The sequence below is a fragment of the Phyllobacterium sp. TAF24 genome, assembly GCF_052113785.1.
Taxonomy (GTDB): domain Bacteria; phylum Pseudomonadota; class Alphaproteobacteria; order Rhizobiales; family Rhizobiaceae; genus Phyllobacterium.
This window is the reverse complement of record NZ_JBFRDN010000032.1, coordinates 1-57,671: the sequence shown is the minus strand read 5'-3', so window position 1 is coordinate 57,671 and position 57,671 is coordinate 1. Positions and strand designations below refer to the sequence as shown.

Genomic DNA, 57,671 nt, shown 5'->3' with positions numbered 1-57,671 from the left:
GATCTTCGGCCAAAACCTTGTAAAGCTCATGGTAGATCGCCTTGCGCTTGTCGATATCCGTTGTGGCATTGCCCGCATCGACAAGCCGATCGACATCAGCATTATGATAGCCACGCCGGCCAATTTCTCCAGTCGCCGATATAAAGTCTTCGACGCCGTCATGCGGGTCGTTGATGCCTGACGTGCGGTAGGTCGCCAGATCAAAATTACCGGATTTCATCTTGGCCAGCATGGCATTGAAATCGGATACTTCGGGCACCAGATCGACACCGATCGCTTTGAAGTTTTCTTTGGCAATCGGGATCAAAGCATCGTTGATCAGCGATTTGGTTGCCAGCAACGTCAACGACAGGCGCTGGCCGTCCTTGGTGCGGATGCCGTCTGGTCCAGCTTTCCATCCGGCTTCATCGAGAAGAGCAGCAGCCTTGGCCGGGTCATAAGCATAGGGTTCGATGCCTGACGGATCATAGGCCCATGAAATAGGAGCGACGGGTATAGTCGCGACCTGTCCGTAGCCCTGATAGACCACGCTGACCAGTGTTTGCCGATCAAGCCCATATGTCAGGGCGTGGCGCACCTTGGCGTCCTGCAGTGCCGGTTTCTTCTGGTTGAATTCAATCATGCTGTAGTCGCTGGAGCCGTAAAGATTGATAGCAGCGAAGCCGAGGCTCTTCAGCGTATCAATGTTGTCCTGATTGACCGAAAAGCCGTCATAATCGGTCTCACCTGTCTGAAACAACTGCAGCTTGGTGGCATCCGAGGTGATACGGTAGATGAAGTTTTCAACGCCAGGCTTGCCGCGGAAATAATGCGGGTTGGCGTGAAACCGCACTTCTTGTCCCGGAATATACTTGTCGAAAACATATGAACCGGCACCAAGCGGATTATTACCCAAAGCACGGATACCATCCAGCTTGCCACGCGCGAAGCCATTGCCGTAATGCGCCTTGGAAAGCACGGGTCCACCGATCAGATACGGCGTCTTAGCGCCCGGTTGTGTGGCGGTAACCTGCAGCGTCTGCGGGTCGATCACCTTGAGGCCAGAGATACTATCAGCTTTTCCGGCTTTATATTCGGCTCCACCAGCTATGGCGGCGGGGGTTATATCGGTCTCTCCCTCATAGGTTGGATCATGTAGTACAGTCAGGGTAAAAGCCACGTCCTCCGCTGTCAGAGGCGAGCCATCGCTGAAAACCAGATCGGGGCGAAGCTTTAACGTATATACCAGACCATCCGGACTGACAGTCCACGAGTCAGCCTGTTCGGCGATGAGCTTGCCATGACTGTCATAGTTGATAAGCCGACCGAAGATGACATCGGTGACATTCTCATCCCAGCCATTGGTGAAGAAATAGGGGTTGAATATGCCCTGCGGCGAACTGATCGCTCCCACTACAGTATCCTTGCGTGTTTTGGCGACGGCCGGGATCAATGAAAGTTCCGTGGCGGGCGTGGTGCCATCCGGGAGCACATCATCCGCTTGTGCGGACGGGCTGAAGGCAAGGGCGCCAATGATCAATGCGAGGGAAACAAGGCTGGTTTGGCGACGGCGGACCGGGATCAGATCATGGAAGCGCATAGCGATATCCTTCATGACGGGAAGGTGGAACCTGCCCACCCGCGAAATGAAAGTCAACCGGAGGTGTTCATCAGTATGAACAGCCTCAACCGGTGCGTTAAATCCGAACTGTTCCGCGACTAGTCCCATTGTGAAAAATCTCATATGTCACCCTCAAATTGATCAGGGGAGCATAGGTCGACAGATTATATGTACAAAGTGAACTGTACCCATTTTGAGACCGATTGAGCAAAATCTTCTCGCCCCCACGCCCATTCGGAAATGACAGTTTCACCTACGCCTCTCGTCTACTCCGGGTCATATATAAAGTTGGGGTTGAATAGATTCGATAAGACCGGGATAACTGGCGGCGAATGAATCATCTGGGGAAGAGGTCATCAACATCTGCGCTTCCGCCAAAGCATCGTCCATTTAAAGAGGACGCAAGTTCCATGTAGCGAACGATGCTTTGGCGATATCCACTCCTTTATCGGGAGTTTGGATCACTCCTTCTAACTGACCAAAAGGAACGTCCATGCGTAATTATACAATTCCGATTGCTGCCTCCCTCATGCTCATCTCGGGTATCACCCTGGTAAACGCCGCGCAAAACACGCCGAGCGTATTAACCATTGAGAAGGAAGCGGGGAAACCTATAGCGACCTTTACCGTTGAAGAGCTGGGTAAGGCATTCCCGTCCAAGACCTTGGAAACAGTTACGCCATGGACCAATGGCGAGAAACGCCGCTATCGTGGCGCTCCGTTGAAGGATATCCTCTCCAAGTATGGTTCAGCAGATGCCGCGACCGTTACAGGTGTTGCACTTGATGGCTTCGAAGCCAAGCTGGAGACGAAGGAAATCAAATCCTTCGATCCTATCGTGGCGACTGAGGTCGATTGTGTGGACGCTGACAGACTGGCAGCCACGTGTACAAAAGATCAGGAATTTAGAGTGCTGACCGATGCGGATCGTGGCCCTTTCTATGTCGTTTGGCCCTACGATCAACTGCCAAAATCAACCAACACGGATGAGAATTACCGCTGGATCTGGTTCCTGGCAGCTCTGAGACCATAGTAAAAAACGTATTTTCCTTCAGTTTGAACTAAAGCCGACTGTGCTTAAACAGGGTCTGTTCCACTGCAAATAGCTTTACGAACGAACCAGCATTGATCAACCCCATTATGATCCTGATGGGGTTGATTTTCCGGCTCACGGTTAAGCATGAAAGATCTGCCCGAACGTCCCAAATGTCCTTTAGTTGCTCCTTGTACCCCAAAGGTGATCGCGCAAGGATAGTGCGGGCTTGTATTCCGGTTTGATCTTGAGCGCCGCATCGAGATCAAACAGGGCTCCGTTGAGATTTCCCTTCACGCCTTGTAAAATTGCCCGCCTGAAATAGAGGGAAACATTCTGCGGGTCTGCTTCCAGCAATGCGTTCAATTCAGCGATATCGTGGTCGGCGTCGTCAGTCTTAATGCTTTCGGCAGCGAGCGAGAGTTCTGTGGGCACGCTTCCAAGATTGAGTCTGACGACCTCAATCAGATCAGCGAATGCGTCGGTGAATGCGCCCTTGCTTAGCCGAACATGAGCACGACCGCTGTATGCCTCCACGTAATTTGGATCAAGTTTGATGGCTTTTGTGAAATCCACTATTGCAGCGTCCGCATTTCCTTTCTTTAAGAAAGCGAATCCACGGTTGTTGTAAGCTGTTTGATAATCAGGGCGAAGTTCTATCAACTGCCCATAATCGGCAATCGCGCCGTCAATATCGCGCAGGACAAGGCGAGAATCGCCACGAAAGCCATATGAATCTGAATTCTTCGGGTCGAGCTTGATGGCCTGATTATAATCGTCGATTGATCCATCGACATCGCCGCCTTTAAATCGGATCAGCCCGCGACTCCTATAAGCGTCCGCGAGCTGAGGATCGAGCTTGATGGCCTGGTCATAATCTCTCTTGGCCTCGTCGATGGTTCCTTTTTCGAAACCAGCCTTACCGCGATAGTAATAGGATGTGCCATCCGTTGGATCGAGTGCAATTGCCTCGTTGAGGTCAATCAGTGCCCCGTCGAAATCACCCAGTCTAATGCGGACAAATCCTCTGTTCTTGTAAGCTACCGCAGATTGTGGGTTCAGTTGGACGGCCTGATCCAGATCTGAAAGCGCCCTGTCTAGATTCCGGACTTGTGCATAAGCAAACCCGCGACCAACATATGCGTTGGAGTCGGTCGTTTCGAGTTGGATTACATTATCGTAATCGGCAATAGCGCCAGTAAAATCCTTCTTTTCGATGTGAACAATTCCGCGATTTTTATAAGCCTTCACGTTTTTGGAATCGAGTTTGATGGCCCGATCATAGTCGGCTAAGGCCCTGTCCAGATCCCCTTTTGATTTATGAGCGGCACCCCGGTTGTAATAGGTATTGGAATCTTTTGAATCGAATTTGATTGCCAGATCGAAATCATCAATCGCCTTATCAAGTTTCCCGCGTTTGATATGGATCAGTCCACGATTGTTGTATGCACCGGCATATTCTGGGTTAATCTTGATTGCTTGATCGCAATCCTTCAAAGCATCGTCCAGTTTGCCTTGCTCCCAAAGACCCAGACAGCGGTTATTGTGGAGCACCGCATCGTTGGGGTTGCTCTTGATTGCCTCATTGAGGTCATCCAGGGCACCGTTAAAATCACCCAGTTTTATCCGGAGAGTTCCTCTATGCCTGTAAGCGGCAACAGATTTCGGATCAAGTTTGATTGCTTGATCTAGATCGGAAGCCGCTTTGTCCAGAACTCCGCGTTCAGTAAAAACAAAACCCCGGCCGGCATAAGCGCTCGCAAGGGTTGGATTGAGTTTGATTGCGATATCAAAGTCTTCCATTGCACCCGAAAAATCTTTCTTATTAATCCGGGCTGTTCCTCGATTGCCATATGTTTCCGCGATTTTGGGATCGAGTTTGATCGACTGATTGTAATCTACAAGAGCTTTATCAACTTCACCTTTATAAAATCGGGCAGCTCCTCGATCATTATAGAGGGATGACTGTGACGGATCGATTTCAATCGCATGGTCATAGTCAGCAATCGCAGCATCAACTTCACCCTTCTTAAATCGCGTCAGTCCGCGATTGCTGTAGGCCACTGTATATTTTCCGTCGAGTTTGATTGCCTGATTGAAGTCTAAAAGTGCTTTATCCAAATTATTCAACTTCATATAAACTCCGCCCCGGCTATTATAGCCGATGGCGTGATTGGGATCGAACGCTATTGCTTTGTCGAAGTCCTTCAGTGCGGCGTCCATGTCGCCTTTGCGGAAGCTGGCCATCCCGCGATTGTGGTAAGCTATGACTAAATTGGGATTGAGCTTGATTGCCTGATTGAAGTCGGCGATCGCCTCATCATATTTTCCCATCTCCAGATAGGCATTACCACGGTGGCCGTAGGCGAGGGCATTTGCAGGATCAACACGGATAATCGTGTTCAATTCGTAGATGTCCTGCGCTGGATCGCCCGGAAGCTTTTTCTCGTCCGCCAGAGCAATTGTGGACAAAAGCACAACTATTCCGAAACCGGCTGCATACACGCGTTTCATAGGATAATCCCCGCTGCAGGTCAGAACTCACATTGTATCAAGAGTTCACTCGACTTCAAAAGCGGGAGCTATAGTGTAAACGCACTATGCGGCGGCCTTTGGTTGGTCGAATTGGACGCTGAGGGGCTATCAACTATCCAGTAAGCGCGATGCAATCCTTGTCTTAACTCATGATCCGACATCGATGTCTGCCAAAGCGCGGTTTTGGCCGTAATCATCAGAATGAAGTTCTGACATCTATATCCGGTTTGCGAGCTAGTGCCCGTCAAACTTTATTGGCATTTTCCTCACCGTTGATCGGTTTGAAAAAAAGCATCTTGGTGTTCCAGAATGGGCGTCTTTTTTGATTGCCAAGGGCGGCGGAAAGAAATGCAACCGCATGCTTGGCACAACGGGAAGATGCGGCTATGTTCCAGCCTGCCAGTTAAACGGGGGTAGCAATCCGATGTCTGGAGAGGCATATCAGTTCGTAGAAGCAGGGTTGGAGCAGGCTGATCGACTCTTGCGGTTGTCTACGCCGTTGGGTGAGGATGTACTTCTTCCCGAAAAGTCGCAGATACAGGAAAAGATCAACGGCCTGTTCGAAATCGAAGTTGTCGTTAAGTCTAAACGACTGGATGTCAAACCAGACGAGATTGTCGGCAAGACGGCTGATCTGTCCGTTGAAATTGCTTATGGGGAACGCCGGTACTGGAACGGTCTGGTGACCGGACTGATGGAGGGTCCTCCCGTGTCGCGCGGACTTCGCGCATACAGGCTGACAATCCGTCCTGAACTATGGCTGCTCTCGCAGCGCTCCGATTGCCGCATCTGGTTGGACAAGACGACTTTGCAAGTCGCGGAAACCTTGCTTTCCGAACACGGCATCAAGGCGCCGGTTACGGGCGGGGTGTTTGCTCCCCCGGCTCCCATCCATTATTCGGTGCAATGGAATGAAACCGATCTCGCCTATCTGACACGGCGGCTTGAACAGGACGGTCTTTTTTACTGGTTCGAGCATGAGAAGGGTCAGCATACGCTGCACATTGCCAGCCATTCCTATGGATATACGGAAGGTCAGGACACGGACGTGCGGCTTGCGGCAGGCTCCAGTGACCGGAACCATATCACCCGCTTCGAAAAGCACTTCCAGTTCATTCCAGGTAAAAGAGCCGGCGGTGACTGGAACTTTGAAATGCCGAGTGACCCGCAAGGTGGCAAGACATCCTCGCTGGTCTCGCTGCCGAAGAATACCGAGTACGAATTATATGAATATCCGGCCAAGGCGATGGATGGCGCTGCCAATGAAGCGGCAGTGAAATTGCGCATGCAGGCAGCGGAATCTGATCATGAGCAGATTGAGGCTGAATCGACGGTCAGAACCCTTGCCGCCGGTCGCAAGTTCAAGCCCTACGAAGTCGCCCACGCTGACGACCAGTTTGAAGAATATGTGGTGACGGCCATTATCCATCAAATGGTCGATCATTCCTATGAAACGGTTCAGGATGGGTCACTGGACTATACCAATAGTTTCACCGCACTTCCCGCGCGGCTTCCGGCAACACCGCACCGCACCACAGCGCGTCCGCGCATTGACGGTACTCAGGTCGCCATTATCGCAGGACCATCTGGCGAAGAGATCCATCCCGATGAATATGGACGGGTGAAAGTCTGGTTCCCGTGGGACAGGCGCGCCAAAAGAGATGGGTCCGATACATGCTGGATGCGCGTGATGCAGAGCTGGGCCGGTGTTGGCTGGGGCGCGCAAACTATACCGCGTATCGGCATGGAAGCCATGGTCACCTATATTGATGGCGATCCGGATCGACCGGTGATAGCAGGTCTGGTGCCAAACAAGCGGCAAAAAGTGCCCTATGGTCTTCCTGCCGCCAAAACCAAATCCGGGTTCAAGACGCAGACCCATAAGGGGCAGGGCTTTAATGAGCTGTCGTTTGATGACGACAATGGAAATGAGAAGATTTTCGTCCATGCCCAGAAGGATCTGAGCCGGATTATCAAGGACAATGAATCGACCACTGTCGAAAAAGGCAACAGGACGACCACCCTGCAACAGGGCGATGAACACAAGACACTTGAGCAGGGCAACCGGACGGTTAGCGTCAAAACAGGTGACGAAACCAAAACCATCGGTCAGGGTAATCTTTCCGAAAAGATAGCTCTGGCCCGCAAGACCGAAGCCAATACCATTGGGGCGAATGCAATAGCTGGCAAGGCTGGACCTGGGCTTATCACCTATACGGCCGATGACCAGATCACCCTGAAGGTGGGCGTCAGCGAAATAACCCTGACGAAAAATAACATCATCATCAAGCACGCAGGCTCGGTTATCACGTTGGATGCACTCATCATTGACCAGATTGCCGGCAATATTCATCTGAACAAAGACAAGGGCGGAGCATAAGCGGAATGATGTTTCATTTCGACGAGGGATACATGTCAATCCCGGATGGCTGGAAAGACCAGACCATCAATATCATTTCAAGTACGGGCACTTCCGAAGCGGGTTTGACTTTTACCATTACCCGCGAGGAAATGCCGTGGGGTATGCAGTTTGACGAGTATGTGGACGCCGAACTTGGCAAGGCTGCCAAGGCCCTGAACGAGTTCACTATCGTTGAGAAAGTTCCGGTGCAGATATCCGGCAATCCAGCCCATCAGGTCGAATGTACCTGGGTGGCCAAGCAGGGGCTGATGCATCAGATCATCACCACGATATCGCAGCGTAACAAGGCTATTGTTGTCACTGCGTCCAGCCCGGTGAAGATGTCCGAAACGCAGAAAAAGCAGCTTGTTGCCACGGTGCATACATTTCGTTTTGTTGACCGCAAGGATTAAGAGCCAACGTGTCTCTCCTTAACAACATCGCTACGGGAGGAGCAGTCGCTGCCGGTCGCAGGCACGGTTCCTATACCAGTGTGCCGAATTCGAATACGCCACAAGCTGGTACCCCCACTTATGACATGGGGCCACTCGACGATCCGACCGCACGATCTGATGCAGTCAAGGGGTGGGACTCAACACTCGACTTTGTCGAGAGCGACGCCTTCAATTATGCCGTCACAGGGGGCATGGTTGGCTATGCCGGTGTTACCGGAGCAATGGCGACAGGGACATTGGCTGGTGGCGCGACAGCGATGGGGACAGCGCTCGTTCCGGTTGCAGCGGGCTTGGCCGGTGCGATGGTTGGTGCTTGGGCCGGTGAGAAACTCGGAAACTGGGCGATGGATGCCATGGGCTACCAGAAAATAGCCCAGAATGGCGAGATGCCAGCCCATATATTGCATCCGATTGCTCATGAGAGTGGTTGGGGGCTTGGCGCGCTTGTCCTCGGTGCCGTCGCAGGGCTGGCGGCTGGTATATTTGTCGTTGCCACGTTCGGCACAGGACTTGTTGTTCTCGCTGCTGCCGCTGCCGTTGGAGGGGCGTTGGCTGGATTGGGCGCCGGCTTCGCATCGGCTGCTGGACAATATGGGACCAATAAAGGGGTTATATCCAAAGGGTCACCCAACGTCTCTTTCGAGGGAAAACCTGTAGCGCGTATCACCGACGAGGTTGTGTGCGAAGATCACGGCATCCAGAAGATCGCGCAGGGCAACATGACCGTGTTTGCCAATGGTCTTGCAATTGCCCATATTGGTCACAAGACAACCTGCGACGGTACTATCAATGATGGTTGCAAGACGATTGTAATCGATCTCGACACCAACCCGCAGCAGCTCGACATCGATGTCGGTTGGATGAAACGGATCACCCGGACGGGTTTGGCCATTCTCAACTTTCTGCCATTGCCAAGTGGCAAACGAAAGCCGGGTCAAAGCCGTGCGCATCCGGTCGAGAATAAACCGGCAGGTGTTTGCACCACCAGAGGCTGTCCGGCCGACGTGGCCTCTGGCCAGTTCTTCGATGTGCGCACTGACCTTTATTTACCCGGTACAATTCCGATCGTGTTTCAGCGGGTATGTCAGCGCAATGCCGCAGGCCTGCTTGGCAAGGGTTGGATGTCCAACTGGACTCAACATCTTCATGTCGATGGCGGTGTCGTCCAGTTTCACGATCCCGAAGGCGTCATTATCAGTTTTCATGCTCCCTATGAGCAGATCGACGCTGAAAATGTCCGCTTCCCGCACTTGCGGCTTTTTTCCGAGGACCGGCGGTCCTTTACAATCTGGAACAGCAGGCAGCAGCTCTACTACATTTTCGCAGAAGCCAATCTCGGACGTGTGTGGCTGTCGCGCATCGAAGACCGCAATGGCAACAAGGTGGAGTTCACTTACGATCCTGATGGCCTTGCTCGTGTCATACATTCGGATGGGTTTGAACTTGGTGTTCATTCCGAGAACTGGCTGCTGAAATCGGTTTTCACCGGCGTTGCTGATGACACCAGGCGAATGGTCGAGTGGTCTTACACCACGCATGGATGCCTCGAGGAAGTACGCTCTGCGCAGAGTGGGTATCTGCGCTATTACTATGATGAGCATGATCGTATCGTTCGCTGGCATGACAGCAAGGCAAGCGATGTCAGCTATGTCTGGAACAAAGAAGACCGCGTCAGCAGCATCGTCAGCACATCAGGATATATGTCCGGTGATTTCGCATATGATGCCAAAAACCGGATAACCCGCTTTACCGACAGCCTCGGGGCAACCTCCGTCTATTTCTATGATGAAGATGGTCTTGTCTGGAAAGAAATCGATCCGCTTGGGAACGAATGGCTCACCGAATGGGGCGTATCGTTCAATATTATTTCCACCACAACACCGCTGGGCCTGAAATCCACCTTTCAATATGACGAGATCGGCAATGTGGTCACGTTGAGGGATGCTGATGGTGCGACAATGTCTTGGTCGTACGGGTCGGATGGCTTGCTCTCATCCGCATCGGATGCAGAAGGTAACAGTCGTGAGTACCACTATGACAATCGTGGCAATATGATTGCGATGGTCAATGAGGTGGGAGAAACCACGTCTCTGCGGGTTGGTGAACGCGGTGAATTGCTGCGTATTGATCAGCCCAATGGCGGACAAAGCCGTGTCTTTTATGATCATTTCATGCGGCCACGCGCGGTTACGGATGCTGCGGGTAATACACGGACCATGCAGTATGATATTGAGGGTCGATTGCTTTGGGCGACTGACGCACTTGGTAACCAGACCAGGTTTGATTACACCCGCGATGCCCTCAATCCAAAAGGTGCATTGCGTGAAGTTTTGCTCGCCGATGGCAGCCGTGAACAGTTTGAATATGACAGTGAAGGCAATCCAGCGCGCTTTATCGACGCCAACGGGAATGCGCGTGATTTTTCCTTTGGGCCCTTTGATCTGCCGCTTGTGACGACCGACTCTTTTGGCAACCGCCTGCGTTACGAATATGATGGTGAAGGTCGCATGACCGCCGTGGTCAACGCAAAGTCGGAACGCTATGAGCTTACGATCGACGCTGCCGGCCGCATTGTGAGGGAAAAGGAGTTTGGCGGGATTGCGACAGACTATTCGCGTGATGCGGATGGTCGAACGGTATCCCGATTTACGGCTGATGGCGTAGAGACGTTGTATGACTACAACGTCCGCAATGAGCTTCTGGCTGTAAGCGTTGTTCGGGACAGTAAAAAGATCAGCACTCACTACGCTTATGACAAACGGGGTTTGCTCATTTCTGCCCAGAACTTCGATTCCCTCATTAAGTTTGAGTATGATGCATTGGGGCGGGCGACCAGAGAAGAAATGAATGGCCGAACCGTTATGTCAGGATACACGGCGGGGGTATTGAGCCGGGTAGCTCGTGAGGGGGATTCCGCCAGCTTCCAACTGTCTTATGATCGCACCGGTGCGGTACAATCCTTGTCGATCGCCGGACATGACCCCGTGGCATTCTCCAGAGATGCCCGCGGTTTTGAGGTACTGCGCCGGAGCGGAGCTGGATTTGCCCAGGCCCAGTCCTATTCATCTACTGGTTTGCTTGAGGCACAGATCGCCGGATCATTTAAAGATGTGTCGGGCCAATTGTCTGGTATGCCCGGCCGTGAACGATTGCCGGGGCGGCATACGATCATGGGTGCTCTCAAGGTCAACCGTCATTATCAATGGGATCCAGCCGCCAATCTTGTTGGCATTGTTGATGGGCGGTGGGGCGAGACGCGCTATGGCCATGACGATCGAAACCAGATCATCCAGACGACCCATCAAAGCCGTTTTGCAGGAGCGTCGTTCATGGAGCGCTTCGGTTATGATGCCTGCAACAATCTTTCGGTGGCAGACTATACGAGCGGGAAAGATCCGGCGCGATCGGTGAAGGAAGCGCTCCCCGGTCAGACGGTCGAACAGGGTGCTGGAGGCCGCGTGCGTAAACGCGGGCACTTCCGATATGCCTACGATCTGCGTGGACGGGTCATCGAGAAACGCTACGAGGAAGATGGCTTTCGGCCTAAAATCTGGCGCTATGAATGGGAAAGCCAGAACAGGCTCGTTCAACTCGAGACGCCGGACGGTGAAATCTGGCGCTATGGCTATGACGCATTGGGACGGCGGATAAGACGGTTGCGTGTGCTTGAAGGTGGCAAGGGCACCAGTAAGGGGCGCTTTAAATCCGATGGGACGAGAGAGCCTCATGATCGCGTTGGTTCGGCATTCCAATGGGACTGCAATCAGATGATTGCTGAAGCACCGGTCTATGCGGATGGAACGGTAGCATGGGAGAAGGCCAGAAACTGGATTTATGAACCTGGTACCTCCAAGCCGCTGGCAAGGCTGGGAGCGGATGACAGTCTGCACTTTGTGGTGACCGATCACGCCGGGACACCCCGTGAACTTGTTAGCGAAGATGGTGGTAAGGTTGTCTGGACCGCCCAGTTCCAGACCTGGGGTCAGGTTGATCAGCAACAATTCTGGCCTGATGATCCCGGGGCAAATGACAATCAACCAACGGAAGACATTGATTGTCCCATCCGCTTTCAAGGTCAATGGGAAGACGCGGAAAGTGGCCTCTACTACAACCATCAGCGTTACTATGATCCAGATTCCGCACAATATTTGTCACCTGACCCAATCGGACTTTCTGGCGGCTCCCGCCTGCAAGGATATGTAGCCAATCCCGGCACTTGGGTTGACCCATTGGGCCTTGTCCCCTGTGTTCCGCAGACAGGTTCTTATCGCGATTTGCGGAAGAATCTGAAAGGTACAAACCAGCAGGCAAATCACTTGAATCAGGATGCAGCATTCCGCGATGTCATCCCACATAGTGCAGGTGCTGCAAATGCGATGCAGGGCAATGCGTTCAAGGATATTGGAACGCCACACTATGAATTCCACAAATCCCTTGAGGGGTTCTGGGATAAATATCGCAAGGGTGGTTCCGATTATGGCAAGAAGCCGACGGTTGGTCAGTACGATACGGCTCTTCGTGATGCGCTGACATCCTCTGGTTATTCAAGCTCCGATGTTAACCATCTCGCATCTGTTGCCGAGCAAAACCGCGTGGCACATGGATTGAGTAACAGTAGTCCTGTACCGAGAGTTCCGGGGCGAATTAATCAAAGAAAGTAAAGACGTGCGTGAACCTAGCTCAGTAACTATTGCAACATTGGATAAGCTCGACTCGGTCGAGTGGTTCCGGAGCGTTGGACAAAAAGACAATGAGTTTGTGGAATATGTTGCCTCCTGGAAAGCGGCAATAAAGAGCTGCTCTTCAACGGCATGGGAAAATTTTACCCAGGAGGCAGCAAATAATCTGAGTGTTCGAGTGTTGAAGGCGGATCCCAAGCGCTTTGAGCTATGGAACGATGTGATCGATACGGTAAAGCCTTTTTCCGAAGCCCTGGTCAAGGATAAGATTGGCGGTATTCTTACCTCGGAAAATCTGCCGAAGGCAGTTTCGGATTGTGTCGAATGGGATATTCTTCATTTATGTGTAGAGGCTGAGTATTCCGACATTGTTGAGCCGGGATTCTTCTCGTCGCTTTCCTACCATTATTATACGGGGCATTTTCCTTGCGGTTATAAAGGCAAAATTCCGAACGGGAAAATTGTAATCTACTAAAGTACACCACCGCCAACCTGAAATTCTTCGGAAGCTCTGACACGAACGCGATGCAACTTTCGTCATCCAAACTTCCTGTCAGGCTTTCGCCGCACAGATCCCGTCAGGCAGACGAAGTGTAGCAAATCGCCGATCAAAATCTGACGCCAGGTCGGCAATAGTGATTGCGGCGAGCCGATCTCGTAATAGCAATTCGGCATTGCGCAAGGTGTCGTCAAGCGCCGCGTCAACCGCTTGCTCTACAAGACATGTAGGGTGATCGGAAGAGGGGCCGATGGCAAACAGGGGTGGCGCTCCGATTGCCACATAAACGTCCAATAGCGAGATATCGGCGAGACCTCGCGTTAACTCCCAGCCGCCGCCATGGCCATTTTCGGAGCGGACATAGCCCTGCTTTTTGAGGCCAGCCATCGTTCGACGAATGACGACGGCATTTGTTCCAAGCATCTGTGCGATGGTCTCGGACGTCATGCGTTTCGTGTGCCGATCCATGTGTATGAGCACATGAAGCATTCTCGATAGGCGGCTGTCGCGTCTCAATCGCTGCACTCCCTTGTGTTTAGCTATACCATCCGAAACAAAAGAAGTTACGGGTCTTGATCTGATTTAAATCGTAACATATAAAGTGACGAGAGCCAAGAAACGGATGAGTGTGTCATTCCCAGAGGCACAGGAAATCTTGCGTCAGCATGGTCATGAAGTGAGCATTTTCCAATGCGGCTGGCTCATACATATCAGCGGAGCAGATAAATGAAGTTCGATGTTATTGTCGTCGGAGGTAGTTTTGCCGGATTGTCGGCAACCATGCAGTTGGCGCGGGCGCGGCGCAGCGTTGCGCTGATTGATGCAGCAGCGCCCCGTAACCGCTTCACGAAAGCGTCGCATGGATTTCTGGGGCAGGACGGCAAGAGCCCGCGCGAGATCGTAGCTACTGGTCGTAGTGAACTTGGTCGCTACCCCACGGTAAAACTCATCAACGGTGAAGCTGTTTCCGCCGCTGCTGAGGGTGGTGCATTCAACGTGACGTTAAACAGTGGGGAAGTCTTGCAAAGTGCGCGTTTGGTGCTGGCGACAGGCATGCGGGACGAATTGCCAAATGTGCCCGGCTTGGACTTGCGCTGGGGCCGCTCCGTTTTCGTTTGCCCCTATTGCGATGGTTACGAATATGGCGACATGGCTTTGGGTGTTCTGGCTGCGGGACCACTCTCGGTGCATCAGGCAATGCTCGTATCGGATTGGGGACCAACAACCTACTTTACACAAGTGCTTCATGAGCCAGACGCTGATGGGCTCGCTGCACTTTCGGCCCGAGGTGTTCGCATCGAACGCTCTCCCGTGGTCGAATTGCTTGGGCCGGTGCCAACTCTGGAAGCAATGCGATTGGCCGATGGCCGTGTGGTCCCGCTTTCAGCCCTGTTTATCGCGCCGCAAACGCATATAGTCAGTGACCTGCCGCATCAACTCGGCTGCGCTTTGGAAAATGGCCCCAAGGGACCTTATATCAAGGTGGATGATTTCAAGCTGACCTCCGTGAAAGGTGTTTACGCCGCTGGCGATGTTGCAAGTCCGATGCCGAACGCGGCTCTCGCATCTGCATCAGGCGTACTGGCAGGCGTTGCGGCGCATCAGTCGCTAATTTTCACTTGAGTCCTGAAACAACACGCGGAGTATTGGCAGTCAGATTAGCGAACTTACGGTATGGCGCTCTATCAGAGTGACCCCAAGGTCAACGTGCCTTACGCTCAAGGATGGGTTGGAAATTCTTTCCTGAAGCATGGCGAAACCAACCCGCCCCAGTTCCATTCGGTCTATTCGAATGGTTGTGAGGGGAGGGCGGCTGTACAGTGCGATTGGCACGTCATCGAGACCGACGACCGAATAAGAACCCGGCACTGAATAGCCAGATTCTTTCAAGCCCTCCATGACGCCAAGAGCGACAAGATCGGTGCTGCAGAAAAAAGCGGTGGTGTCGGCAAGCCGCCCGGCTTTCAATGCCTGCTTTATGGCAAGTGCCGCTTCAAAGTCACGGACACCTTCTTTGTTCAGATCCAGAACATGACGCGCGGGGTCGAACTGGATACCTGCTTCCTCCAGCGCGTCCCTGAAGCCGTCCATGCGCCTGATCAATGATGAGCGATGCGGAAAAGTAACGTGCACAATGTTGCGATGTCCCGCATCAAGCAAATGGCATGTGGCCAGCCAACCGGCGGACCTGTTGTCCGGTGTTATGCTGCTCAATCGCATCGAGCGATCAGTACCATTGACGATGACAGTCGGAAATCCGCTTTGAACAATACGCTCGATAATCTCGGGATAGTCGAGCCCAACAAGCAGAATGGCGCTGGTAACTGTATCTCCCAGAATTTTGGCAATATCGGACTCAGCTTCGGGTAAATCACGAGCAATCAGCCTGACATTGGCTTCAACGCCTTGGGATTTTGCTTCGTCGAGTACGCCTCGGATGACATCGCCATAAAACTGGGAGTTCGAGTAATACTCTCCCGGTGTGACAATTGTGATGTCTCTGGATTTGGCAGCAGAGTGCCCGCGTGAAGCACGGGATTGATAGCCCATTTCGTCGGCGATGCCGATGATGCGCCGTCGGCTTTCTTCGCCAACGCCGGGCCGATTGTTCAGCACCTTGGAGACGGAAGCGACCGACACGTCGGCCGCATTCGCTATATCCTGAAGTGTGACGGCAGCTTCCGTTTTATCTGTCATATTGTGGTATCCAAACCCACTTGGGCGGCGAAAGCGTCTTAACTCGATCTATCCCGACTACCAGAAGAAGTCTGTATGGCCAAGCGAACGCATCAAAGCTTCCATGAAATAGTAGTCGCCATAAGGAAGCATCGTATCCGAATAGCCAGCTGTGACGTGCGCCGCGCCGTGAGCAAGAAGCCCTTCAGCTTCGGGGTTTCCACTGATATCGCAGGTGCGCAATAGGCCGCTCATGAGACGATCGGCTTGCGATTTCCAGCGAATGGACTCGGTCTCATCACTCAGACCGGCTATTATATAGATACCGGCCGCCATAATCGCGGCAGCTGAACTATCCCGTGGTGCATTTGCGTCCGTTACAGAGTAATCCCAGACGGGCACATCGTCATTGCCCATCAATGCTCCGGCCTTCAGAGCCAGTCGCTTTGCAATATCCAGATAGGCGCTGTTTCCCGTTGTGCGTGCGGACTGTGCAAAGCCATGGATCATCCATGCCTGCCCCCGTGACCAGCAGGAGTCGTTGGCAAAACCTTGATGGGTTTCGCCGCGGATTGGTTCACCGGTAACGACATCAAATAAAAACGTATGGAAGCTCGTATCATCAGGCCGAACCAGATACTGAGCTGTCGTTTCCGCATGGCCATCTGCCGCGTCGCGAAAATCCGCATTTCCTGTTTCACCCCATGCCCAATACAGGAGCGCCAGATTCTGCATGGTATCGGCGATCATACGACCGGCAACGAATTTTGCGCGGGTCATATCCTGTTTGGCGAGAGCATTCCACGCCTGAATATAGCGTCCACGCGGACAATAGCGTGAAACAAGTCCGCGTGCCGCATCCAGTGCCATATCATGCGCCTCTCCTGAACCAGTCATGCGCCAGTCCGCAACGCAGCTCAGAGAAAACTGAAATCCAAGATCATGGTTTTGTGATCGGCGATTGCGCAATATATCGCGGAAAGCCGGGCGTCGGGCGCGTGCAGCGTTGAGGAAAATCGGATCACCAGTCAGTTGAAGCGCCAACCAGAGCTGTCCCGACATGAAACTGATAACCCAATCTCCGGGTGCGCAATAGGACCATTTGAGATTATCAATCCCAATCTTGGGATTGCGTACCCCGATCACAGGCAAAATTTCGCGAACTTTGCCAATGCACCGCTCCAGAGCGATCTGATGCTCTGCGCGATTAAGGCTCGCTGGGCGTAAGGCATTTGCGAAATAATTGTCCGTGGGCATCTTCATGGCTGTTCCTTTTTAATATGATTTATTTTTCGCATTAAGCGTAAGTTTCGTCAATTACATTTTTTCGTTTGACATTTTTTCGTGAAACATACAGTGTCGAAGCGCGGAAACGGGAGTTTCGCAATGTATATAAGGGAGGATGACGTGGAGTTGGCGAAAAAACAACGAAAGTTTTTCCTAAAACTTTCGTGTTCCTATCTCTGGTTGGCGGGCTGTACCCAATGATGGCACGCGGTCTAGCTGGGTCCGGATTTCGCAGGCAGGTTGCGAGTTACAGCTTCCTGATCCCCTGGTTGATCGGGTTCTTCGCGCTTACCGTGGGACCGATTGCCACCTCAATCTACCTGTCCTTCACCGATTATGGCCTCATGGCTCCGCCCCAGTGGATCGGCATGGAGAACTATATCCGCATCGCTTCCGATGACCCGCGCTTCTGGACAGCGATGAACGTCACTTTCACATTCGTGCTTTTATCTGTCCCGCTGAAACTGGCTTTCGCGCTGGCTGTGGCTGTGGCCCTGAACAAAGGCCTGCGTGGCCTTGCGGTGTTCCGCGCAATTTTCTACCTGCCATCGCTGTTGGGCGGTACTGTTGCCATAGCTTTCATGTGGCGGCAGATTTTTTCCCGCGATGGTCTTTTGAACCGAGGTCTCGAATATCTTTTTGGATATGATGGGCCAGGCTGGGTTTCGAGCCCGTCCACAGCACTCTATACTCTGGTTTTGCTCGCAATCTGGCAGTTTGGATCGTCCATGATCATCTTTCTGGCCGGACTGCGGCAGATCCCTCAGGACATGTACGAGGCTGCGAGCATTGATGGTGCAAGCCGGGCTCGGCAGTTCTTCAAAATTACCCTGCCTTTGCTGACGCCAGTTATCTTTTTCAATGCGGTGATTCAGACAATCGATGCCTTCAAAGCTTTTACGTCAGCATTTGTCATAAGCGGCGGCGATGGAGGACCGATCGACAGCACACTGTTTTACACGCTCTATTTGTTTCAGGAAGCCTTCGTCAATCTGCATATTGGCTACGCCTCGGCGCTCGCCTGGATCCTCGTCATCATCATCGCGTTCTTCACGGCCTTGTCCTTCCTGTCCGCCAGATATTGGGTGCATTACGATGACTGAAGCAAGTTTGTCTCGCGGTCGCCAACAGGGCTTGGTCCATAGCTCCAAGCGCGTTCTCTCTTACTGCCTGCTGACGGCGGCGAGCCTTGTTATGCTTTATCCATTGCTGTGGATGGTCTCGAGTTCGTTCAAACCGAATGATGAGATTTTCACATCGGTTTCCCTGCTGCCTGACAAGATCACACTTGATGCCTATGTGCGTGGATGGAATGGATTAAGCGGCGGTTTTGGCAGGCTTTTCTTCAATTCGCTGCTTATTTCCGTTCTGGCTGTTATTGGAAACCTCATCTCCTGTTCACTGGCAGCCTATGCCTTTACCCGGCTCCGCTTTTTCGGGCGCGACTTCTGGTTTGCCCTGATGCTCGGCACGCTGATCATGCCGCAGCATGCAGTGCTGATACCGCAATATGTGCTGTTTCTGAAGCTGGGCTGGGTCAATACGATCCTGCCGCTCGTCGTGCCGAAGTTTCTGGCAATCGACGCGTTTTTTATCTTCCTCATGGTGCAGTTTTTTCGCGGATTGCCGAGGGAATTGGATGAGGCTGCCATTATGGATGGTTGTGGCCCTTGGCGGATTTACTTCAAAATCATCCTGCCGCTATCGGGCCCTGTCTTGGCTACGGCGGCCGTGTTTTCGTTCATCTGGACGTGGGACGATTTCTTTGCGCCTCTTATCTATCTTAATGACATCCAGAACTACACGGTTCAGCTCGGTTTGCGTTCCTTTGTCGATTCAACGGCGCAATCGGACTGGAGTGCGCTCTTCGCCATGTCCACTTTGACAGTCTTTCCCATTTTCATTCTCTTCATCGCTTTTCAGCGGTTGTTGATCGAAGGCATTGCCACAACAGGAATGAAACGATGATGCATATCGATCCAGCACCATTCGCCCCTGTGCGTTGTATTTCAGGGAGTTCAAAATGATAAATCTCGCACTCAAAGATGTCGTCAAGCGCTTCGGAGCAATCGAAGTCATCAACGGTGTCAATCTTGAAATCAACAAAGGCGAGTTTGTTGTGTTTGTCGGGCCTTCCGGATGCGGCAAATCCACCTTGCTCCGCATGATAGCTGGTCTGGAACCCATCAGTGGCGGTGAGCTTGTCATTGATGATGCCGTCGTGAACAACGTCCCGCCATCCGAGCGTGGCATTGCGATGGTTTTCCAGTCCTATGCGCTCTATCCGCATATGAGTGTCTACAAGAACATGGCATTTGGATTGGAGACAGCTGGTCTGCCGCGCAAAGATATAAAGGTGCGCGTAGAAAAGGCCGCCGATATTCTTCAGATCGGCCATCTCCTTGATCGCAAACCCAAGGCCCTGTCGGGCGGGCAGCGCCAGCGCGTTGCAATTGGGCGCGCCATCGTTCGCGAGCCAAACATTTTTCTGTTCGACGAACCCCTGTCCAACCTTGATGCGGAACTTCGTGTGCAGACGCGCGTCGAAATCGCAAAGCTTCACAAGGAGATCGGTGCCACAATGATCTACGTGACGCATGATCAGGTTGAAGCCATGACCTTGGCGGATCGCATCGTTGTCTTGCGGAGTGGCAACATCGAACAATGCGGACGGCCGCTTGATCTCTACAACAAGCCTGCAAACCGATTCATAGCGGGCTTTATCGGTAGTCCGAAAATGAACTTTCTTGACGTCACGTTCTCAGAGCGCCGACCCCAAGGGTCGGCCTTTGCGCTTGCGGCTGCAGAAATCGTCTTGAAGACATCGGAGGACATTCGCTCGGGGACAAAAGCAGTTCTTGGTGTCCGGCCAGAACACATCACGACGGGCAGGGAAGCTGATGTGAAGCTCGGAACGCTAACCGTAAGCCATGTGGAGCAACTGGGTGGCCAGACATTGGCCTATGGCCGGCTCGGGGACGACCAAAATCTGACCATCGTGCTCGAAGGTCAAAGGGCAATCGCCGCGAATGATACCTTGGATGTCGGTATCGCTCACGAGCATTGCCATCTTTTCGGGGAGGACGGCAACCGCTTGAACGATTGAGATCGGATAGGGAGGCCGCAGTAATCAAAGCATTTTGATCGCAATGATGGAGGAGCAAGTGATCAACAGACGCCAGATATTATTGAACGGAGCCATGTTGGGAGCAGGTGCCATTGCATCGCTCTCAGGTCTTACAGCTGCTGCCGCACAAGAGGCGCGGCTGCGCCTCTACTGGTGGGGAACGCCTGATCGCCTGAAGCGAACGCAGGGTGTTTCGGAACTCTTTTCGCAAAAGCATGCGGGCGTTACCGTCAATGCCGAAACAGCGGGTTCAGACTACTGGACCAAACTGACGACAATGATGGCGGGCGGAAATCTGCCCGATATTTTTCAGTTGGAGCCCGGCACTTTTGCGGACTACGGACGGCGCAACGCCGCAATGCCGCTTGACCAGTATCTGGGTAAAACCATCCGCACGGACCGGCTGGCACCGGGTGCTCTGGATCTGGTTCGCGTTGATGGAAAGGTGCGGGGGGTGCCGATTGCGGTGAACGCCTGCGCCATGCTTTATGATACGGATGTCTTTGCAAAATCCGGGTTAAAGCCTCCATCCGACGATACGACATGGGATGAGTTCGCAAAAACCTGCGTCGAATTGACGAAATTTATCGGCAAGGACAATGTCTGGGCTGTGGGCAACTGTTCTCACTACAATTCGGTGTTCACCGCATGGCTCAAGCAGCGTGACAAGGCCATGTTTACGGAAGAAGGTCATCTCGGTTTCACTGCGGAAGATGCCACGGAGTGGTACGAATACTGGAATGTCTTGGCCAAGCAAGGTGGTTGCACACCGGCGGAGATACAGGCCATGGACAAACGCCTGGTGGAAACCAATCCGCTGACCACAGGCAATGCTGCCATTGCCCTGACCTATTCGAACCTGCTTCCAGCCTACCAAGCTGTTTACAAGGGACCTCTGGAGATCGTTGCTCCGCCGATCAAGGATGCGAAATCTCCCACCGGCCTGTTTTATCGGCCCGCCCTTATATGGAGCATTGCAAGTACCAGCAAAAATCCTGATCTTGCGGCCGAATTCCTCGATTTTTTCATCAATGATAGAGATGCGGGAAAGACGCTTGGCATTGAACGTGGCGTTCCCATCAATCTTGATGTCCAGCAGGCCATAACGCCTGATATCAATGCAATGGCGAAGAAAACGGTCGATTTCATCAACGCGATTGCTGGCCGCGTTGGTTCCTATCCGCCTCCCATCCCGCTGGGAGCGGCAGAGTTCGACACAAGGGCTTTCATGCCCGTCGCGCAGAAACTTGCATTTGGCAATCTGACGCCTGCGGAGGCTGGGAAAGAATTGATCGCGCAAGGCAAGCGCATATTAAAGGGATGAGATTCCTGCGGTCCTGACTTTCCATTAAGAACGCGGCTGCGACGGCCGCGTTCTTCCAGAATAATTATTGGAGTCCAGCATGCCTGACATCGCTTTTCCGGCAAATTCCTTCCGTCCGCTGCAGAACAATCCATTTTTGACGAGGGCAGACGTAGAACAGGCACTTGCTACACTTGCCCGCCCTATGGAGAGCTTTCGGTCAGAAGGCGGTGCCCGCATAAGATGCGGAATCGCGGCGGCGCATTTCGATCAGGCGGCTGCGGATCTCGAAGGTTTTTCCAGACTGTTGTGGGGACTTGTCCCGGCACAAGTGGGTGGTGCTGACTGGATCGACTGGGAACCCATTGCCCGCGGCCTCGCCGCCGGAACAGACCCGCAGCATCCGGAATATTGGGGTGCTGTGCCTGATCGCAATCAGCGTCTCGTTGAATTGGCGGCAATCGGATTTGCATTGAAACTGGTCCCGTCAAAGATATGGGAACCACTCGATGACAAAGCAAAACGCAACGTTACGAACTATCTGGTTACAGCGCATAGTCGCCACTGCCATGACAACAACTGGAAGTTCTTTCGTCTGCTGATGGGAATGGGGTTACGCTCAATCGGCGCTGACTATGACCATACACTTGACGAAGAGTACGAAGCTGAACTGGAAGCGTTTTATCTCGGAGATGGCTGGTATAGTGACGGTCCGATAAGGCGTGTTGATTACTACATTCCTTTCGCGTTCCATTTTTATGGGTTGATCCTTGCGACAATTGGTCAGAAGCCTGCCTATGAGCGATATCGGGAGCGTGCACGCATGATCGCTTCAGATATCGGTCGCTGGTTCGCGGATGATGGGGCAGGGATCGTTTTCGGGCGCTCGCTGACTTACAGGTTTGCGCAAGCTGGTTTCTTTGGCGCACTGGCATTTGCAGGCGAAGAAGTTTTGCCTTGGGGCGTATTGAAGGGATTGTATCTGCGCCATCTTCGCTGGTGGTCTAGTCAGCCTATGGCCCATAGCGATGGCATACTTTCCATTGGTTATGCCTATCCCAATCTTCTGATGTCGGAGAGTTACAACTCCCCTCAATCGCCCTATTGGGCTTTGAAGGCATTCCTGCCGCTAGCACTCCCGGAAGATCATCCATTCTGGTTGGCTGAAGAAATGGCTTACCCGGTGGACAAGACTCCTTCGGTTCAAAAGCACCCTGGATTTGTTATTGCCAATCCATCAGGCGACGCGATTGCGCTTTCGTCCGGGCAACAGTGCCTTCACATGCGTCATGGCGCAGAGAAATACGCAAAGTTTGCATATTCTGCACGTTATGGCTTCAGCGTCGAAAGCGATCAGGTCCGTTTTGATGAGGCGGTGTTTGACGGGATGATTGGCTTCTCAGACGACGGGAAACATTTCCGTGTTCGAGAGACCAATGAAACTGCCATCATTGCGGATCAAACTATTTATGCAAGGTGGCGGCCATATCCAGATGTGGTTGTTCACACTTGGCTCTATTGGGATGGCCAGTTTCATGTGCGCGTCCACCAGATTGAAACACCACGGCCGCTTAAAACGATAGAAGGCGGGTTTTCAATTGCCCGTGGTGACCCTGATCAAGACCAGACCAAAGTCGAAGGCGGTCACGCTTCTATCAGAACGGCGCGTGATATGTCGGCGATAGTGGATATGGGCTCAACTTGTGTTCGTGCTGCCCGACTTCATCTTGCGCCGCCCAATACCAATCTCATCTCCGCAAAGACAACGGTCCCGCAACTTCGTTGCGAGATTCCATCAGGCGAAAGCGTGTTGATGGCGGCGTTTATTGCTCAGCCGGATGGTGGTCAGGTGGAGAATGTATTGGCTTCCCTGCCGCAACGTCCTGACGTTGCGGCGCTGCAAAAGCTTGTGGCGGAAAAAGGGGTTCCCATCGCGATTATGAGGAACAATCCAAATCTCTAGGCAGAGTGTTGGATTGTTTCGAATATCTATTCTTGCGAACCGAGTCTTTCAATCAGCACTCTAAGATCAGAAATATCGCGCTCGCCACAATCCACCAGCGGCGTGCGCACGCGGCCAGCTGACCGGCCAACGATGGCCGCGCCTGCCTTGACGATGCTGACGGCATAGCCGGGGACGCGATTGCGGATGGCAATGTAAGGCAGGAAGAAATCGCTGAGCAGTCGCGATGTCGTTTCGTGATCATTGGCCGAAACAGCCTTGTAAAAATCAAGCGCAGTGCGGGGAATGAAGTTGAATACCGCCGATGAATAGACACTCACGCCCATGGCCTTATAGGCTTCCGCGTAAACTTCAGCCGTTGGTAGACCGCCGAGATAAGCAAAACGATCACCAAGCCGCCTGCGGATCGAAACCATATTCTCGATCTCGCCAATACCATCCTTGAAGCCGATCAGATTCGGGCATTTTTCCCCAAGTCGTTCCAGCGCATCAGCGTTCAGCTTGCAGACATTGCGATTGTAGACGATGACGCCAAGACCGGTCGCAGCACAGACGGCTTCGACGTGACGGCAAATGCCCTCGGCACTGGTTTCCGTGAGATAATGGGGAAGCAGCAACAGACCCGCTGCACCATTCTTCTCCGCATTGCGTGCCATTTGCGCGGCGATACGTGTTCCGTAAGCTGCGGTCGCGAGAATGGGGACAGCCTTTCCACACGCTGCAACAGCCGTACGCACGACATCTTCATGTTCGCTGGGTGTCAGCGAGAAACCTTCTCCAGTCCCGCCGCCGACGAACAGTGCAGATGCGCCATAAGGTGCAAGCCATTCCAGGCGCTTTGTATAGGCTGAAGGTGCGAAATCGTCATTTTGGTCAAAGTCGGTAACAGGAAAGGAGAGAAGACCGGAACTGATTGTCTTCTTAAGCGTCTGGTAATCCATGAAAGCCTCGCCGGAGATCAAAAGTCGATTAGGCGTATCATCTCATATGTCATCATACAACTACTAAAATTGCGATGCTTGCTTTTACTGCTTCCAGGCGGCAAGTCTTGGTCAGGCAGTCTTTTTACTCGTAGGCGGTGCGTTGGTGCGAAGCCGGTCACGGCTGCTGCCGAGATGGAGGCGCATGGCCGCGCGTGCACCTTCCACGTCCTGCGCCTTGATTGACTGGTAGATCTGGTCATGTTCGCGATTGACCCGTTCCAGATATTCCCGTTGCGGCAGGCCATTGATTTTATGTGTCTGAAGCCGCGTCCGGGGGATCAGCATTTCACCCAAGTAATTGAACATGCTAAGAAAATGTCGATTCTTGGTCGCGATCGCTATGGCGCGGTGAAATTCCAGATCGGCCTGAACGGAGCTTTCGCCCTGTTCAATTGCTGCCTTCATCATATCGAGTGCATTTTTGATACCGGCAAGCTCGGCCTCATCGCGGCGCACAGCTGCCAGAGCTGCTGCTTCGAGCTCGATGCTGATACGCAATTCCATGACGCTGATGATTTCTTCGACCAGTTCAAGATTGTCTTCTTCGATCCTGAATGGTGCAGTCTGCAGGTCTTTCAGAACAAAAGCGCCGATGCCTTGCTGGGTGTGAACAAGTCCTTTTGCCTTCAAATTGGCGATCGCCTCGCGAACGACCGTGCGGCTGACGTTGAACTCTGCGATCATTTCCTGCTCGGTCGGCAGGCGTTCCCCGCGCTTGTAATGACCCGAGGTGATGCGGTCGGCAACAGCCTTAACCAATTGACCTGTAAGGGTTTCTCGCTTGCCAATGCCTGACATGGGCTACTCCGCATTCCGCTCGGGCTCTCCGGGAAGAGGCCGGGCTGCTTTGAAATTATCGCTCTGGTTTGGAAGCCGGGGCGAGACGATCAACAGAAACTCATTTGCAGCATAAGATATCATATATTCAACCCTCATCTGCATCAGGGCATTTGCACGCTGTCAGGCCGAAACCCGGACAGAAAACAGTGCCATGTCGTGACTATTGTCCTGCAACACGACATGTTCCGCATAAATTTAGCCTTGCCTGCTCGAAAAAACAATACTACGATGTCATACAACATAGAAGAAGATGGCTGTAGGGGAGGAAACCATGCCGCATTTTCGTGCCTGTTTCATTGGGGCAACCGCGGTAGTCGCCGCATTGACCATCAACGTGGCCGAGGCAAAGACGCCGAAGGACCAGCTGGTTATCGGGATGAATATGGTGAACCTCACCACTCTTGATCCGCACAATGCCAATTCTTACGAATCTTATCACGTTATTGCCAATCTGTATGACACGCTCATACGCAGCGATCCCAATACCCCAGGTAAAGTCATTCCCGGTCTTGCCAAGTCATGGACTGTGCTCCCCGATGGCACTCTTGAATTTGTGCTTGATGACAAGGCCACCTTTCAGAGCGGCCGCAAGATAACAGCTGCGGATGTGGCCTATTCATTCCAGCGTGCGGTGAAGCTGGGTCTTCTTGCCAGAGCCTATTATGCCAATTGGGGCTACGATGCCGCCAATGTTGAGCAGAAGTTTCGGGCTAAGGATGACAAAACCTTCGTGATGGAAGTGGCGACACCCGTAGCGCCGTCGCTCAAGCTGAACGCGCTGACACGGGTCTATGGTGCAGTTCTCGACAAGGAAGTTATCGCCAAGCACGAAAAAGATGGTGATATGGGTAGGGGCTGGCTGGCATCAAATGCTGCCGGCTCCGGGCCGTTCACCCTTAATCGCTGGAATCCAAACGACATCGTCGTGCTCACCCGCTTTGATGCTTATTGGGGCGGCGAGCCGAAGATGAAGCGTGTGCTCGTTCGGCATCTGCCTGAGTCACAGACGGAACGGCTTCAATTGGAAAAAGGCGACCTGGATGTTGGTTTCCAATTGGTGTCCGCAGATATAGATGGTTTGGCAAAGAACCCTGCCATTGTAATCGACCGCCTCATCGGATCAGGCTTTTATTATCTGATCATGAGCACGAAGGATCCGGAGTTTGCCAAACCGGAAGTGCGTCAGGCTTTGCGCTATTGCATCAATTACAAGGACATCAACGATGTCGTGATGAAAAACTATGGCACAAGCGCCACGACGTTCATTCCTGCCGATATCCCGGGTTATATTCCTGATATTGGCAATGTCTACGATCCTGCCAAGTGTAAACAGGGTCTGGCGGCAGCGGGTTATGGCGATGGTTTCAGCAAACAATTGCTCTCGTTGAATTCCACTCCCTATGCCGACATGGCAACCGCAATCCAACAGAACCTTGCCGTAGCCGGTGTTAAGGTCGATATCCTCACGGGTAATGGCGATCAGACATACGGGCCGATGCGCGATCGCAAATTCCAGTTGGGCGTCGGACGCACGGCATCTTCGGCGCAGACGGATGCAGATGGCTGGTTACGGACCCACGTCTATAATCCTGACAATAAAGACGATGCCAATCTTACCAATCTTCAAGCTTGGCGTGCGTCATTTGAGTTGCCTGAAGTCAACAAGCTGATGGATGAGGCACAGGCCATCACCGATAACGAGGCGAAGCGCGTCGAACTCTACAAGCAAGCGTTGAAACTGTTCGAAGAGTCCGCACCGCCCATCATCCCGATTTCACAGCGGGTCGACCCTTACGCAAAGAGCGCCCGGCTGAAGAACTATGTGGGTGATATTGGCTGGATGACCCGCTGGGATCAGGTCGAAAAGCAGGACTAAGGCAGGAAGTCAGGTCGCCAGCGCATGGTCAATCAAGTGGAAACGGCAATCTCATCGTCAAAAAGGCGGTCGGGATTGCGAAAATACAGTCGATTTGGCGGTTCGCTTTTCAGCGTCCTGACAACGCTGTTTCTTTTGGTGCTTCTGACATTTGTCATTGGGCGCCTGATGCCTGTGGATCCTGTTATCGCGGTTGTGGGTCCTGATGCAGATCAGGCAACCTATCTCAAGGTCAAACAGGAACTGGGTCTGAATCTGCCTGTTATGCAGCAGTTCTGGATATTCCTGAAGAACCTGCTGCATGGTGATTTTGGAACGACACTGCTGACCGGTCGGCCCGTTATGGAAGACATCGCCCGTGTTCTTCCGGCAACGGTCGAACTGGCAACCGTAACCATTATTCTGGGCGCTGGCATCGGAATTCCGCTCGGTGTTTATGCGGCTGTTAATCGTGGACGGTTTGCCGATCACGCGGTGCGGCTGATCGCCTTGCTCGGCCACTCGACCCCGATTTTCTGGATCGGCATGGTTGGCTTGATGCTGTTTTATGCAAAGCTCGGCTGGGTTGGCGGTTCAGGAAGGCTTGATCTGTTCTATGAGGACGTTGTTCCCGGTGTTACCGGCTTTCTGTTGATCGATTCTCTGCTTGCTGGCGATATGGACGTCTTCTGGAGCGCAGTGACGCACATCATCCTGCCCGCATCTGTCCTTGCCTATGCGTCCATTGCCTATATCAGCCGCATCACACGCAGCTTCATGCTGGAACAACTCAGCCAGGAATATGTCATCACCGCCCGGGCAAAAGGCGTATCGCGACGTGGCGTGATCTGGCTGCACGCATTCAAAAACATTCGCGTTCAACTCGTCACCGTCGTGGCTCTTTCCTATGGCGGCATGTTGGAAGGCGCTGTGCTTATCGAAACTGTCTTTGGTTGGCCGGGTTTCGGTCAGTATCTGACCAATGCGCTTGTCATCGGCGACATGAATGTCGTCGTCGCCTGCACGCTGATCATTGGCTGCGTCTTCATCGCGCTTAATGTGATTTCCGATCTGCTCTACAAATTTTTCGACCCGAGGATCAAATGAGTACCGCAAGCAAAGGGCTGACAGCCTGGCTGACGACGGAAGAGCCGAGCAGTGCCAGACACGCGGCGTTGCAGAATATCTGGCGCGTATGGATGCGGTTTGCCTCCAATCCGCTGGGGATCGCCGGTCTCGCCATTATTTTACTTCTGGTGTTCATTGCTGTCTTTGTGCCTTGGCTTGCGCCGTATTCGCCATTCGACCAGAATCTGCGCGAAACGCTGGTAGCGCCAAACGCACAGCATCTCCTCGGCACCGATGAGCTTGGTCGCGATATTCTCAGCCGCATTCTCTGGGGCAGCCGTATTACCCTTTCGATTGTTGCAATTGTCAGTGTCATAGTTGCGCCAATTGGCCTGATCGTCGGGTGCCTTGCGGGTTATTACGGTGGCTGGCTCGATACGATCCTGATGCGTGTCACCGAACTGTTTTTATCCTTCCCAAGTCTCATTCTTGCACTGGCCTTTGTGGCGGCACTCGGACCAAATCTGAACAATGCAATCATTGCCATTGCGCTCACCCAGTGGCCGCCAATCGCCCGGCTGGCACGCGCAGAGTCATTGAGCCTGCGCAACCGTGATCATATTTCTGCGGTGCGGCTGATGGGCGCTTCGAGCCTGCACATCGTCATCGCCCACATTGCACCCTTATGCATCCCCTCGGTCATTGTGCGGATCACACTCAACATGGCCGGTATCATTCTGACCGCAGCGGGTCTTGGCTTTCTTGGCCTCGGTGCGCAGCCACCAAGCCCGGAATGGGGTGCCATGGTTTCAACCGGACGGCGTTTTATGTTGGATAGCTGGTGGGTCGGTACCATGCCCGGTCTGTCGATCCTCTTTGTCAGCCTTGCCTTTAATCTGGTCGGCGATGCCCTGCGCGATGCGCTTGATCCGAGGCAGGAGTGAATGCGATGACTGACACGCTTCTTTCTGTACGTGATCTGAAAATCAGCTTCCATGGTGCAGCTGGGATATTCGACGCTGTTCGCGGGGTATCCTTCGATCTTGGCCGCGAGAAACTTGGCATTGTTGGCGAGTCCGGCTCGGGCAAAAGCATGACAGGCAGGGCAATCATGCGTTTGACGCCGCCCGCTGCCAAGGTCAGCGCCGAACACATACAGCTTGGCGATGTGAATATTCTTGGTGCCTCGGAAGCAACCATGAATGATATTCGCGGTCGCCGTATAGGGCTCATCATGCAGGACCCGAAATATTCGCTCAATCCTGTCGTAACCGTCGGCGAACAGATCGCCGAGGCCTACCGTATTCACACACGCTCTTCATCGTCTGAGGCACGGGAAAGGGCAGTCGCCATGCTTGGCGCGGTGCAAATCCGGGAACCCGAACGGGTCTATCGCATGTATCCGCATGAAATGTCAGGCGGTATGGGACAACGCATCATGATTGCCATGATGCTGGTTTCAGAACCGGAAATTCTTATCGCCGACGAGGCAACCTCGGCACTCGATGTGACCGTGCGGCTGGAGATTCTCAACCTTCTCAATGATCTCGTGCGAAAGCGCGGCCTTGGCCTGATCTTCATCAGCCATGATCTCAATTTGGTTCGCCGATTCTGTGATCGTGTGCTGATTATGTATCGGGGCAGGGTGGTCGAAACTTTGAAGGCAAGTGAACTCGATCAGGCAACGCATCCCTATACCAAGGGACTGTTGGATGCGATGCCGCGTATTCATACACCACGCAAGCGCCTGCCTGTTCTTACGCGCGATACGGCATGGTAGATGGCATGGACAAAGCAGTACCAATCATTGAAATTGAAAACCTGTCCGTCACTTTTGGTGAATATGGCGATGAACGCCGCGCCGTGGACGGCGTTAGCTTTTCCGTCAATCGCGGCGAGACATTTGGACTTGTTGGCGAATCCGGCTCTGGAAAATCGACGATCCTGCGGGCGATCACAGGACTTGTCGCCAACGAGGCCAGCGTGTTACGCGTTGCAGGCGCTGACATCCGCAAAACACGCGGCAAGGATTTCTATCGTAAAGTGCAGATGGTTTTTCAGGATCCCTATGAAGCCTTGCACCCGCGCCATACCGTTTGGCGGCAACTGATGGAACCGGCGCGTATCCAAAAGCTTCCAGGCGCAGAGGCGCGCGGTCATGCAGCGCTGGACGCTGTGGGTCTCAGCCGCAGCCTGTTGTGGCGCTATCCGCATCAACTTTCCGGCGGACAGAGGCAACGTGTTGCCATTGCGCGGGCGCTGATGTCCGAGCCGGATATCCTGCTTCTGGATGAACCGACATCGGCGCTCGATGTGTCGGTACAGGCGGAAATTCTCAATCTTCTCTGTGATCTGCAGAATGAGCGCGGCCTGACCTATCTTATGGTCACGCATGATCTTGGTGTGGTTGCACACATGTGCAGGCGTACTGCAGTCATGCAGGCTGGGGTCATTGTTGAAACACTTGGCGTCGATGCGCTCGTCAATGGTGGAGCGACGCAGGAATATACGAAACGTTTGATCGCAGCGAGTGAAGCCTATGGGGAAGACCCGCGCGATCTCGTTCCGGTGTTGGCTCAACAGGAGTAAGGTATGTTTCTTGGAACGCAGTTTCGGGCGCGAGACGATGATGATTATCGTATCATGGCCCAGCTAGGTATTGAGCACATCTGTGCCGATCCGGCCGGAAATCCGCATGACTGGACACTTGATATCCTCAAGCGACATCGCGATCATCTCGCAGGCTTCGGTCTGACACTGGATATGATCCAACTGCCGCTGAGTTCCCATGTGATCGAAAAGCAGTACAGTCCCGATATCCTCTCGGCAGGTCCGGAACGTGACCGGCAGATTGATTCAATTTGCCGTCTGATCGAGCGCACCGCACAGGCGGGAATTCCAGCAGTAAAATACAATCTGAATATTATCGGCATTCCACGCACGGAAATGGAAACAGGTCGCGGCGGATCGCGCAATGAGGCATTCCGTTGGGATAAGGCGAACCACGATGCTCCGCCAACTCTGGCGGGTGTTCTCGATGAGGATGAGAACTGGGAACGGATCGACTATTTTCTGGAGCGGGTCATTCCGGTTGCGGAAGCCAACAAGGTAAGGTTGGCGTGCCACCCGCATGATCCCTATACCCCACCGGGGTATCGCGGTGTGACGCGGGTTCTCGGTACAGTTGAAGGTCTGAAGAAATTCGTTCTGCTGCGTGAAAACCCCTATCATGGATTGAATTTCTGTCAGGGAACTATTGGTGAAATGCTGGATAATCCGGCTGATGAAATCTCGGATATTATTCGCTGGTTCGGTACGCGCGGCAAGCTCTTCAATGTCCATTTCCGCAATATTCGCGGCGGCAAGCTTTCGTTCATGGAAACTTTCCCCGAGGAGGGTGATATGAATATGTGGAAATCGCTGCAGACCTATGCGGAGGTCGGTTATCAATACATGATCATGCCTGATCATGTGCCTCAACTATCCGGTCGCGATCCTGAGAATACCGCCTTTGCGTTCAGCTACGGATATATTGCAGCGCTTCTACAGGTGCTTGGCAGCAGGGGAAATTGAGTATGTCTTCGCGAATGATCCGGTCTCACGACAATGGCAACACGCCTATAGTTGAAGGTGACGAGGCAGCAAAACTCATTCATTTTAATCTCGTCAAACTTGCGGCCGGGAATTCCCATACCTATCGTTTGCGGGGTTTCGAAACGGCGGTTGTTCCGCTGTCGGGTCGCTGTGATATCAAGATTGATGCAACGAAGTTTGAGGCAGTTGGTGGACGTGCAGGCGTGTGGGGCGGATTGGCGGATTCTGTTTATGCGGGCCCCGATGCCACCGTTACCATCATAGCGCTTGATGATTGCGAAGTTGCCGTTGCGGGCGGGCGCTGGGACAAGCCAATGGAACCATTTCGCATTGTGCCTGATGACGTCGATATGGTTGATGTCGGCTCAAACGAGACAAAATCCCGCCGTCGTATCTTCCACATTCTCGGCAATAAACAGGCTGATCGGGTAGGGCGTTTGCTCGTCAGCGAGCTTTATGCCGATGAAGGGTGCTGGTCCGGTTATCCGCCGCACAAGCACGACACAGACCAACCCGGCGAGACTGCTCACGAGGAACTTTATCACTGGCGGTTTGACCCGCCGACGGGATTTGGTACTCAGCTTTGGTATGAAGAGGGGCAGGAGCCCCATGCTCACGTCACCCGTCACGGCGATACATTTGCCTTTTCAACCGGCTATCATCCGACGGCGACGTCGCCGGGCCATGCATCCTATATTTTCACCATTCTCGTTGGAAAAACGCAGCGTTCGCTCGTCCAGAACTTTGAAGAGAAACACCGGCCACTGATGGCAAAAATTCCGGGGATTGATGCGATGCGGGCAAAGTTTCGCTGACAATTTCGTTTGCGATGGTCATCCGAATTGCACTACGCGTCAGGCTACATTTCATTTGAACCATTTGTTGTAGATCTCATTATAGGCGCCGGTTTCAATGGATTGATGCAGCCACTGATCGACAAAGGCCTTGAGACCGATATCGCGTTGTACCCAATACGCCTTCTCGGCAAAATTGAAAGGTTCATCAGGATGTATTGCACACAGAACGCCCGAATGCAGTTTTTCCTGATAACGGGTTTCCGAAGCATCGGTCATCATGAGGTCCGCCCTGCCTGCAGCGACTTCGTCAAATATCTTCGTATTGTCAGGAAAAATGACAATCTTTGCTTGTTTCAGACTGGCACGGGCAAATTTCTCATTGGTCCCACCCGGATTGGCAATAACCGTTGTTTCCGGCTTGTCGATATCGGCCAATGTCTTGAATTTATCCTTGTCGGTGCAGCGGGCAATCGGTGTCTTCCCCTCACGCATATAGGGAATGGAGAACAGACCCTTCTTCTGCCGGTCGAATGTGATCGACACGCCGCCCATAGCGACATCAAATTTTCCCGCCTCGAAGTCCTGCAACATCTGCGGCCAAGACGTCGGTACGATTTCCAGTTTTACACCCAGTGCACTGGCTAGGCTCTCTGCCTGATCGATGTCGAAGCCGGAAAATGCACCACTCGTGGGGTCCTTGAAGCTGAATGGTTTGTAATCGCCGGTAGAGCCAACCTTCAGAACGCCCGTTTCAAGGATGGTATCTAATCGGGAAACCGGCAGCATGTCTTTGGCGAAGGCGGAGGGCAGGTTTGCGAGAAGCAGACAGATGCAGATAACAATGGGACGAAGCATTCAACTTACCTCATTAACGCTATATCGGATGATCAGTCGCGAGAACAATTCAATGAATCTTACCTTACAATGACTGCAAAGCGATCGGCTGACCAGATATTTTCCAATGCTTGGTCTGTCTCGATCAACAGGGTGGCTTCGACTACTTGGCGTCCTTCGGAGTTGGTGTTAAAAACAACGCGAGTGAACAAATGCTGCTTCTGCATCGTTTGACGCCTTCTCGTCTCACCCATTCGACGGGCTCAGTGGGACTCCACGATTAGGAGCGACTATGCGTGCACTCTTTCTGGCCTTCACTATTTTGGCCACGTGTTCCATATCGACGGTTTGGGCGAAGGCCGCGCCGTTTCGCGCCGGTATTGCCAGGATTACGGTTTCAGCAAGCACACCTTTCGATACTTTGGTCTGGTATCCAACTCAGGCTGAGGAAGTGGCGTGGCAGATCGGCCTGTTTCCGATTGCGGCAAGCCGCGATGCACCAATTGCCGCCGGGCCTTTTCCCATCGTTTTAATCTCGCATGGGGGAGGCAAGACCGGGGGCAGTCCGCTCACTCTGCGTGATCTTTCAATATCCCTTGCACGTCAGGGGTTTATCGTTGTCGCACCGATGCATGGCAAAACCGATCTTTCTGGTCGGATGGTTCAGGTCGACAAAGCGTTTAACACTGTACTGGCTGATCCCCGGTTCCATGCGCACGCCGCGTCAGACAAGGTCGGCATGCTTGGGTTCTCACTTGGCGGTGCGGTCTCGCTTGGCCTTGCGGGTGGCGTGCCTGACTTCAAGCAGCTTGCCAGTTATTGTGCTGCGCATCCGGATGATGTTCAGTCATGCAATGCTGGTCCCGGCGGCGATAAGGGCAAAACTTCCCTCCAAGAGACGCGACAACCGGCATCAAACATTGCCTTGAAGGCGCTCGTCTTGCTCGATCCGTTCAGTATCCCGTTTAATCGAGAGGGCTTGAAAAACGTGAGCGCACCGGTTTTTCTGTTCCGGCCAAGGCAGAGCAAGCTGGGTGAAGAGAATACGCGCGCGCTTGTGAAAAATTTGCCCGTTTCGCCGCCACTTCAATATGTGGCTGGGGGACATTTCGTTTTCACAGACGTCTGTCCGCCTGCTTTGAAGGCCGAAGCTTCTGACATATGCGAGGATGCAAAAGGTATTGATCGTGCAGCGGTTCATCAGGAAGTTGAGACCAAAGTTGGGAGTTTCTTCCGGGATAATCTCTAACAAGGGATGCAATCGCGTACGCATTCATAATTTCTAATATGGCAGTTTGGCTGACATTCTTGTTGCATGTGTCAGACAGCGGGATTACATCGAAAACGTTGGCGCAATTTACTCCAATTGTGCTGACACCCACCCCAAGGGAAGGCTTTGGCCTTCACAACTTAGCCGGGCCATTTGGTCCGGCTCTTTTTTGGGATGGTGGGCGACTATAGTATGAGCGATTCCGGGATGGCATTGTTTCGGGCCATGGCTATAATCAAGACAGTAATGAGCATTCAGCAAATGGGGTCAGGTGGTAACAGTATGATGTGGCGTTTCGGTTTCGTATTTGTAATCCCATTCCTCATGTCTACCCAGAGCTTTGCTCAAGCACCAGCGCCCTCAACGCTTCCTGGAGGAGCTTCTTCCATTCAGGAGACGTATCAGGATTGGCGGGTTTCCTGCGTTCAGCAGCAGGCTGGAAAAAGTTGTTCGTTCTCGCAGCAACAAACCCAGCAAAATGGTCAGGTCATTCTGAGTATCGAATTGACGACGAATGATGCCAAAAGCGTTACTGGCAATCTTGTATTGCCTTTCGGTCTCGCGCTGGCTTCGGGTGCAACATTGCAGGTGGATGAGGGTAAGCCAGATACAACTATGCCGTTCAGGACATGTTTTCCTGTTGGATGTGTCGTTCCTCTGTCTTTCAGTGTTGAAAAATTGGCCGGCATACGAAAAGGCAAAGTCCTGAAAGTAAACGCGGTTGCAAGTGCCGATAATAAGCCAGTCGTCCTCAACGTATCACTGAACGGGTTTGCTGAAGCGCAGGATCGTGTTTCGGTGCTCGCAAAATAGCGATTGAATCGGCATAAAGCGTAGCCGTTCAAACTGTCACGACAATCTTGCCGAATTGCTCATTCGACTCGAGAAACCGATGCGCCTCGACAATTTGGTCGAATGGAAATGTTTTGGCGATTACAGGTTTGAGCGCCCCCGACATCAGCCCATCAAGGATGAACGCCTTGGCGGCTTCCAGCCGTGCAGGGTCGCTAATAACCTCATGAACCAGATAGCCGCGAAGCGTCAGCACCTTGCTCAGCACGGCAAACAGTGGAAAAGGCGTCGGATCAGGGCTTAAGCCGCCATATTCAATGAGAATGCCCCCGCGCGACATTGCGGCAGTGAGAGGCTCGAATATTGGGCCACCGATCGGATCGAGTACGACCCGCACCCCATCCGGGCCGGTAATGTCCTTCAGCCTTGTTTCCAGATCTTCTTCAGCTGACGCGATAACATGCGCAGCGCCATGGTTGAGCAAGGCTTTCTTCTTACCGGAGGTCCGCGTGACTGCGATCGGGGTGGCACCAACCATGTTGGCGATCTGGATGGCCGCAAGGCCGACACTGCTTGATGCAGCTGTAATGACAACAAAATCGTCCCGGTGCAGTTTGGCGATGTCTATCAGGGCGCCGTAAGCCGTGAGATATTGCATCCATATGGCTGCGGCAGCTTCCCAGCTAAGGGACGGTGGGTGCTTGACGACAAACGCAGCAGGAAATGTGACAAGTTCGCCGTAGGCTRGCCAGCGGACCATCGATACTGGTGGCACGATGCTGACCGCGTCGCCGGCCACGAGATTCCGTACGCCTTCGCCGACCGTTTCGACGATACCAGCCGCTTCCAGACCCAGTCCGGATGGGAAGGTAGGTGTTTCGATATAATTCCCGGAACGCAAGAGTGCTTCGGCCCGGTTGAGACCCAGCGCCTTGACATGGATGCGAACCTCGCCCCGGTCAGGCTTCGGAATATTGATATCTTCGATACGCAGGACTTCAGGGCCACCATGCTCGTGAAAGCGAACAACGCGCGCCATAGCTATAACTCCAAAACAATTGAACTGAATAAGCTATGCCAGTGGCTGTAGAGTGGATAAATAGGACGAGAGGAAGAACAGTAGAAACCAGGAGTTTTGAATATGGATCGCCTTACAAGCATGGCTGTCTTCGTCAAAGCCATTGATCTGGGATCATTTGCGGCTGCCGCTGACGCGCTTGAACTCTCTGGCCCGATGGTGGGCAAACATATAAGATTTCTTGAAGAGCGGCTTGGCGTACGTCTCATCAATCGCACCACGCGTCGCCAAAGTCTTACAGATTTCGGGCGCGCCTATTATGAGCGCTGCCGGGTGATTCTGGCCGAGACCGAGGCAGCAGATGCACTTGCAGCCGATCAACTGTCTCAGCCCCACGGGAAGCTGCGTGTCACCATGCCTGTGCACTTCGGACGGTGCTGCGTTGCCCCTGTTTTGCTTGAGCTCGTGCAACAATATCCATCGCTGGAACTTGATCTGTCGTTGAATGATCGTTTTGCCGATCTTGCGGACGATAACTATGACCTTGCCATTCGAACCGGCGATCTGGAGGATAAGGCCGGTGTGATTGCCCGCCGCGTTGCACGTCAACGTATGGTCGTCTGTGCGTCACCCTCCTATATTGAGCGGCAGGGCGAGCCGCGGCAGATAGATGAACTCAGCAGACATCAAACCATCATTTACCACCGGTCCGGACGTGTTCGGCCCTGGCTATTTCCCCAAAAGGATCAACCTCCTGTAGAGATCATGCCAGTTGGCCGGTTAAGGCTCGATGACCTCGACGCAATCGCTGACGCCGCGACCACCGGCATGGGGCTTGCCTGGCTTCCATATTGGCTCGTTCGCGAACGTATTCAAGCGGGTGCGCTTGTCCAGCTCCTGCCGGATAAGCCGGAATTTCCTTACGATGTCTACGCGCTATGGTTACAGACACCGCACTTGCCATTGAAGATCCGTCTGGCTGTTGATGCACTGGCGGCGGCGCTGCCAAAGTTCATGACTTGAAACGTGAAGAGGCACTTCTGATCATTCCTCAGGAACGATTGATATCTCTGCGAGCAAGTCATTGAGGAAAGCCTGAACAACAACAGGCAATGTGCGCCCCTCCATGGTCAAAATTTGCAGAACACTATCGGTCATAACATCGTCTGAAACGGGGATAGCGACGTATTCTCCAATTGCTATCCTGCCGGGGATGCGTAGGGCGCTGCTAAAGTGGATGCAACCTTCAGTGTCCGCAAAACGCCGCAGCGCAGAAATGGAATTGGTCGATAGCACGGGATTAATCGTGAGCCCCTGCATGGCAAAGGCCGTATCGATCAGATGACGTTGCGTTCTGTCCTTGTCAGGCAGAGCGACAGGATAGGGGAGGGTATCGGCCATTGTAATGCTCTGGCGTTCGGCCAGCGGATGATTACGCGGGATGAGTGCATGCATTGGCCGGCGGATGATCTGCTCGATCTTAACACCACGCGGCGGGGCGTAGTTGAACGTCATGCCAATATCAGCCTCACCATCATGGATGAGGCGCGCAATCTCGATGGAATTGCCAACCCAAAGATGAAAACGCACGCTTGGATAGTCTCGCCGGAATCTGGCCATAGCTTCGGGCAAAATATCGACTGCAAAACCCTCATAGCTCGCAAGACGTACAAAGCCCCGATGCGGTCCCTGCAGATCGCGGATATCCGCGATCACCCGTTCTGCATCCAGTGTTGTTCTGCGCGCATGGGCGGCCAGCACTTCCCCTGCTGCGCTTGGCACCATTCCTCTTGGCCGACGCTCGAACAGTTCGACACCCAGCTCACGTTCCAGCTTGGCAATTTGCCTGCTGATAGCTGATCCGGCAACGTTCAGGCGAGCCGATGCGTCGGCGATAGATCCCGATCGGGCAACCTCCAGAAAATAACGCAGTCCAGTGCTTTGCATGAGAACCTTTTGCCTTGCCGTTTCGGCAATGATTTATGCGAATTAAAGCGATTGTGGCATCAAAATGCTGTTGGTATCAACGAAAAAAACCGGAGCTGCATGCATCCGGCAGGGAACTATCAATTGAAAACAGGAGGGGTCCATGACCGTCTTTTCGGCCGAGGCTATTGCAGAGGCAATAGCGACACGTCAGCATTTGCATGCTAATCCCGAACTCAAATACGAAGAACACGCAACTGCTGAGCTGGTGGCGTCACGTCTGTGTGGGTTGGGCTATGATGTTTCCACCGGTCTTGCGGAAACCGGGGTGGTTGCAATCCTCGATACGGGTCGTCCCGGTCTGACCATTGCATTTCGCGCCGACATGGATGCATTGCCCATTATTGAAGAGACTGGTCTGGCTTATGCCTCGCGCAATCCGGGAAAGATGCACGCCTGCGGGCACGATGGGCACACCGCATCGCTTTTGCTGGCAGCCACCGGACTTGCCGGACTACATGATCGCCTGAGCGGTAAAATCAAGCTGCTGTTTCAGCCAGCTGAAGAGGGTGGCCTTGGCGCTGCTCGCATGATTGAGGCCGGGGCGCTGAAAGGTGTCGACGCCATTTACGGCTACCATAACCGTCCGGGATATCCGCTCGGCCGTGTGTTTGCCAAAACAGGCCCTGCCATGGGCGGTAGCACGCTGTACGATGTGGCGATTTCCGGCAAGGGGGGCCATGCCTCACGGCCGGATCTGGCGGTTGATCCGATCTTCGTTGGCACCGCGGTGGTGCAAGGGCTGCAGAGTGTCATTTCCCGGCGTCTGTCACCGTTGGAATCCGGCGTTGTTACCGTTACCCAGTTCCACGGCGGCAATAGCCACAACATCATTCCGGTTGCGGTAAAGCTATCAATCAATACCCGAGATGGTTCGCCCGCCGCTTATGAACTCATCGACCGGGAGTTGCGCCACGTCGTGACACAGATTTGCGACGCACACGGTGCCGTTGCAACGGTCGAACAGCAGATGCGCATTCCGCCTGTGGTCAATGACGCTGATGAGACCGACTTCACCGTTGCCACGGCGATCGCAACCTATGGTCCTGATAAGGCAGGCCGGATTGATACATTGCCGACGATGGGCGCCGAGGACTTCGCCTTCTATCTGGAGCGTGTGCCTGGCTGCTTTTTCTTTGTCGGCAATGGTGAGGACGGTGCCTATCTGCATCACCCGCTTTACAACTATCGCGATGAGATTTTGCCGGTTGCTGCGGGAATGTTTCTCGCTATCGCCGAGCGCCGTCTCGCCAGTTCGGGTCAAGCTGTTTCCAACGTGTCGTTTTAAGGATACCCAGGTCCATGCAACGTTTGCTTAATGTAATTGAACGCGCCGGAAACCGGCTTCCCCATCCCTTCATTCTGTTTCTGATACTGTGTCTGGTTGTCGCCATCGTGTCCTGGCTGATGGCACTCAATGGTGCAGCCGGGGTCAATCCGAAAACCGGTAAGGAAATCTACGTTCAGAGCCTGATATCAGGCGATGGACTTGTCTTTGCTCTGACGTCACTAGCCAAAAATTATATCAACTTTCCGCCGCTTGGTGTGGTCCTTGTCATCATGCTGGCTATTGGTGTTGCTGATCGTGCGGGCTTGATCGCCAGCTTGATGCAGGTCAGCGTCATGAAGGCGCCGAAGCATCTGACAACCTTCGTCATCTTTCTGGTGGGGATGTGCAGCCACGTAGCTTCCGATGCTGCCTATATCGTCCTGATCCCGCTTTCAGCGATGATCTTTCAGGCGGTTGGCCGAAATCCACTGGTCGGCGCGGTCACGGGTTATGTCGCTGTGGGTGCCGGTTATGATGCCAGCCTGTTGATCACTCCGGTGGATGTCATCCTTTCCGGCATCACCACCAGCGCGGCTCATACAATTGACCCGAAGGCCTATGTCTCACCGCTGGATAATTACTACTTCATCGCTTGTTCTGCATTGCTCCTGTCGGTTGTCGGAACATTCGTCATCGAGCGTATTGTTGAGCCGATGGCCGGTAAATATACGGGCGATGTTGCGTTGGATCTTCAACCAATCGGCGCGTTGGAAATGCAAGGCCTGAAACGTGCCGGTTGGGCGGCTTTGGCTTTTGCTGTGGTTATCCTGGCAGCAATCCTGCCTGCCGGATCACCATTGCGCAATGAAACGGGTGGGTTTGTACCTTCGCCATTGATCGAAAGTGTCGTGGCCATCCTTGCGGTGTTCTTTCTGTTGCTTGGTTGGATTTATGGCGTGGCTGTCGGCAAGATCAAAAGTGCCCGGGATGGTGTCGGGTACATGGTTGACGCGGTGAAGGAACTGGCGCCGACATTGGTACTCTTCTTTGCTATCTCGCAGTTCCTGGCATGGTTCAAATGGACCAATCTTGGCGAGTGGATTGCGATCAGCGGCTCGCATTTGCTGGATGCCAGCGGGTTTGGCGGCACGCCGCTTGTCCTTGCCTTCATCCTGCTGGCGACAGTCATGAGCATCTTTATTACGTCAGGTTCGGCCCAGTGGTCACTCATGGCGCCGATCTTCGTGCCTATGATGATGCTTGTGGGAATGGAGCCGGCACTGGTGCAGGCAGCCTTCCGTATCTCGGATTCGGCTACCAATGTGATCTCGCCAATGAGCCCTTATTTTGCCGTGTGTCTCGCCTTTTTGCAGCGTTACCGGAAGGAGGCTGGCATCGGGACTCTTGCGGCAATGACACTGCCGATCTCGGTCGGCTTTCTCGTTGCATGGACAGCCTTCCTTGTATTCTGGATCGAGGTCGGTCTGCCACTGGCGCCGGGCGTCGGATTGTTTCTGAAGTAACGGCAGTGTTCATAACACAACCCCGAGGTCGCATCTGCGGGCTTGGGGTTGGTGCTTTCCGCCGACACCTATGAACAACCAAATGTTATATTTGCTGCCTTTGCAAAAAATTGCAGTATCATTGTCGAAATCTCGTCAGTTCAAACGTCCTTGGCTTTAAGGAGCGCATAGTCCATCAAATCCATGGCGCTTCTCTTGATCGCAATGAGGAGTTACATGAACATGAATACTTCCTATCGTTGGGTCATCGTCGCTTCAGGCGCATTGATGACATGCGTTGCTCTCGGAGCAATGTTCTCGCTGGCAATTTTTCAGGAACCCATCGCATCGGATACCGGCTGGTCGCATGTCGGTATTTCCACCGCGATGACACTCAATTTCATCGTCATGGGAATTGGCGGTTTCTTGTGGGGTGCAGCAAGTGATCGCTTTGGTCCGCGCATTGTTGTCCTCATCGGGGCTGTACTTCTGGGGCTGGCGCTTGTGCTTGCAAGCCGTGCGGGGTCGCTTCTCCAGTTTCAGCTGACCTACGGCATTCTCGTTGGTCTCGCCGCCAGCACATTTTTTGCACCAATGATTGCAGCCACGACCGCATGGTTTGATACGAATAGAAGCCTTGCCGTCTCGCTGGTCTCTGCAGGTATGGGTGTTGCGCCAATGACCATATCGCCGTTCGCGCGCTGGCTCATTACAGCCTATGATTGGCGAACTGCCATGCTGATTATCGGTATTTCAGCCTGGGTTCTGCTCTTGCCAGCAGCGTTGCTCGTCCGCCGGGCACCGGTCGAGCCCAGCGAATCCAATACCACTTTATCTGCTCAGAGTGCTGCCCCATCACTGTCAAAAGTATTCAAGTCGCCACAGTTTCTTGTGCTCGGCTTTACTTTCTTTGCTTGCTGCGCTGCCCATTCAGGGCCGATCTTTCACATGGTGAATTATGCCACTATCTGCGGTATCGCACCGATGGCGGCGGTCAGTATCTATAGTGTGGAAGGATTGGCCGGCCTTGGCGGTCGTCTCCTTTATGGCGGACTGGCCGACCGGATCGGGGTGAAGCCTGTCCTGATTGCCGGACTGCTGGTGCAGGCCATTGTGCTGGCCGCATATCTCTTTGTCAGTCAGCTGGGTGAATTCTATGCGCTCGCAGTGATTTTCGGCAGCGCCTATGGCGGCGTGATGCCGCTCTATGCCGTACTTGCCCGGGAATATTTCGGCCCGCGTATCATTGGGACGGTCTTCGGCGCTGCGACGATGCTCTCAAGCATCGGCATGGCATTTGGACCACTTATCGGCGGCTGGATATTCGACAACTTCAACAATTATTCCTGGCTTTTCATTGGCTCGGCACTGGTTGGACTGGGAGCTGCCGCTATCGCACTTGCATTCCCGGCATTGCCAGCGAAAAACAAACCGGCATTTGATGCCGCATGATCGTATGATCACGCACCGGTAAATACACGTACCGTTTTTGAATAAGTCCGGCCGACGCGGATTTCACTGCCGTCGGCCAGAACTGCAATCAACGCTGAAAAAGGTGCCTGTTTCAATTTGGCAATGCAGCTCCGGCGAACAATTGCGCTCCGGTGGATTCGAATAAACTCGGAGATATCAAGCCGCCGTTCCATGGACGCAAGGCTTTCGTGGTGAAGAAAATGCCTGTCGCTGGTGTGGATGCGGACATAATCGCGTTCCGCTTCTATCCAGTTTATCTTCTCCAGCGGAAGCCGGATGGAATCGCCGTGATGCTTGATCCAAAGATCAGTATTTCGCGGTTCGTCCTTACGCAAAGCTTGTCGTAACGCCGCAATAGTTTCCTGCAGCTCTTCGACATGTTCCACGCTGCTGCGTGCTTCGACAGCCAAGCGGGCACGGACCAAAGCGGAATGCAATCGGGAAGGCTCAATGGGTTTGGTGACATAGTCGACGGCGCATGCATCAAAAGCCCGAAGAGCATGGTGATCAAACGCTGTCACGAAGATCACAACAGGCACGTTTGTTCCCAATTGTTCTAGCACATCAAAGCCGCTGCCGCCTGGCATCTGAATATCAAGCAGCATAATATCCGGTGATAATTCGGCGGCACGCTCATAGGCCTGACGAACGTCGCCAGCCTCACCTATTTTCCGGAACCCCTGGATCGTCTCCAGCATGCGCATCAGTCGTCGGCGCGCCAAAGGTTCATCATCTACAATCAGGACGGAAAGCTCTTTCATGCGAGCCTCAAAGGCATGGTCAAGGAGGCCCTGAACCGGCTTGGCGCCACATATCCTGCGACGCACGAACCCGCGCCCGGAAAGCGTGTTTCAATGCGATGGGCCACATTTTTCAATCCGATCCCCATACCTTGCATACGGCTCTGCCTTGGGGTCTCTGAAACATCATTTTCGACCGAAAGGTTCAAGACCTCACCGACACGACCAGCGCTGATCAGAATCTCGACCATGCCGGGCTTGTCACTGACCCCATGCTTGACGGCATTTTCGATAAGCGGTTGGAGAATGAGGCTTGGCACAAGGGCGTTCTCCAGTTCTTGTGCCACATCGACACGCACTTTCATGCGGTCTGAGAAGCGTTCCCCTTCGATGTTGAGATATCCGGTTTGCAATGTCAGTTCTTCCGCCAGCCTCACATCGTTAAGGGGGTCAAGTTCGAGCGTGGTGCGTAAAAATGAAGAGAGCGACAAGACCATGCGACCTGCTCCAACGTTGTTTCCTTCCTCAACCAGACCCGCGATAGAATTCAACGTGTTGAAAAGGAAATGCGGATTCACCTGATAGCGAAGAGCACGCATTTGAGCTGACAGGGCCTCTTCACGCGATGCCGCCAGCCGCCGTTCATTCTCGCGTATCTCAAAGCTGTAGAGTAGAGCAACGAAGAGGCAGGACCATCCCAGAAAAAGGGACATGCCATAAACAAGTGTATAGCCAAAATTGGTCCAGTTGAACACCGCCACCTGAGGCAGAATACACACCAAATATATAATGAAATCAACAACTGCGCCGATTGCCGCTGCAACCAGAGCCAGTGCAAAACAGGTCACTATTTTAACTGCCAGATGCACATTGTGTAGCTTGTAGATGACAAATGAAATCGCCAGCGTCATGCCGATTCCATACAGCATTAAAACGAATTTACCCGGAGCGGCCTCCATTGGATCTACGCCGAGAATTCCCCACATGATGCTGCTGATGATAAATTCGGTTGCCCAATAGCAAATGCCCAACCAAAGCGTGGCACGGCGTACGGTGTCGCTGTAATAGCTGCCATTTGGCAATGTCGCACTGTTCGCCTGTTCCATATGTCTTTATCTTCCAACGCGTCCTTTCTGTCGAGAACCGCTCGTCGATCAAAATCAGCCGTTCGTAGAAAAGCCGCGCGCTTCGTCCGGTGGTGTCGCCATTCGTAGAAAGCTGAATTCTTACCGGTTTTGGGTTTGCTATAGCGCCGCAGATAGGTGCTCGCCGGAGCCAATACGAAGGGCATCCCCCGCTCTTGGTCGAAGCTTCATTGCTTGTGGAATAAATGTGACGGACCGATCAGAAAAAAACCGAACGATCATAGCTGACGATCATCCCTTGTTCCGCGAAGGATTGCGCCGGATTGTTCAGCGTCTGTATCCATTTGCCGAGATACAGGAAGCGGGAACCATGGAGGAGATGCTTGCACTGGCACGCACCGGACCGGCGCCACGCACATTTATTCTTGATTGGGTTTTTCCCGGTCTTGACCCAACCAGATCAATCGCAGAGCTGCGGCAGGAATTCAAACATTCCTCCATCATCATTCTGTCAATGCTGGATGATGCGGCCACAATTGATCGGATTGCGGGTATGGGTGCGAATGGCTTTATCAACAAAGCTGTTATGCCTGACGAAGTGAGTGCCGCCATACGCAGCATTGAAGATGGTGAGTTTGTTATCAAGCGGTCGTCATCAGTAATGCCGCCTCCCGCTGGCCGCCGGACCGACATCTCTTTCCTGACGGCGCGGCAACGCGAGGTTTTACGCTTGATCACCGAAGGAAAGACCAACAAGGAAATTGCCCGGAAACTCGATATTTCGCCTTATACCGTCAGTATCCATGTTTCCGCTCTCTTGCGTGTTCTAAGTGTAAGTTCAAGATCGGCAGCTGCGGCAAAGGCAGTCCTTGCGGGATTCGACAGTCGCGCATAATTTGCATGAGATTTGCTGACGGTTGTTCGATCCCAGTTCATTTTTGGTAATCATTTCATTCCCAAACAAACTCCAAGGACTTGCAGTGCCAAAGCTGAATCGCTTTATGATACATAGTATCGAGCGTGATCTTTGGTGCGAAAGGGCAGGACGAATAAATGAATGCCCAACCCTATTTGTTTGTTGTGTTTTTTTGTCTGGTCGCTTGTGGTGTCGGTCTGACTTTCTGGCTCATAATCACAATGTTTCGCGCCAAGCAACGGCAAGTGGAACGTGAGGGTCTCACGAAGCTGCCGGATGGCGGGATAAATGTGCCTCTGGTCGCTGCCTTTGGTGGATGGAAATATGTAGTCTGGATCGCCAGGACCAGTTCGTCCATTGCACCCTTGCTGGTATTGCATGAGAGCGATCTGGAATACAGGGTGATCCGTCTGAAGCGGCAGCCTTACACGGACGTGTCTGCTGTGGATCTGCGCACCACCATCGGCACAGTGAATATTGTTTTTGAGTTTCGGGCATCCATCCGTACATTTGCTGCCAATACAGCCAGCCGCCGAAATGCCATGGAAGCTCTCGCAATATTGAAAGGCAAAGGGTGTCCCTTGACCGCAAGAGCCGAAGCTCTGCTTGCGACAAAGGAGATCAATTCCAAATGACGCGCCGTACAGAAATCGTCGTTTATTATGCCGCTATTGGTAAGCTTGCCGAACAAAATCGATGGATCGAGCCGCATCTGGCGATTCAATCCATCTGATTATTGCTTATACTCAATGGGGACTGGCTGTTGGCCGGATAATGATTTCACTCACATCAACGTCTTCCGGCTGACTGATCGCATAGAGGATAGCGTTAGCAACGGCCTCGGAGCTGATCGTAATTGCGCGCCAGGCTTTCATGGCGTCGCGGGCCAAAGGATCGCTGATGTTGTCGGCAAGTTCCGATGTCGTCGTGCCCGGCGAGATGATCGTTACCCGCAATTGATCCGTTTCCTGTCGCAGCCCATCAGAGATCGCGCGGACTGCGAATTTGGTCGCGCAATAGACTGCCGCTGTTGGAGATACACTGTGACCGCCGATGGAAGCGACGTTGATAACATGGCCAGAGCCTTGCCTTTTCATATGGGGTAAAGCGGCCGCTATCCCGTACAGCACGCCTTTGATGTTAACATCGATCATCTGGTCCCACTCATTGACCTTGAGTGCTTCAAGTGGGGAGAGGGGCATAACACCCGCATTGTTGATAACAACGTCCAACCGGCCAAACTCCGATTTGGCGAAATCCACAAAGCCCTGCACATCTGATTGATCGGTAACATCCAGCCGTCTTGTGCGAACTGTCCCTCCAGCTTCGGAGATTTCTCTGGCAAGCTGCTGCAGGCGATCAACACGACGAGCGCCGATGACGACATGAGCACCCGCCGCCGCGAGTATCTTTGCGGTGGCTTCGCCGATGCCGCTGCTTGCCCCGGTTATGGCAACAACTTTTCCTTTAATATTCGACATTTTATACTCCACTTATTTTGGATTGCTTGAGGTTGTGGCTTGCGTCATTTGCGGTGGAGGATCATGCCGCCATGCTGGAGGGTGTTGGCATCAACGAAGTCACCATCGGCGGTAAAGCCGGTATCGTCCCAATACTCAATGTGATTGCTGGATACTTCGTAACGGCCCTGATAGGCACTTTCCCGGCCACCCCGCGCTTCGTCATAGCGTCCATTCGGCAGAAGCTCGTGGCGTACATGACCGTCATCAGTGATCCATAGTCCAACATAAGGGTGTTCTGGCATTGTCTTCTCGCTTGTCTGTTGATGTCTCGGTAGCGCTTTGCTCGTGGTTTCTCCCGATGCGGGCATGACGACCGCACCAATCGTTATTAAAGCGACCAGGAGACCGAGCGCTGCATTGGTGGAAGGCTGTGCAACCATTGTTATGCTCCTGTGGTTGGGATCACGGGATCGAGGTGGCTCCGCGTCTCCCGTTGCTGATAAATATGAAATACCGCTCCCCTCTGGTGAGATCGAGTTGCTAATCCAGAAGAGTTTGGTTAGTAAATATAACCAATGATGGATGATCTCGAAGGTATTTCGGTATTTCTCGCAGTGGCCGAAGCGCGGAATTTTCGCATTGCGGGCGAGAGGCTCGGCGTTACGCGATCAGCGGTGAGCCAAGCGCTGCAGCGTCTCGAAGATAGGGTGGGAGTGGCTCTGGTTCAGCGCACGACCCGCAGTGTTCGCCTGACCGAAGCGGGTGAAATATTCTACGAGACGGTTCGACCTTCGGTGACGCAGGTCGGCAGCGCCTTGCAGGCCCTACGCGAGATGCAGAGCCGCCCGAGTGGAATGTTGAGGATCACCGCATCCTCCATCGCAGAGAATTTTTTGTCTGGCCCACTTCTCGCTGGATTTCTGGAAGCCTATCCGGACGTAAGATTAGACATCACGATCACTGATGATGAATTCGACATTGTTGAAGCGGGTTTTGATGCGGGTGTCCGGCTCGGTGAAGTTATCGAGCAGGATATGATTGCAGTGCCTGTTTCATCGGAACAGAAGCAGTGTGCAGTTGCATCTCGCGAATATCTGACACGCCGTGGCAGTCCGGAGCACCCGCGCGATCTTTCCTCCCATATATGTATTGGATGGCGGCCGCGCCCTGATGCAGCACCCTATCGCTGGGAGTTTGCGGAGAATGGCCGTGATTTTGATGTTGCAGTTGATCCTGCAATAACCACCAACGATATGGGAGTAATGATCCGCATGGCATGTGCTGGCGCGGGTATCACCTTCGGCATGACGGAGACGTTCCAGCCATATATCGCTCGAGGAGAGTTGAAGCCCTTGCTGGAAGACTTTGGTCCGCCATTTCAGGGTTTTTACCTCTATTATCCCAAGCGACAGCGGCAACCTTTGAAACTTCGGGCACTGGTCGATTACATCCGCAAATATCGTAAGCTTTAGCCTAACACGCCCATCGCGCTTTTGCAGATAAGGGTCTCACATCCGTCGCCGGGATTGAGTCAGCGACAACGGATAACGCACCGGGTGATATGCCATGGAGCTGACGTTAACCGGTCGATATTCATTGTCGTAGGCGATTTGATCAAGCGTAAGGACCGCCGCTGGGAGATCCAGTTGCAACAGCTTTGCCTCCTGTTCGGATGCAAGCCGCGCACTCAGGGTCGATTGACCCCGCGTTGGAACGACGCCGTAACGGGTGTTGAATTCTGCATAGAGCGATCTGTTTCCATTGTTCCAGTCAATATCGAGAATTCCGGGCGCGATCGCTTCGGCAAACCAGTCCCGCTGCACCACAACAGGCAAATCGTCCAGAAAGCGTAACCGCTCGATGAAAACAACATTCGAGCCGGCGGGCAGAGAAAGCGGTCGTGTAATATCCAGATCGGCCTGAATGACCGCGCCCGTCAGCAATTGCATCCCCGGCTTGCGGTTATTTGCTTCAGCGGTCTCTGTAAAACTACGGACAATCTCGATTTCATAGGTGGGCTTTGGTTCTGTGACGTAAATGCCTTTTCCTGCGCGCGTCTGAAGAAACCCGAGATTCTCCAAGTCCTTTATCGCCTGTCGCACGGTAATTCGGCTCACCCCATACAATTGAACGAGTTCACGCTCGGACGGGAGTTTGTCATTGAGTTGCAGTTGCCTGGCATCGATCATGGATTTCAGGATGATGCGCAATTGAACGTAAAGCGGTTCCGGATGATTGCGATCTATCAAGGTGCCACCGGGCGGCGCTGTCATTGCCATCTCAACTCTTTGCTTTCCTGGATTTCGGTATCCATCGTTCAGATTGCACCTTCGCCAATTCAATACAAGCTGCTGGAAAATTTGCCTGTGAATGCCGCCCTGAAGCCTGGAATTCCAAGTTCGAAGATTGTTGGTTTCGATTGATTGACATAACTGGTTATAACCAGTACCGATAGCACAGTTGGAGCATTGGAGCAATCGATGAAGCTTGCGTTGGTTGGTGGTGGCGGTGTCCGCGCGCCGTTGTTTGTAGGGTCAGCGCTAAGGCGTGCGGAAAGAAGCGGCCTGACGGAAATCTGCCTGCAGGATATCAACGAAACGAAGCTCGAACTGTTTGGCCGGATCAGTCAGGAACTTGCGCGCCGCAGCCAGTCGCCGGTCAAGATTTCCACGACAAGTGATGCCGAGAGGGCACTTGAAGGCGCAAGCTATGTGGTGACGACGGTGCGACCGGGCGACGAAGAGGGCCGCATCAAGGATGAGCGCATTGCCTTGTCCCATGGCGTACTCGGGCAGGAAACCACAGGGCCCGGCGGCTTTGCCATGGCTTTGCGCAGTATCCCCGTGATCTTGAAATATGCGGAACTATTGAAGAAGGTCAGCCCGAATGCGTGGCTTTTCAACTTTACCAATCCCGCTGGTCTGGTCGCCCAAGCGCTGCAGGACGAAGGCTATCATCGTACAATCGGCATCTGTGATGGTGCAAATGGTGCCCAGGAAGCGCTGGCGCGCTGGTTCAAGGTTCCCCAAAACGATGTACACGCGGAAGTGGCCGGGCTGAACCATCTTTCCTTCACACGCAGCGCCAAAATCAACGGTAAAGAGGTGCTGCAGCCGCTTCTCGATGACGACAGCTTCTTGAGTGCAACATCGCAGCGCATGTTCGATGCAAAACTGATCCGTCATCAGCGCAACTGGATCAATGAATATCTTTATTATTACTATTATGCCGAAAAGGCAGTGGAGGCCTTGAATTCTGATGAACGCACGCGCGGTGAAGAGGTCAAGGATCTCAATAAGGCACTGATGGCGACACTGGGTACGATCAATCTCGACACCAGTGCGGATGAGGCGCTGGCACGTTATTACGCCTATGAACGCCGGCGCAGCGCCACCTATATGCATTATGCGCTCGACGATGCGCCAACCATGGAAGAAGCCGATCATCTGGCCAACGTTCCTGCAGCGGGGGATCATGGCGAGGAGGGGGAAGGTTATGCGGGGGTAGCGCTCAATCTCATAGATGCCCTGCAAACAGGAAAACCTTGCTATAGCGGGCTGAACGTTCGCAATGAGGGCGCTATCGATGGATTGCGTGCGGATGATGTGGTGGAGGTTAGCTGTGTGGTCGACAAGGATGGAATAAGGCCCGTGAAGATGGGGGCAATGCCGGAAGCGCAGTTCCAACTCGTTCAGAATGTAAAGCGCTACGAGCGTCTTGCGGTGCGGGCGATCAGGGAACGCAGTCGCGATGTCGCGGTAGAAGCCTTGATGGCCCACCCGCTGGTCCTATCCTATTCCCGGGCGGTACCGCTCGTGGATGAATATCTCGCCGCGCATGCACAGTACGCAGGAGAGTGGAAGTGACCGCAAAGGCCTCTCAATCGCTCTATGACGTGATGGTGGTCGGCGAATATTACTTCGACCTGATCTTTCGCGGTTTGCCTGACGTGCCGAAGATTGGTGCTGATCTTTGGGCGAAGGAATTTGAATGGGTCCCCGGCGCTGCATTTTCGACAGCCCTTGCCCTGACGAGGCTCGGCACAGAGGCCGGCTGGTGGTGTGCATTCGGCAATGATGTGTTCAGCCAGATGATTATCGAGGAGGCGCGGCGTGAGGGTATCGACGAAGGGCTTTTCATACATTTCCAGAAACCGTGGCGTCGTCTCAGTTCTGCTTTCTCGTTCACCCATGACCGTGGCTTCATCAGCTACAGCGAAGATCGCGATCCGAGCCCCCTTCCTGCGGACCTGGAGCGTATACGGCCTCAAATTCTACTCTTACAGGGCTTTTCACTAGCGCCGGAGCGTCTCGCACTCGTGGATGCCGCCCGGCGGCTTGGCATCAAGGTCTGTTCCGATTGTCAGCACATTGAAATGGATTTGTCTGCACCGGGTTTGATTGGAGCCCTTCGGCAGATCGATGTGTTCCTGCCTAATGAGAGCGAGGCGAAGGCGCTGACGGGTGAGAGCGATATCAACGCCGCGCTGAAGATTCTCGCGCAGTATTGCCCGACTGTGGTGATCAAATGCGGTGCCGATGGTGCAATCGCTTCGGAAAACGGGCAGATCTACCATGTTCCTGCTCTGGCTGTAGACGTATTCGATACCACAGGGGCTGGAGATAGTTTCAATGCCGGCTTTGTGCATGGGATGTTGCATGAACCGGATTTTTATTCGGCGCTCGAAGTCGCAGTCATTTGCGGCTCGCTGGCAGTCACCGGTTATGGCGGCCGCAATTTACCCTTTCATTCCGATCTCGACCAATATCGACGGCGCAGAGCCGCGATCTAATTCGCTTCAATAAACAAGAAAAGCAGGGAACGATCATGAAATATAAATTGAAGGCACTTGCAGGTCTCGCAGTTTTGGCAATGGCGGCGGCATTACCCGCAAAAGCTGAAACAATCTCCATGTTCTGCTCAGCGACCGATTATGAACTCTGCGAGGAGGGCGCACAGAAATGGGCAAAGTCATCGGGCAATGAAGTCAAGATTAACCGGACGCCACAAAACCTTGACGATGCCATTCCGATCTACCAGCAATTGTTTGCTTCAAATTCCCCGGATGTCGATCTGCTCTATGTGGATGTCATCTGGCTCGGTATGATGAAAGATCATTTCGAAGATATCAGCAAGCTGGTTCCAGAAGCCGAAGTAAAGGCGCATTTTGCATCTGCTGTCGAGGCGGCGCGCATTGATGGCAAGCTGCTTGCCATGCCTTTTTACATCGATACCGGATTGATGTTTTACAGGAAGGATCTTCTGGAAAAATACGGCAAACAAGCGCCAAAGACCTGGGATGAGCTGACAGCAACTGCCAAGGAAATTCAGGATAGCGAACGCAAGGCAGGCAATGCCGATATGTGGGGCTATTCATGGCAGGGACGCAGCTATGAAGGGCTTACCTGTGATGCCATGGAATGGATGGCTTCGGGCGGTGGCGGAACAATTCTTTCCGACAAGGGCGTTGTTACGGTCAACAACCCTCAGACACTTGCCGCATTGACACGGGCGAGGGGATGGATCGACACGATTTCACCGAAGGGCGTCCTCAACTATGACGAGGAGAGCTCCCGGGCACTCTTCGAAAGTGGCAATGCGGTGTTTCATCGAAACTGGCCCTATGTCTGGGGTACGTCGCAGGCTGATGGCGGCAAGCTTGTAGGCAAGGTCGGTGTGTCGGCGCTTCCTGTCGGCGCTGAAGGCCAGAAGTCCAGTGGTACACTGGGGACAGCCTATCTTGCCGTTTCCAAATATTCGAAGAAGAAGGAAAAGGCCGCTGATCTCTTGCGTTATATGGTTGGTCTGGAAGATCAGAAGATGCGAGCCATAAAGGGCGGCTATAACCCGACGGTCGAAGCCCTCTACAGCGATGCGGATGTGCTTGCGAAAATTCCTTTCCTCCCAATGGCAAAAAGCGCATTTGAAGAATCTGTCGCGCGTCCATCGGCGGTTACGGGGAAGGATTACAATCGTGTCTCACGTTCTTTCTACCGCTCGGTCCATGATATCATTTCGGGAACCGGGGACATTGGTGCGGAACTGGCGCAGCTGGAGAAGCGGCTGAAACGCGATGTGAAGGCCAACTAAGTTTCGGAATCGCAGATATTGCCAGCCTGTCTCTCCGGCGGGTTGGCAAATATTGCAAACAGTGGCCGAAGAATATCCAGGGACAGTGAAATGGCATCCGTCACTCTGAAGGAAGTAAGCAAAAGCTTTGGCGCATTCGATGTCTTGCAGTCGATCGATCTGACAATTGAAGACGGCGAGTTTATTGTCTTCGTTGGTCCTTCCGGCTGTGGAAAATCGACCCTGTTGCGGGCGATTGCGGGCCTTGTGCCTGTTTCCAAAGGCGATGTTTTTATCGGAGGCGAGCAGGTTACTGATGTTCCCGCGTCAAAACGCGGTATCGCCTTCGTCTTTCAGTCCTATGCGCTCTATCCGCATATGAATGTGGCGCGAAACATCAGCTTTGCCCTCGAAACTGCGCGTATGGCCAAGGCTGAAATCCGCCAGCGCCTGACGAGAGTGGCAGACATGTTGAAGATCGGCCATCTCCTGGATCGGCGGCCGAAGCAGCTTTCGGGTGGGCAACGCCAGCGTGTCGCCATCGGGCGGGCTCTTGTCAGTCAACCGCAACTGTTCCTATTCGACGAGCCACTGTCAAATCTTGACGCCGATTTGCGTATGGAGATGCGGTTCGAGATTGCCAAACTGCACGCCGAGATCGGCACCACGATGATTTATGTCACGCACGATCAAACAGAGGCCATGACACTGGCCGACCGGATCGTTATTCTCAATCATGGACGTATCGAGCAGGTTGGAACTCCGCGCGAGCTTTATGACCGCCCCGCAAATCGGTTTGTTGCCGGTTTCCTTGGAAGTCCGCGCATGAATTTTGCACCCGTACATACTGATACGTCTTCCGGTCTTTTGCATGGGCCCTCCGGCTTTGTTTTTGCAACAAGCGGCACCGGAAATTCTCAGCCTGTGACACTCGGGCTGCGACCGGAGGCGTTGGAAATTATCGAAGCCGGAACAGCTCAATCCATTAGTGGCACCTTTGAAAGAGCGGAAGACCTAGGCTACGAACACATCGCCTATGTTCGTCTGTCTGATGATCTGGTGTGGACAATTCGTTCGACGGAGCCTCTTTCGGGACATGCGCCCGGGCAAGCCGTCGGATTGGGTTGGCAGATCAAAGATCTTTATCTCTTCAATGAGGCTGGGATACGTGTCGACGTTGAAGCGGCACGCGGTCCCGTCGTGGCTGTGCAAAGTTGAGGATGGGCATTCCAATGCGCAATCGGGAAACGAGGACAGCATGGCTTTTTCTTCTACCGCTTCTCGTGGCACTGGCGGCTGTCGCGGTTTGGCCGCTTGTACGCAATGTGTATTTTTCCTTCACCAATGCCTTTCTGGACAATCCGTCTGAGTACAGCTTTGTTGGTCTGCAAAATTTCATAACCGTCATGGAAGATCCGGTTTTCTGGGGTGCCGTGACGAATACCATGATCTTCACACTGATATCCGTCAGCTTCGAAACGGTGCTCGGGTTCGGCATCGCGCTTCTCTTGCACCGCGCCTTTGCTGGACGTGGTCTGGTGCGCGCCGCCATTCTGGTGCCTTGGGCGATGCCGATGGTTGTGTCGGCCAAGATCTGGGAATGGATGCTCAATGATCAATTCGGCCTGATCAACAAGGCGCTTATCTGGCTGGGCTTTCTGGACAAAGGTATCGCCTGGACGGCAGATTCATCTCTCATCCTCGGTACAGTCATCTTCATCGATATCTGGGTTACGACACCGTTTATGGTGCTTCTCATTCTTGCCGGATTGCAACTTATCCCGGAGGAAATCTATGAGGCTGCCGAAGTGTCCGGCGTGCCGGCCTGGAAACGATTATGGTCGATAACCCTGCCATTGGCGGCCCCTGCAATCGGTGTCGCCGTTCTCTTCCGCACGCTCGATGCACTGCGCATGTTTGATCTGAGCTATGTGATCGCCGCCAATAACGAAAAAGCCATGACGATGTCGATCTATGCGCGTGACCAGCTTATCGGGTTTCAGGATCTTGGCGTCGGTTCTGCGGCTTCGACATGGGTGTTTCTGATTGTCGGGCTGATTGCCATCCTGATTGTCAGCCTGTTGCGGCTTGACCGGAGCACGGCATAGTGACCCAAACATCTGACCGTTACTCGAATAGAACATATCGCAGATTGAAGGCCCTCAAGCGTATCGGTCTTTATGCTGGCGTCACGCTCGTTCTCATCTATATGCTGTTTCCATATTATTGGGCGATCATTTCCTCCACAAAAACCCGTGAGAGCCTCTATAGTTTCAGTCTGGTGCCGTCGCTTGATTTCAGCAACTATATCAGCCTGTTCAACAATCCCATCTTCATGGGTGCGATCGTCAATTCGGCGATCATTGCCATTTCCAGCAGCGTTTTATCGCTGGTTATCAGTCTTTTGGCGGCTTACGCGCTTGGGCGTCTGCATTTCAAGCTCAGCCGGATCATTCTCATCTGCGTTCTGATGATTTCAGTATTTCCACAAGTGGTGGTTCTTTCCGGCATGTTCGAGGTCATTGGCTGGCTCGGATTCTACAATCGACCTGCGGCTCTCATCTTTTCCTATCTGTTGCTGATCCTGCCCTTTTCGACCTGGGTTCTGACGAGTTTCATTCGCGATCTGCCTGTTGAGCTTGAAGAGGCTGCGTTGATTGATGGATGTTCGCGGATGCGGATATTGACGCACGTCCTGTTGCCGCTAATGGGTCCGGCCATTGCAAGCACCGGTCTGCTTGCATTCATTCTTGCCTGGAATGAGTTCCTGTTTGCGCTGACATTCATCCTGACTGATGAGAACAGAACGGTTCCGGTTGCCATCGGTTTGCTGACCGGCAGCAGCCGTTATGAGTACCCGTTCGGGCAAATTATGGCGGCATCTGTGACTGTCACGTTACCCCTGCTCATTCTCGTTCTTATCTTCCAGCGGAAGATCGTCGCGGGACTGACATCCGGAGCCGTAAAAGGCTGACCGAAGCATGTCAAATGCATGCTGAATCGATCAGGGGTGTCCCTGATTATTTCTATGAGATAGGATTCTCCTCGTTTCAGGGATCGCTCAATTTTGCGAGATTCGCATGACTGAGTGTGAAAAACCGCAGGCGCAGAAACGATAGGCATGGCAGTATGACAGAACTCCTTACTCCCGAGGCACTTTCAACCCTTTTTCAAGTTGTTATGATGGATCTGGTTCTGGCCGGAGACAATGCGGTGGTCATTGGTCTGGCGGCTGCCGGTTTACCGCGCGAGCAGCGAAACAAGGCCATTCTTGTCGGGATTATTGCTGCCACGGTACTGCGGATTCTTTTTGCCACCGTCGCCAGCCAGATGCTGCAGATCATTGGTCTTCTTCTTGCCGGCGGCATTCTCCTGCTGTGGGTGTGCTGGAAAATGTGGCGTGAATTGCACAATGGCAATGCAGACGACGTGGATATTGACGGTACACTGGATGAAGATACGGCCTCAGGTGAAAAGACCGGGCGTAAAACATTTGCTCAGGCGGCTTGGCAGATTGTCATTGCAGATGTGTCGATGTCACTGGACAATGTGCTGGCGGTAGCGGGCGCTGCACGCGAGCATCTGGCTGTTCTGGTGTTTGGCCTGATATTGTCCATTGCCCTTATGGGGCTGGCCGCAAGTTTCATTGCGCGCCTGCTGCAGAGATATCGCTGGATTGCTTACATTGGCCTTGCGATCATTCTTTATGTCGCTTTGGAAATGGTCTATCGCGGAACCCTCGAAGTCCTGACTTATCTGCATAGTTAGTTGATAGGCTTTGGGGGGAAGGTTTTTCTGTTCGTTACCTCAGAAGTTCTATCGTTCTGTTGAGTGCGGGCTCGAAACCCTTGAGGGATATGGAGAACGTAACGTCCTTTTCGGTGTCACTGGCGAAGGCTCCAAGATTCAGGACTTTTCCCTTACGCAAGACTTTGGTGGTTGCATCGGTGAAAGTCAGCGGGACAATGCAGCCTGAGGGAATACAGGTCCGGAATCGTGAAGGTTTTCCTGCAGGATTGTCGTCAATGCGGAACGTGACACCTTTCTCAAGGTAAAGGCCAAAGGGCATGGCAAGGTTGCCTTTCAATCCCGTATCACCGTCAGGCACGAACTCTATTGTCAATACGCGCTGCCCTCCCTTGTGCATCTGTTGCTGTGACAGGGCACAACGACGTGCACCGCTCTCCTGAACTGCACAATTTACGCTCCAATCCTCGTAGGTTTCGGAAAGGGAGGAGGGGGTGGCAACCGGTTTGGCTTCGGTCTGGGCATAAAGCGGAGTGGTGGCAAGCAAGCTTGCCACCACTCCATAGATCACATTCTGCAAACGCATCAGAATTTCACGCCAAGCTTCGCATCGACGGCATTTTGCGTAAGACCCGAGCCATACTGGCCCGTATAGGTGAGACCCAGTGTTGCCCGGCGGCTGAGCTTGACGTCAACGCCAGCTTCAACCATCGCCGTATCCTCGGCAATCGGCACACCCGCCACCGAGAAGCCATTGCCGGTGGCAAAGGCAAGCGTCCGAGAAGCCATTGCCGGTGGCAAAGGCAAGCGT

Annotated in this window: 52 protein-coding genes (1 of these 52 running past the window's edge); 35 read left to right on the top strand and 17 right to left on the bottom strand. The window is 53.2% G+C overall.

What is annotated here, in order from left to right; genetic code table 11:
* Positions 1-1,579: the 5' portion of an ABC transporter substrate-binding protein gene (locus tag AB4Y96_RS21975; RefSeq protein WP_441919887.1), read on the bottom strand. It extends 125 nt beyond the left edge of the window; the window shows 1,579 of its 1,704 coding nt (coding positions 1-1,579); its start codon is at positions 1,577-1,579; the stop codon falls past the left edge of the window.
* A 514-nt stretch (positions 1,580-2,093) separates the two neighbouring features.
* Between AB4Y96_RS21975 and AB4Y96_RS21970 the strand changes: the two genes are divergently transcribed.
* The gene (locus tag AB4Y96_RS21970; protein WP_441919886.1) at positions 2,094-2,633 is read left to right on the top strand and encodes a hypothetical protein; all 540 of its coding nucleotides are present in this window, start codon (positions 2,094-2,096) and stop codon (positions 2,631-2,633) included.
* 180 nt (positions 2,634-2,813) lie between these two features.
* Here the strand turns inward: AB4Y96_RS21970 and AB4Y96_RS21965 are convergent, their stop codons facing one another.
* Positions 2,814-5,147: a tetratricopeptide repeat protein gene (locus tag AB4Y96_RS21965; RefSeq protein ID WP_441919885.1), complete on the bottom strand. Its 2,334-nt coding sequence runs from the start codon at positions 5,145-5,147 to the stop codon at positions 2,814-2,816.
* 445 nt (positions 5,148-5,592) lie between these two features.
* On the opposite strand from AB4Y96_RS21965, the gene AB4Y96_RS21960 reads away from it, so the two are divergent.
* Genes AB4Y96_RS21960 through AB4Y96_RS21945 form a run of 4 tightly spaced genes read left to right on the top strand, consistent with a single transcriptional unit; the run spans position 5,593 to position 13,178 of the window.
* Complete coding sequence (locus AB4Y96_RS21960) at positions 5,593-7,548, top strand: type VI secretion system Vgr family protein (RefSeq protein ID WP_091885885.1); 1,956 nt, start codon at positions 5,593-5,595, stop codon at positions 7,546-7,548.
* 32 nt (positions 7,549-7,580) lie between these two features.
* The gene (locus tag AB4Y96_RS21955) at positions 7,581-7,982 is read left to right on the top strand and encodes a DcrB-related protein (protein WP_175540731.1); all 402 of its coding nucleotides are present in this window, start codon (positions 7,581-7,583) and stop codon (positions 7,980-7,982) included.
* A gap of 8 nt (positions 7,983-7,990) precedes the next feature.
* Positions 7,991-12,685, top strand: a complete 4,695-nt coding sequence (locus AB4Y96_RS21950) for an RHS repeat-associated core domain-containing protein (protein ID WP_441919883.1) — start codon at positions 7,991-7,993, stop codon at positions 12,683-12,685.
* 4 nt (positions 12,686-12,689) lie between these two features.
* The gene (locus AB4Y96_RS21945; RefSeq protein WP_139210513.1) at positions 12,690-13,178 is read left to right on the top strand and encodes a hypothetical protein; all 489 of its coding nucleotides are present in this window, start codon (positions 12,690-12,692) and stop codon (positions 13,176-13,178) included.
* Between the two features lie 78 nt (positions 13,179-13,256).
* Here the strand turns inward: AB4Y96_RS21945 and AB4Y96_RS21940 are convergent, their stop codons facing one another.
* Positions 13,257-13,718 (bottom strand): Rrf2 family transcriptional regulator, encoded by a 462-nt coding sequence (locus tag AB4Y96_RS21940; protein WP_091885766.1) that lies wholly within the window; start codon positions 13,716-13,718, stop codon positions 13,257-13,259.
* 210 nt (positions 13,719-13,928) lie between these two features.
* Between AB4Y96_RS21940 and AB4Y96_RS21935 the strand changes: the two genes are divergently transcribed.
* Positions 13,929-14,825: an NAD(P)/FAD-dependent oxidoreductase gene (locus tag AB4Y96_RS21935; protein ID WP_441919882.1), complete on the top strand. Its 897-nt coding sequence runs from the start codon at positions 13,929-13,931 to the stop codon at positions 14,823-14,825.
* Between the two features lie 30 nt (positions 14,826-14,855).
* On the opposite strand, the gene AB4Y96_RS21930 is transcribed toward AB4Y96_RS21935, so the two are convergent.
* Positions 14,856-15,899 (bottom strand): LacI family DNA-binding transcriptional regulator, encoded by a 1,044-nt coding sequence (locus AB4Y96_RS21930; protein WP_441919881.1) that lies wholly within the window; start codon positions 15,897-15,899, stop codon positions 14,856-14,858.
* Positions 15,900-15,956: 57 nt separating this feature from the next.
* A complete protein-coding gene (locus tag AB4Y96_RS21925) occupies positions 15,957-17,141 on the bottom strand; it encodes a glycoside hydrolase family 88 protein (protein WP_441919879.1) in 1,185 nt (394 codons plus the stop codon).
* A gap of 221 nt (positions 17,142-17,362) precedes the next feature.
* Here AB4Y96_RS21925 and AB4Y96_RS21920 point away from each other — a divergent pair, with 221 nt between their 5' ends.
* The 5 genes from AB4Y96_RS21920 (at position 17,363) to AB4Y96_RS21900 (ending at position 23,558) form a co-directional block, all read left to right on the top strand.
* Positions 17,363-18,268 (top strand): carbohydrate ABC transporter permease, encoded by a 906-nt coding sequence (locus AB4Y96_RS21920; RefSeq protein ID WP_441919878.1) that lies wholly within the window; start codon positions 17,363-17,365, stop codon positions 18,266-18,268.
* Complete coding sequence (locus AB4Y96_RS21915; protein ID WP_441919877.1) at positions 18,261-19,133, top strand: carbohydrate ABC transporter permease; 873 nt, start codon at positions 18,261-18,263, stop codon at positions 19,131-19,133. Before AB4Y96_RS21920 ends, AB4Y96_RS21915 begins: the two co-directional genes overlap by 8 nt.
* A gap of 55 nt (positions 19,134-19,188) precedes the next feature.
* On the top strand, positions 19,189-20,271 hold the full coding sequence (locus AB4Y96_RS21910) for an ABC transporter ATP-binding protein (RefSeq protein ID WP_091885778.1): 1,083 nt from the start codon (positions 19,189-19,191) through the stop codon (positions 20,269-20,271).
* A 58-nt stretch (positions 20,272-20,329) separates the two neighbouring features.
* On the top strand, positions 20,330-21,616 hold the full coding sequence (locus tag AB4Y96_RS21905; protein ID WP_441919876.1) for an ABC transporter substrate-binding protein: 1,287 nt from the start codon (positions 20,330-20,332) through the stop codon (positions 21,614-21,616).
* Positions 21,617-21,695: 79 nt separating this feature from the next.
* Positions 21,696-23,558, top strand: coding sequence for a DUF2264 domain-containing protein (locus AB4Y96_RS21900; protein ID WP_441919875.1), 1,863 nt, complete (start codon positions 21,696-21,698; stop codon positions 23,556-23,558).
* Positions 23,559-23,584: 26 nt separating this feature from the next.
* On the opposite strand, the gene kdgD is transcribed toward AB4Y96_RS21900, so the two are convergent.
* Together kdgD and AB4Y96_RS21890 are read right to left on the bottom strand one after the other, a co-directional pair.
* Positions 23,585-24,499 (bottom strand): 5-dehydro-4-deoxyglucarate dehydratase, encoded by a 915-nt coding sequence (gene kdgD, locus AB4Y96_RS21895; protein ID WP_441919873.1) that lies wholly within the window; start codon positions 24,497-24,499, stop codon positions 23,585-23,587.
* A 111-nt stretch (positions 24,500-24,610) separates the two neighbouring features.
* Positions 24,611-25,339 (bottom strand): FadR/GntR family transcriptional regulator, encoded by a 729-nt coding sequence (locus AB4Y96_RS21890; RefSeq protein WP_441919872.1) that lies wholly within the window; start codon positions 25,337-25,339, stop codon positions 24,611-24,613.
* A gap of 313 nt (positions 25,340-25,652) precedes the next feature.
* On the opposite strand from AB4Y96_RS21890, the gene AB4Y96_RS21885 reads away from it, so the two are divergent.
* From AB4Y96_RS21885 to AB4Y96_RS21855, 7 genes are read left to right on the top strand one after another with little or no spacing between them, the layout of a single operon-like run.
* Positions 25,653-27,257: an ABC transporter substrate-binding protein gene (locus tag AB4Y96_RS21885; protein ID WP_441919871.1), complete on the top strand. Its 1,605-nt coding sequence runs from the start codon at positions 25,653-25,655 to the stop codon at positions 27,255-27,257.
* A 24-nt stretch (positions 27,258-27,281) separates the two neighbouring features.
* Positions 27,282-28,343: an ABC transporter permease gene (locus AB4Y96_RS21880; protein ID WP_441919869.1), complete on the top strand. Its 1,062-nt coding sequence runs from the start codon at positions 27,282-27,284 to the stop codon at positions 28,341-28,343.
* Positions 28,340-29,248 carry an ABC transporter permease gene (locus tag AB4Y96_RS21875; protein ID WP_091885791.1) on the top strand — a complete coding sequence of 303 codons (909 nt, stop codon included), beginning with the start codon at positions 28,340-28,342 and terminating at the stop codon, positions 29,246-29,248. The genes AB4Y96_RS21880 and AB4Y96_RS21875 overlap by 4 nt, the downstream gene beginning before the upstream one ends.
* A gap of 5 nt (positions 29,249-29,253) precedes the next feature.
* Positions 29,254-30,084, top strand: a complete 831-nt coding sequence (locus tag AB4Y96_RS21870) for an ABC transporter ATP-binding protein (protein WP_441919866.1) — start codon at positions 29,254-29,256, stop codon at positions 30,082-30,084.
* Positions 30,085-30,089: 5 nt separating this feature from the next.
* A complete protein-coding gene (locus AB4Y96_RS21865) occupies positions 30,090-30,893 on the top strand; it encodes an ABC transporter ATP-binding protein (RefSeq protein ID WP_441919865.1) in 804 nt (267 codons plus the stop codon).
* 3 nt (positions 30,894-30,896) lie between these two features.
* Positions 30,897-31,877, top strand: coding sequence for a mannonate dehydratase (locus AB4Y96_RS21860; protein WP_441919863.1), 981 nt, complete (start codon positions 30,897-30,899; stop codon positions 31,875-31,877).
* A 2-nt stretch (positions 31,878-31,879) separates the two neighbouring features.
* The gene (locus AB4Y96_RS21855; protein WP_441919861.1) at positions 31,880-32,713 is read left to right on the top strand and encodes a 5-deoxy-glucuronate isomerase; all 834 of its coding nucleotides are present in this window, start codon (positions 31,880-31,882) and stop codon (positions 32,711-32,713) included.
* A 51-nt stretch (positions 32,714-32,764) separates the two neighbouring features.
* On the opposite strand, the gene AB4Y96_RS21850 is transcribed toward AB4Y96_RS21855, so the two are convergent.
* A complete protein-coding gene (locus tag AB4Y96_RS21850) occupies positions 32,765-33,550 on the bottom strand; it encodes a transporter substrate-binding domain-containing protein (RefSeq protein ID WP_441919859.1) in 786 nt (261 codons plus the stop codon).
* Between the two features lie 271 nt (positions 33,551-33,821).
* Between AB4Y96_RS21850 and AB4Y96_RS21845 the strand changes: the two genes are divergently transcribed.
* Positions 33,822-34,778 carry an alpha/beta hydrolase family protein gene (locus AB4Y96_RS21845; protein WP_441919857.1) on the top strand — a complete coding sequence of 319 codons (957 nt, stop codon included), beginning with the start codon at positions 33,822-33,824 and terminating at the stop codon, positions 34,776-34,778.
* A gap of 213 nt (positions 34,779-34,991) precedes the next feature.
* Positions 34,992-35,612, top strand: coding sequence for an invasion associated locus B family protein (locus AB4Y96_RS21840; RefSeq protein WP_441919855.1), 621 nt, complete (start codon positions 34,992-34,994; stop codon positions 35,610-35,612).
* A gap of 28 nt (positions 35,613-35,640) precedes the next feature.
* On the opposite strand, the gene AB4Y96_RS21835 is transcribed toward AB4Y96_RS21840, so the two are convergent.
* Complete coding sequence (locus AB4Y96_RS21835; RefSeq protein ID WP_441919854.1) at positions 35,641-36,630, bottom strand: zinc-dependent alcohol dehydrogenase family protein; 990 nt, start codon at positions 36,628-36,630, stop codon at positions 35,641-35,643.
* Positions 36,631-36,732: 102 nt separating this feature from the next.
* Between AB4Y96_RS21835 and AB4Y96_RS21830 the strand changes: the two genes are divergently transcribed.
* Positions 36,733-37,632 (top strand): LysR family transcriptional regulator, encoded by a 900-nt coding sequence (locus tag AB4Y96_RS21830; protein WP_441919852.1) that lies wholly within the window; start codon positions 36,733-36,735, stop codon positions 37,630-37,632.
* A gap of 21 nt (positions 37,633-37,653) precedes the next feature.
* Here the strand turns inward: AB4Y96_RS21830 and AB4Y96_RS21825 are convergent, their stop codons facing one another.
* The gene (locus AB4Y96_RS21825) at positions 37,654-38,556 is read right to left on the bottom strand and encodes a LysR family transcriptional regulator (protein WP_441919851.1); all 903 of its coding nucleotides are present in this window, start codon (positions 38,554-38,556) and stop codon (positions 37,654-37,656) included.
* Between the two features lie 142 nt (positions 38,557-38,698).
* Here AB4Y96_RS21825 and AB4Y96_RS21820 point away from each other — a divergent pair, with 142 nt between their 5' ends.
* From AB4Y96_RS21820 to AB4Y96_RS21810, 3 genes are all read left to right on the top strand, one after another.
* Positions 38,699-39,883 (top strand): M20 metallopeptidase family protein, encoded by a 1,185-nt coding sequence (locus AB4Y96_RS21820; protein WP_441919849.1) that lies wholly within the window; start codon positions 38,699-38,701, stop codon positions 39,881-39,883.
* A gap of 14 nt (positions 39,884-39,897) precedes the next feature.
* Positions 39,898-41,388, top strand: coding sequence for an AbgT family transporter (locus AB4Y96_RS21815; RefSeq protein ID WP_441919847.1), 1,491 nt, complete (start codon positions 39,898-39,900; stop codon positions 41,386-41,388).
* Between the two features lie 222 nt (positions 41,389-41,610).
* Positions 41,611-42,819, top strand: a complete 1,209-nt coding sequence (locus AB4Y96_RS21810) for an MFS transporter (protein ID WP_441919891.1) — start codon at positions 41,611-41,613, stop codon at positions 42,817-42,819.
* Positions 42,820-42,827: 8 nt separating this feature from the next.
* Here the strand turns inward: AB4Y96_RS21810 and AB4Y96_RS21805 are convergent, their stop codons facing one another.
* Both AB4Y96_RS21805 and AB4Y96_RS21800 read right to left on the bottom strand, forming a co-directional pair.
* Positions 42,828-43,601, bottom strand: a complete 774-nt coding sequence (locus tag AB4Y96_RS21805; protein ID WP_441919845.1) for a LytR/AlgR family response regulator transcription factor — start codon at positions 43,599-43,601, stop codon at positions 42,828-42,830.
* The gene (locus AB4Y96_RS21800; RefSeq protein ID WP_091885829.1) at positions 43,598-44,686 is read right to left on the bottom strand and encodes a sensor histidine kinase; all 1,089 of its coding nucleotides are present in this window, start codon (positions 44,684-44,686) and stop codon (positions 43,598-43,600) included. The genes AB4Y96_RS21805 and AB4Y96_RS21800 overlap by 4 nt, the downstream gene beginning before the upstream one ends.
* 226 nt (positions 44,687-44,912) lie before the next feature.
* On the opposite strand from AB4Y96_RS21800, the gene AB4Y96_RS21795 reads away from it, so the two are divergent.
* Together AB4Y96_RS21795 and AB4Y96_RS21790 are read left to right on the top strand one after the other, a co-directional pair.
* Positions 44,913-45,560: a LuxR C-terminal-related transcriptional regulator gene (locus AB4Y96_RS21795; RefSeq protein ID WP_441919843.1), complete on the top strand. Its 648-nt coding sequence runs from the start codon at positions 44,913-44,915 to the stop codon at positions 45,558-45,560.
* Between the two features lie 158 nt (positions 45,561-45,718).
* Positions 45,719-46,216, top strand: coding sequence for a hypothetical protein (locus AB4Y96_RS21790; protein WP_441919841.1), 498 nt, complete (start codon positions 45,719-45,721; stop codon positions 46,214-46,216).
* A 111-nt stretch (positions 46,217-46,327) separates the two neighbouring features.
* Here the strand turns inward: AB4Y96_RS21790 and AB4Y96_RS21785 are convergent, their stop codons facing one another.
* Positions 46,328-47,062 carry an SDR family oxidoreductase gene (locus tag AB4Y96_RS21785; protein WP_441919839.1) on the bottom strand — a complete coding sequence of 245 codons (735 nt, stop codon included), beginning with the start codon at positions 47,060-47,062 and terminating at the stop codon, positions 46,328-46,330.
* Positions 47,063-47,106: 44 nt separating this feature from the next.
* Positions 47,107-47,484 carry an Atu4866 domain-containing protein gene (locus tag AB4Y96_RS21780; RefSeq protein ID WP_441919838.1) on the bottom strand — a complete coding sequence of 126 codons (378 nt, stop codon included), beginning with the start codon at positions 47,482-47,484 and terminating at the stop codon, positions 47,107-47,109.
* Positions 47,485-47,619: 135 nt separating this feature from the next.
* Here AB4Y96_RS21780 and AB4Y96_RS21775 point away from each other — a divergent pair, with 135 nt between their 5' ends.
* The gene (locus AB4Y96_RS21775; RefSeq protein WP_441919837.1) at positions 47,620-48,516 is read left to right on the top strand and encodes a LysR family transcriptional regulator; all 897 of its coding nucleotides are present in this window, start codon (positions 47,620-47,622) and stop codon (positions 48,514-48,516) included.
* Positions 48,517-48,552: 36 nt separating this feature from the next.
* Here the strand turns inward: AB4Y96_RS21775 and AB4Y96_RS21770 are convergent, their stop codons facing one another.
* Complete coding sequence (locus tag AB4Y96_RS21770; RefSeq protein WP_441919890.1) at positions 48,553-49,317, bottom strand: GntR family transcriptional regulator; 765 nt, start codon at positions 49,315-49,317, stop codon at positions 48,553-48,555.
* On the opposite strand from AB4Y96_RS21770, the gene AB4Y96_RS21765 reads away from it, so the two are divergent.
* The 8 genes from AB4Y96_RS21765 to AB4Y96_RS21730 all read left to right on the top strand — a co-directional run bounded on the left by AB4Y96_RS21765 (position 49,276) and on the right by AB4Y96_RS21730 (position 56,881).
* Positions 49,276-49,467 (top strand): hypothetical protein, encoded by a 192-nt coding sequence (locus AB4Y96_RS21765; protein WP_441919893.1) that lies wholly within the window; start codon positions 49,276-49,278, stop codon positions 49,465-49,467. The genes AB4Y96_RS21770 and AB4Y96_RS21765 overlap by 42 nt on opposite strands.
* A gap of 57 nt (positions 49,468-49,524) precedes the next feature.
* Positions 49,525-50,910: a family 4 glycosyl hydrolase gene (locus tag AB4Y96_RS21760; RefSeq protein ID WP_441919835.1), complete on the top strand. Its 1,386-nt coding sequence runs from the start codon at positions 49,525-49,527 to the stop codon at positions 50,908-50,910.
* Positions 50,901-51,836, top strand: a complete 936-nt coding sequence (locus AB4Y96_RS21755) for a carbohydrate kinase family protein (protein WP_441919833.1) — start codon at positions 50,901-50,903, stop codon at positions 51,834-51,836. Before AB4Y96_RS21760 ends, AB4Y96_RS21755 begins: the two co-directional genes overlap by 10 nt.
* Before the next feature lie 35 nt (positions 51,837-51,871).
* A complete protein-coding gene (locus AB4Y96_RS21750) occupies positions 51,872-53,134 on the top strand; it encodes an ABC transporter substrate-binding protein (protein ID WP_441919832.1) in 1,263 nt (420 codons plus the stop codon).
* A 90-nt stretch (positions 53,135-53,224) separates the two neighbouring features.
* Positions 53,225-54,331 (top strand): ABC transporter ATP-binding protein, encoded by a 1,107-nt coding sequence (locus tag AB4Y96_RS21745; RefSeq protein ID WP_441919830.1) that lies wholly within the window; start codon positions 53,225-53,227, stop codon positions 54,329-54,331.
* A 14-nt stretch (positions 54,332-54,345) separates the two neighbouring features.
* Positions 54,346-55,221: a carbohydrate ABC transporter permease gene (locus AB4Y96_RS21740; protein WP_162700261.1), complete on the top strand. Its 876-nt coding sequence runs from the start codon at positions 54,346-54,348 to the stop codon at positions 55,219-55,221.
* A gap of 44 nt (positions 55,222-55,265) precedes the next feature.
* Entirely contained in the window at positions 55,266-56,087 is an 822-nt protein-coding gene (locus AB4Y96_RS21735; RefSeq protein WP_441919828.1) for a carbohydrate ABC transporter permease, read from the top strand.
* Between the two features lie 155 nt (positions 56,088-56,242).
* The gene (locus AB4Y96_RS21730) at positions 56,243-56,881 is read left to right on the top strand and encodes a TerC family protein (RefSeq protein ID WP_441919826.1); all 639 of its coding nucleotides are present in this window, start codon (positions 56,243-56,245) and stop codon (positions 56,879-56,881) included.
* A gap of 34 nt (positions 56,882-56,915) precedes the next feature.
* On the opposite strand, the gene AB4Y96_RS21725 is transcribed toward AB4Y96_RS21730, so the two are convergent.
* Positions 56,916-57,446 (bottom strand): invasion associated locus B family protein, encoded by a 531-nt coding sequence (locus tag AB4Y96_RS21725; RefSeq protein WP_441919824.1) that lies wholly within the window; start codon positions 57,444-57,446, stop codon positions 56,916-56,918.
* Positions 57,446-57,671, bottom strand: a 226-nt coding sequence (locus tag AB4Y96_RS21720) for an autotransporter outer membrane beta-barrel domain-containing protein (RefSeq protein WP_441919823.1), incomplete at its 5' end; no start/stop codon positions are given. The genes AB4Y96_RS21720 and AB4Y96_RS21725, both read right to left, overlap by 1 nt.

Bases quoted from the DNA above. Each gene is read 5' to 3' on its own strand.
- AB4Y96_RS21970 (WP_441919886.1), top strand. From the start codon at position 2,094: ATGCGTAATTATACAATTCCGATTGCTGCCTCCCTCATGCTCATCTCG.
- AB4Y96_RS21965 (WP_441919885.1), bottom strand. From the start codon at position 5,147: ATGAAACGCGTGTATGCAGCCGGTTTCGGAATAGTTGTGCTTTTGTCC.
- AB4Y96_RS21960 (WP_091885885.1), top strand. From the start codon at position 5,593: ATGTCTGGAGAGGCATATCAGTTCGTAGAAGCAGGGTTGGAGCAGGCT.
- AB4Y96_RS21955 (WP_175540731.1), top strand. From the start codon at position 7,581: ATGTCAATCCCGGATGGCTGGAAAGACCAGACCATCAATATCATTTCA.
- AB4Y96_RS21935 (WP_441919882.1), top strand. From the start codon at position 13,929: ATGAAGTTCGATGTTATTGTCGTCGGAGGTAGTTTTGCCGGATTGTCG.
- AB4Y96_RS21930 (WP_441919881.1), bottom strand. From the start codon at position 15,899: ATGACAGATAAAACGGAAGCTGCCGTCACACTTCAGGATATAGCGAAT.
- AB4Y96_RS21925 (WP_441919879.1), bottom strand. From the start codon at position 17,141: ATGAAGATGCCCACGGACAATTATTTCGCAAATGCCTTACGCCCAGCG.
- AB4Y96_RS21920 (WP_441919878.1), top strand. From the start codon at position 17,363: ATGATGGCACGCGGTCTAGCTGGGTCCGGATTTCGCAGGCAGGTTGCG.
- AB4Y96_RS21915 (WP_441919877.1), top strand. From the start codon at position 18,261: ATGACTGAAGCAAGTTTGTCTCGCGGTCGCCAACAGGGCTTGGTCCAT.
- AB4Y96_RS21910 (WP_091885778.1), top strand. From the start codon at position 19,189: ATGATAAATCTCGCACTCAAAGATGTCGTCAAGCGCTTCGGAGCAATC.
- AB4Y96_RS21900 (WP_441919875.1), top strand. From the start codon at position 21,696: ATGCCTGACATCGCTTTTCCGGCAAATTCCTTCCGTCCGCTGCAGAAC.
- kdgD (WP_441919873.1), bottom strand. From the start codon at position 24,499: ATGGATTACCAGACGCTTAAGAAGACAATCAGTTCCGGTCTTCTCTCC.
- AB4Y96_RS21890 (WP_441919872.1), bottom strand. From the start codon at position 25,339: ATGTCAGGCATTGGCAAGCGAGAAACCCTTACAGGTCAATTGGTTAAG.
- AB4Y96_RS21885 (WP_441919871.1), top strand. From the start codon at position 25,653: ATGCCGCATTTTCGTGCCTGTTTCATTGGGGCAACCGCGGTAGTCGCC.
- AB4Y96_RS21880 (WP_441919869.1), top strand. From the start codon at position 27,282: ATGGTCAATCAAGTGGAAACGGCAATCTCATCGTCAAAAAGGCGGTCG.
- AB4Y96_RS21875 (WP_091885791.1), top strand. From the start codon at position 28,340: ATGAGTACCGCAAGCAAAGGGCTGACAGCCTGGCTGACGACGGAAGAG.
- AB4Y96_RS21870 (WP_441919866.1), top strand. From the start codon at position 29,254: ATGACTGACACGCTTCTTTCTGTACGTGATCTGAAAATCAGCTTCCAT.
- AB4Y96_RS21865 (WP_441919865.1), top strand. From the start codon at position 30,090: ATGGACAAAGCAGTACCAATCATTGAAATTGAAAACCTGTCCGTCACT.
- AB4Y96_RS21860 (WP_441919863.1), top strand. From the start codon at position 30,897: ATGTTTCTTGGAACGCAGTTTCGGGCGCGAGACGATGATGATTATCGT.
- AB4Y96_RS21855 (WP_441919861.1), top strand. From the start codon at position 31,880: ATGTCTTCGCGAATGATCCGGTCTCACGACAATGGCAACACGCCTATA.
- AB4Y96_RS21850 (WP_441919859.1), bottom strand. From the start codon at position 33,550: ATGCTTCGTCCCATTGTTATCTGCATCTGTCTGCTTCTCGCAAACCTG.
- AB4Y96_RS21845 (WP_441919857.1), top strand. From the start codon at position 33,822: ATGCGTGCACTCTTTCTGGCCTTCACTATTTTGGCCACGTGTTCCATA.
- AB4Y96_RS21840 (WP_441919855.1), top strand. From the start codon at position 34,992: ATGAGCGATTCCGGGATGGCATTGTTTCGGGCCATGGCTATAATCAAG.
- AB4Y96_RS21830 (WP_441919852.1), top strand. From the start codon at position 36,733: ATGGATCGCCTTACAAGCATGGCTGTCTTCGTCAAAGCCATTGATCTG.
- AB4Y96_RS21825 (WP_441919851.1), bottom strand. From the start codon at position 38,556: ATGCAAAGCACTGGACTGCGTTATTTTCTGGAGGTTGCCCGATCGGGA.
- AB4Y96_RS21820 (WP_441919849.1), top strand. From the start codon at position 38,699: ATGACCGTCTTTTCGGCCGAGGCTATTGCAGAGGCAATAGCGACACGT.
- AB4Y96_RS21815 (WP_441919847.1), top strand. From the start codon at position 39,898: ATGCAACGTTTGCTTAATGTAATTGAACGCGCCGGAAACCGGCTTCCC.
- AB4Y96_RS21810 (WP_441919891.1), top strand. From the start codon at position 41,611: ATGAATACTTCCTATCGTTGGGTCATCGTCGCTTCAGGCGCATTGATG.
- AB4Y96_RS21805 (WP_441919845.1), bottom strand. From the start codon at position 43,601: ATGAAAGAGCTTTCCGTCCTGATTGTAGATGATGAACCTTTGGCGCGC.
- AB4Y96_RS21800 (WP_091885829.1), bottom strand. From the start codon at position 44,686: ATGGAACAGGCGAACAGTGCGACATTGCCAAATGGCAGCTATTACAGC.
- AB4Y96_RS21790 (WP_441919841.1), top strand. From the start codon at position 45,719: ATGAATGCCCAACCCTATTTGTTTGTTGTGTTTTTTTGTCTGGTCGCT.
- AB4Y96_RS21785 (WP_441919839.1), bottom strand. From the start codon at position 47,062: ATGTCGAATATTAAAGGAAAAGTTGTTGCCATAACCGGGGCAAGCAGC.
- AB4Y96_RS21780 (WP_441919838.1), bottom strand. From the start codon at position 47,484: ATGGTTGCACAGCCTTCCACCAATGCAGCGCTCGGTCTCCTGGTCGCT.
- AB4Y96_RS21775 (WP_441919837.1), top strand. From the start codon at position 47,620: ATGATGGATGATCTCGAAGGTATTTCGGTATTTCTCGCAGTGGCCGAA.
- AB4Y96_RS21765 (WP_441919893.1), top strand. From the start codon at position 49,276: ATGATTGCGATCTATCAAGGTGCCACCGGGCGGCGCTGTCATTGCCAT.
- AB4Y96_RS21770 (WP_441919890.1), bottom strand. From the start codon at position 49,317: ATGACAGCGCCGCCCGGTGGCACCTTGATAGATCGCAATCATCCGGAA.
- AB4Y96_RS21760 (WP_441919835.1), top strand. From the start codon at position 49,525: ATGAAGCTTGCGTTGGTTGGTGGTGGCGGTGTCCGCGCGCCGTTGTTT.
- AB4Y96_RS21750 (WP_441919832.1), top strand. From the start codon at position 51,872: ATGAAATATAAATTGAAGGCACTTGCAGGTCTCGCAGTTTTGGCAATG.
- AB4Y96_RS21745 (WP_441919830.1), top strand. From the start codon at position 53,225: ATGGCATCCGTCACTCTGAAGGAAGTAAGCAAAAGCTTTGGCGCATTC.
- AB4Y96_RS21740 (WP_162700261.1), top strand. From the start codon at position 54,346: ATGCGCAATCGGGAAACGAGGACAGCATGGCTTTTTCTTCTACCGCTT.
- AB4Y96_RS21730 (WP_441919826.1), top strand. From the start codon at position 56,243: ATGACAGAACTCCTTACTCCCGAGGCACTTTCAACCCTTTTTCAAGTT.
- AB4Y96_RS21725 (WP_441919824.1), bottom strand. From the start codon at position 57,446: ATGCGTTTGCAGAATGTGATCTATGGAGTGGTGGCAAGCTTGCTTGCC.